General features: G+C 43.2%; 41 protein-coding genes and 2 pseudogenes. 14 read left to right on the forward strand and 29 right to left on the reverse strand.

The features are described 5' to 3' along the window. Positions 1–66: 66 nt before the first annotated feature. A complete protein-coding gene (locus tag FC15_RS02260) occupies positions 67–1,392 on the forward strand; it encodes an IS4 family transposase (protein WP_420835678.1) in 1,326 nt (441 codons plus the stop codon). A gap of 138 nt (positions 1,393–1,530) precedes the next feature. Here FC15_RS02260 and FC15_RS02265 read toward each other — a convergent pair whose 3' ends face one another. Next, the gene (locus tag FC15_RS02265) at positions 1,531–3,123 is read right to left on the reverse strand and encodes an ATP-binding cassette domain-containing protein (protein ID WP_057823587.1); all 1,593 of its coding nucleotides are present in this window, start codon (positions 3,121–3,123) and stop codon (positions 1,531–1,533) included. Between the two features lie 575 nt (positions 3,124–3,698). Here FC15_RS02265 and FC15_RS02270 point away from each other — a divergent pair. Then, a complete protein-coding gene (locus FC15_RS02270) occupies positions 3,699–4,862 on the forward strand; it encodes a radical SAM protein (RefSeq protein WP_057823588.1) in 1,164 nt (387 codons plus the stop codon). A gap of 473 nt (positions 4,863–5,335) precedes the next feature. Here the strand turns inward: FC15_RS02270 and FC15_RS02275 are convergent, their stop codons facing one another. From FC15_RS02275 to FC15_RS02300, 6 genes are all read right to left on the reverse strand, one after another. Then, a complete protein-coding gene (locus tag FC15_RS02275; RefSeq protein ID WP_057823590.1) occupies positions 5,336–6,028 on the reverse strand; it encodes a hypothetical protein in 693 nt (230 codons plus the stop codon). Positions 6,029–6,195: 167 nt separating this feature from the next. Further along, on the reverse strand, positions 6,196–6,459 hold the full coding sequence (locus tag FC15_RS02280; protein WP_057823592.1) for a hypothetical protein: 264 nt from the start codon (positions 6,457–6,459) through the stop codon (positions 6,196–6,198). Between the two features lie 70 nt (positions 6,460–6,529). Further along, entirely contained in the window at positions 6,530–7,843 is a 1,314-nt protein-coding gene (locus FC15_RS02285) for a PTS sugar transporter subunit IIC (RefSeq protein WP_057823594.1), read from the reverse strand. Between the two features lie 235 nt (positions 7,844–8,078). After that, positions 8,079–8,939 (reverse strand): MurR/RpiR family transcriptional regulator, encoded by an 861-nt coding sequence (locus FC15_RS02290; protein ID WP_057823596.1) that lies wholly within the window; start codon positions 8,937–8,939, stop codon positions 8,079–8,081. A gap of 41 nt (positions 8,940–8,980) precedes the next feature. Continuing rightward, complete coding sequence (gene murQ / locus FC15_RS02295) at positions 8,981–9,880, reverse strand: N-acetylmuramic acid 6-phosphate etherase (RefSeq protein WP_057823598.1); 900 nt, start codon at positions 9,878–9,880, stop codon at positions 8,981–8,983. Positions 9,881–9,898: 18 nt separating this feature from the next. Beyond that, positions 9,899–10,636, reverse strand: coding sequence for an alpha/beta hydrolase (locus FC15_RS02300; protein WP_057823599.1), 738 nt, complete (start codon positions 10,634–10,636; stop codon positions 9,899–9,901). Positions 10,637–10,851: 215 nt separating this feature from the next. Between FC15_RS02300 and FC15_RS02305 the strand changes: the two genes are divergently transcribed. The 3 genes from FC15_RS02305 to FC15_RS02315 all read left to right on the forward strand — a co-directional run bounded on the left by FC15_RS02305 (position 10,852) and on the right by FC15_RS02315 (position 14,816). Continuing rightward, entirely contained in the window at positions 10,852–11,739 is an 888-nt protein-coding gene (locus FC15_RS02305; RefSeq protein WP_057823601.1) for an N-acetylglucosamine kinase, read from the forward strand. 326 nt (positions 11,740–12,065) lie between these two features. Next, positions 12,066–13,154, forward strand: a complete 1,089-nt coding sequence (locus FC15_RS02310; RefSeq protein WP_057823603.1) for a DUF871 domain-containing protein — start codon at positions 12,066–12,068, stop codon at positions 13,152–13,154. Between the two features lie 204 nt (positions 13,155–13,358). Beyond that, a complete protein-coding gene (locus tag FC15_RS02315; protein WP_057823606.1) occupies positions 13,359–14,816 on the forward strand; it encodes an NCS2 family permease in 1,458 nt (485 codons plus the stop codon). Between the two features lie 156 nt (positions 14,817–14,972). Here FC15_RS02315 and FC15_RS08960 read toward each other — a convergent pair. Continuing rightward, positions 14,973–15,492 (reverse strand): annotated as a pseudogene (locus FC15_RS08960) (ZIP family metal transporter); the annotation flags it as partial. Between FC15_RS08960 and FC15_RS09310 the strand changes: the two are divergent. Then, positions 15,492–15,587 (forward strand): annotated as a pseudogene (locus FC15_RS09310) (phospho-sugar glycosidase domain-containing protein); the annotation flags it as partial. The pseudogenes FC15_RS08960 and FC15_RS09310 overlap by 1 nt on opposite strands. A gap of 122 nt (positions 15,588–15,709) precedes the next feature. Here FC15_RS09310 and FC15_RS02330 read toward each other — a convergent pair. The 9 genes from FC15_RS02330 to anmK all read right to left on the reverse strand — a co-directional run bounded on the left by FC15_RS02330 (position 15,710) and on the right by anmK (position 24,086). Next, complete coding sequence (locus FC15_RS02330; RefSeq protein WP_057823651.1) at positions 15,710–16,528, reverse strand: ZIP family metal transporter; 819 nt, start codon at positions 16,526–16,528, stop codon at positions 15,710–15,712. Positions 16,529–16,716: 188 nt separating this feature from the next. Further along, a complete protein-coding gene (locus FC15_RS02335; RefSeq protein WP_057823612.1) occupies positions 16,717–18,039 on the reverse strand; it encodes a replication-associated recombination protein A in 1,323 nt (440 codons plus the stop codon). Positions 18,040–18,188: 149 nt separating this feature from the next. Continuing rightward, entirely contained in the window at positions 18,189–18,641 is a 453-nt protein-coding gene (locus tag FC15_RS02340) for a hypothetical protein (protein ID WP_057823614.1), read from the reverse strand. Between the two features lie 188 nt (positions 18,642–18,829). Next, positions 18,830–19,066: a hypothetical protein gene (locus tag FC15_RS02345; protein ID WP_057823616.1), complete on the reverse strand. Its 237-nt coding sequence runs from the start codon at positions 19,064–19,066 to the stop codon at positions 18,830–18,832. A gap of 205 nt (positions 19,067–19,271) precedes the next feature. Continuing rightward, positions 19,272–19,676 carry an iron-sulfur cluster biosynthesis family protein gene (locus FC15_RS02350; RefSeq protein ID WP_057823618.1) on the reverse strand — a complete coding sequence of 135 codons (405 nt, stop codon included), beginning with the start codon at positions 19,674–19,676 and terminating at the stop codon, positions 19,272–19,274. Between the two features lie 202 nt (positions 19,677–19,878). Beyond that, entirely contained in the window at positions 19,879–20,577 is a 699-nt protein-coding gene (deoD, locus tag FC15_RS02355) for a purine-nucleoside phosphorylase (RefSeq protein ID WP_057823620.1), read from the reverse strand. Positions 20,578–20,587: 10 nt separating this feature from the next. Next, on the reverse strand, positions 20,588–21,784 hold the full coding sequence (locus tag FC15_RS02360) for a phosphopentomutase (RefSeq protein WP_057823621.1): 1,197 nt from the start codon (positions 21,782–21,784) through the stop codon (positions 20,588–20,590). A 293-nt stretch (positions 21,785–22,077) separates the two neighbouring features. Beyond that, on the reverse strand, positions 22,078–22,746 hold the full coding sequence (gene deoC / locus FC15_RS02365; protein ID WP_057823622.1) for a deoxyribose-phosphate aldolase: 669 nt from the start codon (positions 22,744–22,746) through the stop codon (positions 22,078–22,080). Positions 22,747–22,946: 200 nt separating this feature from the next. After that, positions 22,947–24,086 carry an anhydro-N-acetylmuramic acid kinase AnmK gene (gene anmK / locus FC15_RS02370; RefSeq protein WP_057823623.1) on the reverse strand — a complete coding sequence of 380 codons (1,140 nt, stop codon included), beginning with the start codon at positions 24,084–24,086 and terminating at the stop codon, positions 22,947–22,949. Positions 24,087–24,277: 191 nt separating this feature from the next. Between anmK and FC15_RS08965 the strand changes: the two genes are divergently transcribed. From FC15_RS08965 to FC15_RS02405, 8 genes are all read left to right on the forward strand, one after another. After that, complete coding sequence (locus FC15_RS08965) at positions 24,278–24,427, forward strand: teichoic acid D-Ala incorporation-associated protein DltX (RefSeq protein ID WP_083479054.1); 150 nt, start codon at positions 24,278–24,280, stop codon at positions 24,425–24,427. Positions 24,428–24,445: 18 nt separating this feature from the next. Next, the gene (dltA, locus tag FC15_RS02375; RefSeq protein WP_057823624.1) at positions 24,446–25,972 is read left to right on the forward strand and encodes a D-alanine--poly(phosphoribitol) ligase subunit DltA; all 1,527 of its coding nucleotides are present in this window, start codon (positions 24,446–24,448) and stop codon (positions 25,970–25,972) included. Then, positions 25,972–27,183, forward strand: a complete 1,212-nt coding sequence (gene dltB / locus FC15_RS02380) for a D-alanyl-lipoteichoic acid biosynthesis protein DltB (RefSeq protein ID WP_057823626.1) — start codon at positions 25,972–25,974, stop codon at positions 27,181–27,183. Before dltA ends, dltB begins: the two co-directional genes overlap by 1 nt. Positions 27,184–27,237: 54 nt before the next feature. Further along, the gene (gene dltC / locus FC15_RS02385) at positions 27,238–27,471 is read left to right on the forward strand and encodes a D-alanine--poly(phosphoribitol) ligase subunit DltC (RefSeq protein ID WP_057823627.1); all 234 of its coding nucleotides are present in this window, start codon (positions 27,238–27,240) and stop codon (positions 27,469–27,471) included. Next, positions 27,468–28,748 (forward strand): D-alanyl-lipoteichoic acid biosynthesis protein DltD, encoded by a 1,281-nt coding sequence (gene dltD / locus FC15_RS02390; protein ID WP_057823630.1) that lies wholly within the window; start codon positions 27,468–27,470, stop codon positions 28,746–28,748. Before dltC ends, dltD begins: the two co-directional genes overlap by 4 nt. After that, positions 28,738–29,958: a serine hydrolase domain-containing protein gene (locus FC15_RS02395; protein WP_057823631.1), complete on the forward strand. Its 1,221-nt coding sequence runs from the start codon at positions 28,738–28,740 to the stop codon at positions 29,956–29,958. Before dltD ends, FC15_RS02395 begins: the two co-directional genes overlap by 11 nt. 296 nt (positions 29,959–30,254) lie before the next feature. After that, entirely contained in the window at positions 30,255–30,905 is a 651-nt protein-coding gene (locus FC15_RS02400; RefSeq protein ID WP_057823633.1) for an endonuclease III domain-containing protein, read from the forward strand. A 23-nt stretch (positions 30,906–30,928) separates the two neighbouring features. Next, entirely contained in the window at positions 30,929–31,270 is a 342-nt protein-coding gene (locus FC15_RS02405) for an iron chaperone (protein ID WP_057823635.1), read from the forward strand. Positions 31,271–31,346: 76 nt separating this feature from the next. Here the strand turns inward: FC15_RS02405 and FC15_RS02410 are convergent, their stop codons facing one another. The 12 genes from FC15_RS02410 to FC15_RS02465 all read right to left on the reverse strand — a co-directional run bounded on the left by FC15_RS02410 (position 31,347) and on the right by FC15_RS02465 (position 40,125). Then, entirely contained in the window at positions 31,347–32,039 is a 693-nt protein-coding gene (locus FC15_RS02410; protein WP_057823637.1) for a methionine ABC transporter permease, read from the reverse strand. Continuing rightward, a complete protein-coding gene (locus FC15_RS02415) occupies positions 32,032–33,111 on the reverse strand; it encodes a methionine ABC transporter ATP-binding protein (protein WP_186803285.1) in 1,080 nt (359 codons plus the stop codon). Before FC15_RS02415 ends, FC15_RS02410 begins: the two co-directional genes overlap by 8 nt. Positions 33,112–33,174: 63 nt before the next feature. Continuing rightward, on the reverse strand, positions 33,175–34,002 hold the full coding sequence (locus FC15_RS02420) for a MetQ/NlpA family ABC transporter substrate-binding protein (protein ID WP_057823640.1): 828 nt from the start codon (positions 34,000–34,002) through the stop codon (positions 33,175–33,177). 446 nt (positions 34,003–34,448) lie between these two features. Further along, positions 34,449–34,721: a hypothetical protein gene (locus FC15_RS02425; RefSeq protein ID WP_057823641.1), complete on the reverse strand. Its 273-nt coding sequence runs from the start codon at positions 34,719–34,721 to the stop codon at positions 34,449–34,451. A gap of 95 nt (positions 34,722–34,816) precedes the next feature. Beyond that, positions 34,817–35,293: a hypothetical protein gene (locus FC15_RS02430; protein ID WP_057823642.1), complete on the reverse strand. Its 477-nt coding sequence runs from the start codon at positions 35,291–35,293 to the stop codon at positions 34,817–34,819. Continuing rightward, on the reverse strand, positions 35,290–35,892 hold the full coding sequence (locus FC15_RS02435; protein WP_057823643.1) for an ATP-binding cassette domain-containing protein: 603 nt from the start codon (positions 35,890–35,892) through the stop codon (positions 35,290–35,292). The genes FC15_RS02430 and FC15_RS02435 overlap by 4 nt, the downstream gene beginning before the upstream one ends. Positions 35,893–35,907: 15 nt before the next feature. Continuing rightward, complete coding sequence (locus FC15_RS02440) at positions 35,908–36,309, reverse strand: helix-turn-helix domain-containing protein (protein WP_057823644.1); 402 nt, start codon at positions 36,307–36,309, stop codon at positions 35,908–35,910. A gap of 153 nt (positions 36,310–36,462) precedes the next feature. Continuing rightward, positions 36,463–37,548, reverse strand: coding sequence for a YdcF family protein (locus FC15_RS02445; protein WP_057823646.1), 1,086 nt, complete (start codon positions 37,546–37,548; stop codon positions 36,463–36,465). 11 nt (positions 37,549–37,559) lie between these two features. Beyond that, positions 37,560–37,880, reverse strand: coding sequence for a DUF898 family protein (locus tag FC15_RS02450; RefSeq protein ID WP_057823647.1), 321 nt, complete (start codon positions 37,878–37,880; stop codon positions 37,560–37,562). 102 nt (positions 37,881–37,982) lie between these two features. Next, positions 37,983–38,630: a YczE/YyaS/YitT family protein gene (locus FC15_RS02455; RefSeq protein ID WP_057823648.1), complete on the reverse strand. Its 648-nt coding sequence runs from the start codon at positions 38,628–38,630 to the stop codon at positions 37,983–37,985. A gap of 71 nt (positions 38,631–38,701) precedes the next feature. After that, positions 38,702–39,337 carry a histidine phosphatase family protein gene (locus FC15_RS02460; RefSeq protein ID WP_057823649.1) on the reverse strand — a complete coding sequence of 212 codons (636 nt, stop codon included), beginning with the start codon at positions 39,335–39,337 and terminating at the stop codon, positions 38,702–38,704. A gap of 131 nt (positions 39,338–39,468) precedes the next feature. Beyond that, entirely contained in the window at positions 39,469–40,125 is a 657-nt protein-coding gene (locus FC15_RS02465) for a nitroreductase family protein (protein ID WP_057823650.1), read from the reverse strand. Positions 40,126–40,467: the final 342 nt, after the last annotated feature.

Consider the following 40,467-nt stretch of genomic DNA (forward strand, 5'->3'; position numbering starts at 1 on the left):
TGGTGTCTTTTTTTTACCATTTTGGCTGGGTGGCTAACTTAATTATAAAACGCGCGGTTTAAAATTATTTCTCAATTTTGTCAGTTAGTTCATTTACCCAACTTGGTGCACCGGCTAAATGATTGTCGGCACTCCGATGTTTCTTTAGGCCCTGTATTGGTTTGGGTGTTGAAAACAATTTTCCAGCGTCAAACACTCTATCGTGCCGAAGCACCGACTTTTTGCACTAAGCGCACGATTTACAACATGCTCGATGACGGTCGAATTAATTGGCAACGCCTAAGCTGTCAGCTAGCACAGCGGGTAATTGCTAGTTTGACTAAACGATTAGATGCACGCCATAGTGGCGCCTTAATCGTCGATGATACACTGATCCCACGCCTAAGCGCAAAGCAAACTGAATTGTTGGCGAACACCTTTGACCACGATAAAAGTCGCCATCTGACTGGCTTTCGTGGACTGACCATTGCTTGGAGTAACGGTCAATTGGTCCTACCAGTGACAACGGCCGTTTTATCATCCAAAAAAGCCTCAAATCGCGTTAGGGCACCAGCGTCAACGCTGGATTGGCGGACGCTATCTGGACAGCGACGGGCTCAAGCTATGCAAGAAATGCCAACTGTTAGCCTGGCCTTAATCAAACAAGCACTGGCCAACGGGATCAAGGCAAAATATGTCCTTTTTGATAGTTGGTTTACGTCATCTAAGCTACTGCTGGCACTTAAACGCCTTGGTCTAGTCGGTGTGGGTATGCTCAAACGGACCAAGAAAAGCTACTTTCGTTATTGGAGCCGAGAATACACGATTCCTGATCTGTATCGCCACTTACGCCGGTCAAACCGGCAAACGCACACACACTATCTGTACAGTTGTATTGTTAAGGCTGAACGGTCAGGTGTTGAGTTACCGATAAAATTAGTTTTCGTGACTAAAGCTCATCGAGGCAATGATTATTTAGTACTAGCGACCACTGATACGACCTTAACACCGACCAAAATCATTGGCCTCTATACACGGCGATGGCAGATCGAGAATTATTTTCGGGCAGCTAAGCAATATCTTCGTCTAGCTACCGTGCGGTTCCAAGATTACGATGGCCTTTGTGCGCATATGGCAATCACGATGATGGCTTACGATCTGTTGGCGTGGCAACAACGACATCAACCAAATGACCAAACATTGGGTGATATTTTCCATAATTTGAATACATTACTGCCAGTATTAGATTTGACGCTGGCGGTAACACAATTGCTCGATGGCTTATCCGATATGGTTCAAGCCGAGCCAAAAATTAGTACGCGCGTTACTACCTTGATTAATAATTTGTTTAACCAGTTAACGCCACAAGTTGGCACAATAATTGGCGCAGAACTGACGGACATTGGTATCTAATTTTATCGGTCTGATACCTAGTGTGACAAGGAATCAAGCTTGATTTGGGCTTTCATGATTTAGCTCCTAGCATCATTCCTATAATCGTGAGTCTTTATCCAAAAAGGCATTTAATACTTGCTTCCAATGGGGTATAGGTTACGCCGGATTTGTGATAGAGATAACAACGCCATTGGCAATTTCCACAACTTCATCATACTGATCAAATAATTCGCGATTAACATGGTGAGAGACCGAAATAATCATGCAGGGGAGTTCCAATAAATGCTTTTCCAATTTTAGGCTAAGATCTGGATCTAGTGCTGAACTAAACTCGTCAAGTAATAATACATCAGGTTTTGCCAATAAGGCGCGTCCTAATGCAATTCTTTGACGCTCGCCTCCAGATAGATCTTCTTCAGATATACTATCATTCATCAGATCAAATCTATCAGTTAAATTGTTTAATTCTAAAAAGTTGATCATTTGTTGCAACCGTTGATTATCAACACGTTCACCTAAGAACAAATTATCAGCGAGACTTGCTTGAAAGATAGCCGGAGACTGTGTTACAAGTTTAATTTGTTTGAATGATTTTCCAGAAAGGCCATTTATCGCTAGCTCACCATATTGTTCCCCTACGGTTACACCTGAAATTGCTCGCAATAAAGTTGATTTCCCAGAACCGCTTTTCCCAACGATTAAATACTTTTTCTTCTTTTCAAAAGTCAAGGAGAGGTCATGTAATACTTCTTTTCCGTCAATTTTTTGACCATAATGATTGAAGTTAACCGTTACAATCGAATCCATTATTACTTTAGCTTCAGTAGTTGGTTCGGTCGTATATGCTTGAACACGTTTTGCAATTGGTTCGACTTCACGCCGTGAGTATAGCAACATTGATAAAACCTCCATGGGTGCACCAAGAGTTGCAGCAATTTGAATCGCCGCTAGTAGTCCACCGATAGAGAGTTGATTCTTCGTAATCAAGTAGGCACCAAGTCCGATAATAACGAATGTTTTTGTGATTTGTAAGAAAGCATTGACTGTGTACGTTACTGTTTTAAAGTTGTTGGCTTTACCTTCAGTGGAAAGAATTGCACTGTTATCTTTTAGTAGTAGCCTCTTAAAATAGCCTCGTGCACCAAAATTATAAAGCGTCTCAATACCTTTTACGAATGAAGTGGTTCTTTTATTTAATATATCTTGAGCGTTTATTTGATCTTCGCGGTTTTTCTGGCTCTTCTTCGAAAAAACTTTCGGAAAAACTACAATTATTATGCTGATGATAATTATCACCACAGAAAGTGTTTTGTTAATTGTGAATAGACCAACCGATGAAAGTATGATCATACTAATGCAGTTGACAATATCGATTTCACCCTTGACGTATTGTTCAGCAATAGTTGAGCTACTAACGTTAATATCAGTAATCGCAGAAGATAATGATTTTTCTTGATACTTTCGATGTGCAAATAAGGAACGGACAACATTGATTCTGAAAAAATTTTTAACACGTTTGACTAAATCAAGGCTGAGAAATGTACTGATTGCTGAGAACGTTGCTTGAAGTACTGAACACACCAGAAACAGCCAAAAATAAATTCCAGAGATATTATGAGGATCAGTTGTAACAGCATTGATAAACCGTCCGCTGATCAGCGGTACTAATACAGAAATTGCACTCCATAAAACCGTAGCAACTAGTGTTAATAAATACCAGAATTTTATTTTAATTGATAAAAGTTTCACTGTTATCCTCCGTAAATAATTATTTTTTTAATTAATATTAAGCATTAGATATGTCAATTAAGTCTAATATACCGCAACAATATATCACATTATTAATTGTTTTTCAATAATCAATTCATAGTTTAATAACATTATTTGATGGTTTTCAAAGGATTATTATAATCTGTGATTTAATATTTTAAAATTTATTTGATTAGCATAATATACAAAACATTTATTGACAGTTAGTTTAATTGTAGTATTATTATCATTAATATTGCTTTTTATTGAGCAACTGCCCCGAGACCGCATTGAACACTTCACATAAGATTTAGGCTTGTCGTTTTAAAGAATTAAAGCACAGTATTAATTATTACTTCTTTTGCCAGCACCGATTATGGAGGAATTTATATGTTGAGTGAAATAAGAAAATACAGCAAAAAGAAAGGCTCACGTAAACAGATGGGAATGCCTTGCCCCGGTGGAACACCGTACAACATCATTCGGCCAATTATCAAAAACAAAAATTAGCAACAGAATTTAGTGTCCCAATTTGGTCTCAGGGGTACATAATTTTGCAGAGTAGGTGGAGTGTCATGTATTTTGACTTATCTAAATTTGCACTATTTCACTGGTATAAGGAGCAAATCTATGGAACCCTAATTAGTGGTGAGATTGTTAGATTTAATGTGGTAGAGTCCTATTTACTGGAGCTCTATTTTGAATCTGATAGTTGTAGTAATCTTAGAAGTAAACTGATTTCCTTGGGATTAACTGCCAATGAAACCGAAAAGTTTATTGCAAAGTTTTTGAATAATAATGAAAATTTTTTATCATTGCAAGATTGTGCATACTCGCTTCCTATGATTACTGGAGAGAAAGGAAAATCCTATCCACTTGAGTTTCATGTTTCGTTAACCAATAAGTGCTTTTTGAAATGTAAGCATTGTTATAAGGGGGATATTCTGAAACCAAAGGAATTAGACTTCAACAAGTTAGTTGATTTCCTAAATCATTTCATAGGTAAAGTACCGCTGATTACACTGTCTGGTGGTGAGCCGACTCTATACAGGCATTTCAATGAATTGATAGATGAGCTATCAAAGAACTTCTTAATATCATTCAGTACTTCTGGTTTCAAAATTGCCCCTAAAAAAGGGAATGCTCTGATAGAACTCGGCAGAAATGTACAAGTTTCCTTATATTATGACAATCCTCTAGAGCATGATAGTTTTACACAAGTAAAGGGCTCCTTTAAGAGCACCACCAACTTTATTCGATCATGCATAGCTCGTGGGCACCAAGTTAGTGTTACAACACTTTTTCAAAACGACACTAAAAAACTGTACGATACAATTGCATATTGTGCACAATTAGGTGTGAGCAATGTTGCGGTTGGCGAAATAACAAATATCGGGCGAGCATCTAATCAACATTTTTACGCCAAGGATTTTACTCGTGTTGTTAATAATGCTAAAAGAGATTTTGAGAATATTATTCCAATTTATTTTGAGGAACAAGGTGAAAATTTACAATTAAGCTGTTTGGGCTGTATTGCCGGAACGCTTCTTTGGTCAATATTTGAAGATGGGGATATTTATGGATGCGGAATCGGGAAAATAGACTATATGAAAATTGGAACAATAAATGAATTACCCATCGAACAAATTTCTGATAACTCTTCATTCTTGGAACGTATGCAAATAGCCACAGGAACAAGCAATGGAAGTAATCGAGTACAATGTCCGTTTAAAAAATAGGACTTCCATGAAAGAGAATTTATGTTAATCTAACAAAAAACGCTATCCATTTTCACAGACAGCGACACACGCCTCGACAGACTTCAAATTTTATTATCAATAACCTCCAAAATGACCTTCACGAAGGATTATCATCCTGAATATATCCGTGAAATCCCTGGTGTACAAGCATTTGAGAGAAATCCAAGCTCAAACCCCTGGCCACCCACTTACTGATATTAACCAGTAATCACGCAGCGTTAATTCGCCGTGGTTACTAAATATCATAAGGGAAGGCATTCCCTATTTCTATACAATTCAGAAATTTTTTATGCATTTACACAAGATATTTTACGCTCTCAATAAATACGACCAAAGCCGCAAGTCATACGTCAATCAAGCGTATGACGACTATTATAACAAATTTTAACGCAACCAAACCTGTTCCGGATTCATTATTTATGCAGGCAAGTCAGCCTGAATGATGTGGTTGGTTATGAAAAGTGACGTTCGATTGCCGCTTCGATCATTGGCGCATACCAAGTCTCATAGCCGATCACATTGAGATGAGTCCCATCCCCATCGCGGTCAGAGCCTTCACCGTTATACGAATAATCGGCAGCCATTTGGGGAATATTGGTGTTGATGCCGCCCTCGCGATACACATCCACGACATCAATCGCCCACTTCTGGCAAACATCGATGGCTAAATCGTGCATCTGATCCTGCAATGCCAGCGGATTATTGGCGATATGATGATTGGCAATATATAAAACTTGCGTGTGCGGATATTTTTGTCGTAGTTGTGCGCAGACATGCTCAAAGGCGCCATAGGGTGTGGTCAAATTATAGTCATCGTTAAAATCAGCAGTCAAATGACCCAATGGCGATAATCTAACACCAATCGAAGCATCATTGACTAAACCATCGAAGCAAATCAGCGCTGGCGTTTCAACGGGCGCAGACGTAATTTGCTGAGCGACATCCGGAATTCGATTGTCACTGGCATAACTATGATCGCCAGGCTCAGTCGGCATGATCGTCGCCCCATTTTCCGCGTATTTTTCTAAAATCATGCCTTCATGCGCCGCAGCTGCGTCCAACATCCCTACTTTTAACGTATGTCCCTTCACCAATGAATCGCCAAATGCGTATAACTTTCTCCCTGCTAATGCTTTAATTGTCATGATTAAACCTCACCTTAAATTATTGAATCGTTTTCATTTTACCGCAAATATAAAAAATTCACCCATTTTTCAATGGATGAATCTTTTTGATAATTGGCATAATGCCAGTGTAACCGAATTTATTTAAAAAATCGAGCCGAGGCTAGCTTTGCTTCCGGTTGCAAGACCTAGAGTTTCTTATCGATCAGCCACTGATGTTGCTCCGTCATGAAATTCACTGCGAAGACACAACAGAAGACCAGCAAAACGATCGTCCAAGCCGTGGACATCTGTGGGAAGATCACCTTAGGAATAATGACGACGAGGAATGCAGCAATCGCCCAGACCCACCGGTTAATCTTGATGCCTCGTTTCTTCAATGCCTGTAGCATTAAATGACTGGCGAAGAGTAATGCGATAAAAAAGATAAAGACTAGCAACCAATAAAGCATGTTTACACCTCAATCTATTGAAGATCACCTGTTAAAAAGTGATCCCTCACCTTGTTGTCGTTTATTACGATTAAGCATTAGCCGTTTCTGTGGTTGTTTCATCTTCGGCCTTGCCAGCTTCTTGAGCTAACATATGTTTGTCATATGCCTTGATGAATGGGTAGTAGATCACGGTTGCAATCACCATGTTGATCAGAATCAACACAACGACACGCCAGTCATTACCAGCTGAAAGATAACCACCGATTGGTGCTGGCAACGTCCAAGCTGGGATGGAACTGAATCCGTTGACTAAACCTAATTTAACGGCGAAGTAACTGATTGTTGTTAAGATCAATGGCACAATGTTGAACGGAATAAACATATATGGGTTCAGCATCATTGGTGCACCGAAGATCATTGGTTCGTTGATATTGAAGATGCCGGGAACAATTGAGAAACGACCGACTTCTTTTAAGAATTTGGACTTGCAGATGGTTAAGAATAAGATGGCAACAACTAAAGTTGCACCAGCACCACCAATGGTAACTGTCCACTGGAATAATTGTTCAGGTGCAATATTTGGTAATTTAGTTGCAGCAGTACCAGCAGCTAAAGCCTTACCGTTCTCATCCAACATGATCAACCACATTGGACGAACTAATGACCCAACAATACTCATCCCGTGAATACCAAATGACCACAACAAGTGAATCAAGAACATTGGCAGCAAAGCCCCAAATAAATTATTACCTAAAATGTTAGTTAATGGTCTGAAGAGCATTAATAATGCCGCGTTTAAATCGAAACCAGCGACATCACGAATCAACCAAACGGTCGTGATGATCAAGAAACCTGGAATTAAAGCTTCAAACGAACGTGCAACTGCGGGCGGTACTTGTTCAGGCATCTTGATCGTCACATTGTGTGTCTTGAAGAAGCGATAGACTTCAACGGCAAAGATCATTGAAACGATACCTGTAAACATGCCTGATGCACCGGTATAAGTCATTGGTAAAACAAAACCTAATGGTGCTGACTTCGGTGTCATCACATTAACTGGCATTTGGAACATGAAGAATGTTCCTAATGAAAGGATACCACCAGTCACGCTATCTAAGTGATATGACTTTGCCAAATCAGACCCCATGACGAATGTCGCATAGATGGCCATCAAGCCCATGGTCATTCGATATGGCAACACGATTGTTGCTGAATACGGTGCTAAGGCATTTTTCCAGGCATCAACGGGTAAATTGATGAACACCATGAAAAACGTCCCAATTAAAATCAATGAAAGTGAAGAAACAACACCATTACGAATTGCAAGCAGGTGGCGCTGCGTCCCAATTTTTGCCATTGGTGGCACAACTTTATCTTCGACCCATTTCATGACTTTATCCATGAAAATCACTCCTCCTAAAAAAAAGATAAAAAATTGCGAGAACATTTTTAGGCGTGTATCCGCCTTCAGAAGTATTATAACATGGTGAAATTTAATTTCAACATGTTTGACGAAAAATATTTTATTTTGATATTATTTTTTACGGCAATTTAGAAATGACGATCTGATCGACCATTCGAAGAGCCCGATGTCATCATCTTTTCGAGGTGCTTTTTTGAAACGTGAACTTGAAATTTTATTTCAACAAACTTTGCTTGTAGTCGCGAACCACTCGATGTGAAGCATCCAATGCCTTGGCGCTCTTATCGAAGCTCTTGCTAACAAAGAAATAAAAGATGATATCGATCAACATGAACTGAGCTAATAGCGAGTTGGTGGCCGCGATTCGATTAGGGCTCTCCATCGGTTGTGAGGTGTGAACAGAAATATCCGATAGCTTGGCAAGACTGTTATTACCAAAGCGAGTCAACGACGCCACCTTAACACCTTTTTCTTTGGCGGTTTGTGCGGCTAACAACACTTCTGGGGACTCCCCTGAATTGGAAATGATCCACAGAACATCATTTTTGCCAGCGTTGATCACTTTGGGCAATAAGGCATTCAGATCATTATCGGCAACTGTTGGATAACCGATTCGATTCCATTTTTGCGAAATATTTTCGACGGCCAGGTAAGAGGCACCAATACCGAAAATAAACAAACGCTGAGAATGAATAATGGCACTCACGAGGTGATCGACTTCATCCTCATTAACTTGATCAGTCGTTTCTCGGATCGACTGCAGCGCGCTAGACAATAATTTCTCTTTAATCGAACTGAGTTGCTCGTTCTTGGTAATATCCGCATTATCTTTCGGATCAGAATGATTCTTCGTCAGATCCGAAGATAACAGAATCCGCAATGTCGTAAAGCTGTCAATGTCCAACCTCTTCGTCAGACGAATCACCGAAGCCGGACTAGAATTCGACGCTTTGGCTAACTGCTTGATGGTCATCTTTAGAACCTGTTGTTGATGCTTCAAGATATAATCGGCAACTTTTGCCTCGGCCTCGGAAAGATCGCCCTTAGCATTTAAAATACGACCACGAACTGACATCAGCAAACCTCCTTCAAATTGGAAATCTCATTAATCAATAACTATCTTAAATCTTTCAATGCTGCCGCAATGAAGCCATTGTTCTTTGCCAAGGCAGCCACGGCCGTTTCATAATCAACTTCTGCGTTGATCATCACGATAGCCGTCTTGGGCTGTTGTTGTGATAACTCGAAATATTTCTCAGCTGTTGCACGATCAACGCCTGTTGCATCCTGGATGATTCGTTTTGAGCGGTCGATCAATTTTAGATTCGTCGGCTTCACATCGACCATCAGATTGCCATAAACCTTACCCAACTTGATCATGGTGGAAGTTGAGATCATGTTCAGAATTAATTTTTCAGCGGTACCCGATTTCATTCGCGTTGAACCAGTCACCACTTCGGGGCCGACAACAGCTTCAATGGCGAATTCCGCGTGTTCGCTGATCAGTGCTTGATGATTGCAGCTCAACGCGCCAGTTCCTGCACCAACTTCCCGTGCGTAATCCAGGCCACCAATCACATAGGGTGTGGTTCCACTGGCAGCGATACCTAAGACAAAATCATGCTGACTTAAGTTTCGCGCAACCAAATCAGCACGCCCGCCTTCAACTGAATCTTCAGCGCCTTCAACTGCTTCAGTCATGGCACGATCGCCACCGGCAATTAAACCTTGAACCATCTCCGGATCGGTCCCAAACGTTGGCACACACTCTGCCGCGTCCAAAACACCTAAGCGGCCACTGGTCCCTGCACCAATATAAAACAGGCGACCACCTTGCTTAAAACCATTGACCACGGCATCAACGATTTTCGCCAGTTCAGCCAGAAGCGCTGGCTCGCTGATTGCACGAGGCACCTGTTGATCTTCTCGATTGATCGTCGTTAAAATTTGTTGTGTCGACATCTCATCAATATGAGTTGTTTCCGGATTCCGCATTTCAGTTGTTCGTTTGATCATCTTAAGAACCTCTTTTTTCTATTTATTCATTAACCAAGTGAGAACATCGGCAATTTGTGCATCCCAATACGACCAATTGTGTTGTCCAGCACCGGTTTTGTAGGTGACTGACAAATGCAAGGACTCGGTCAAAAAACGATTGAAATCATCATTCGCCGGCTTCATAAAATCTTGGTCTCCGATGGCTTGATACCAGCGTAATTGTTGTAGCTGTTCGAGATTGGCTTGTTGTGCAAAGTCACGAAGTTGATCATGATCAGTCGTGAGATCGGTTTGCCCGAAAACTGCCTGATAATCTGGCATAATCGCAGGCACCACACTAAGATCCGTCACGGGTGAAATTGCTGCCACCGCGCTGAACCAACTCGTCTTCTTGAAAGCTAACTTCAACGCACCATAGCCACCCATCGAATTGCCAGCGACAAAGTTGTCAGCTGCTGCAGAACTGATGGGGAGCAACGCGCGCATTTGTGGCATCAATTCTTGTGTCAGGTAATCCCAATATCGCCCGCCCGCAGCCATGTTTGTATAAAAACTACGACCACCATCTGGCATGATCACGCAAAGTTGATAAGTGCTGGCTAATTGCTCCAGGTTGGTTTTCCGCTGCCAACAACTGCCATTGTCACCCAGACCATGCAACAACCACAATACCGGCAGTTTCTGCCCAGCAGTCAACCGATCTGGCAAGATGACTTGCACCCGTGTCTGATTGGCTAAGATCGTAGAAGAACGCATCAAATCCAAGAATGCCATAATTTACTTCCTAACTTTTTAAAAGGATATAGTCTATTTATAAAACAAAAAATCATTTTTTTCAATTAAAACTTGAAAAAAAATTCCACTAATTTATAATATGTGGTGTATCAAGCGCGTCAAATTGACGAATAGTCTTGATCAACACGCGCCTTTCAAAACGCAACTGAAGTCTAAAATTGAATTTTTATTTCAAAGGTAAAGAGGGTCTCAAATTGTCTTATGTCATTGGTATCGATAGTGGTGGCACCCATATTGTGGGCCAAGCACTCGAAAAAACAGGCCGGGTAATTTTTGAAACACAGAGCGGTCCTGGCAATATCTTATTGAATCAAGCGCAGACTTATCAAAATCTGACGACAATTCTGTCGACAATCTTCGAACAACTCGATCGTCGGGATTGCGAGCATATCCTCGTGGGCATTGCCGGCGTTGAAACCACAAATAACGCCGGCGAAGTGGCAACCTTCTTGACGGCTCATTTCGGCGTCAAAACGGACGTGATCAGTGATGCCCAATTAGCACTTCTGAATGGCCTAGAGGGGCAAGATGGAACGTTAGTAATCGCTGGCACCGGCTCAGTCGTCTATGGCCGTCAAAATAAAAAAATGATTCGGTACGGGGGTTGGGGATTCTTACTTGGCGATACTGGTAGTGCTTATCAAATCACAGCTAGTGCCATGAAGGAGATGCTTCACCAACACGACCAGCAAACTGCCAGCACCTTAACGCAGCCTTTATTGGCGATGCTCAAGGCAGCCGATGTTAAACAAGCGGTTCAAATTTATTACACCCTTCAGCGCAAAGACATTGCGGCTTTCGCGGTTAAAATTGCCGAGTTAGCCGAAAGCGGTAATGCTGAGGCGCGACAGATCTTGACACAACAAGCGTATGCCCTCGGAGATGAAGTACTGGGGCTCTATGCACACTATCAAGAACCGCTCCCTCAACGAATTGCGTTTTCCGGCTCGGTCTTGGTTCATAACACGACTTTCCGGCAAACACTTCTCAGCTATATTCAACAACACTACCCGGAAATTCGTGGCCACGTGGTTTCAACTAATAATGGGCGCGGTGCGATTTTCTGGGAAGCTTGGCAATAAAGTGCCGGAATGACAAGAAATTTTAATTTTTTTAAAGCTAGACCGCTAATTTTGATTCGGAGTGGTTCACTCACTGAAATCCACCAGGTATTCCAGAAGCTTCGACAGAAATAGCTTACATTAAGAATGAACGTTGATCGTTAAAATACAGCTAAATTGATATAGACCAATTTATAAATCTTGATTTCACGGCTTTGTATTCGTTTGCTTTCCGAATCGAACCCGTGTCATAATTAACCTTGGTTAAGCAAAAAGCACCATCTCGTCAGGATCGGCTATTTCCGATTTTCTCAACCTCGTTTATTAAATCAAAAGGAGTGATTCAATTGACAATGCGTCAATTAGGTTTATCGATTTATCCAGACCATAGTGACTTTGAGGCAGATAAGAAATACCTCGAATTAGGGCATAAATATGGCTTCTCACGCATCTTCATGAGCATGCTGGAAGTTCAAGGGTCACCCAAAGAAACAAAAGCTAAATATCAAAAAATCGTTGATGTTGGTAACAACCTAGGCTATCAAACCATCATCGATGTCGCCCCACGGATTTTTGACGAGCTAGGCATTAGTTATTCAGATCTGAAATTCTTCGCAGATCTGCACGTTGCTGGTATTCGTTTGGATCAAGGTTTTGACGGCTCAACTGAAGCTATGTTGTCATACAACGAATATGGGTTGATCATCGAATTAAACATGAGTAACAATGTGGATTACTTGAATAATATTATCAGCTATCAAGCTAACGAGTCGTTCATTTATGGCTGTCATAACTTCTATCCGCAAGTTGGGACTGCCTTACCATACGACTTCTTCATGGAATGTAGCCGTCGCTTCAAGAACTTCGGTATCCACACCGCCGCCTTCGTTGCCAGCCAGGTTGGTAACATGGGACCTTGGAACGTCAACGATGGTTTACCAACGATGGAAATGGATCGTCGCTTGCCAATTGATGTTCAAGCAAAACATCTATTTGCAACGAATGTCATTGACGACGTCATCATTGGGAATGCCTATGCTTCTGAAGAAGAACTCAAGGCCCTTTCCGAATTGAATCGCTATCAAGTTCAATTCCATATCGACTTTGTTGATGGCGTTAACGACATCGAGAAAAAAGTTGTTCTCAACCATCAGCATTTCCGTCGTGGCGATATGAATACCTTGGTTATTCGCTCAACAATGCCACGCGTTTACTACAAAGATGTCGCTAACAAGCCACATGATAACGAACAGGAATTCCAACGTGGTGATATCGTTGTGGGTAATGACGATTTTGGGATCTACAAGAACGAATTGCAACTCGTCCTCGAGCCTCATTCTGATCGTCGCAAGAACAAAGTCGGTTCGATTGCACCAGACGAAAAGATCTTACTCGACTTCATCAAGCCTTGGAGCAAATTTAAATTCCAAGCCTAATTTAAAATTGTTTCTAAAAGCTGAGAAGAAATTCTTAGCTTTTTTTGACTGCTCTAATGAAATAAACGAATTTAAAAATTATTCCAAACATAAAATCAACGAACAATATTTTTAATTAAATAAATATTGTTCGTTTTAATATTGATAATTAATCTATAATAGGCTATTATTAATTCATCAACTAGTAAAAGGAGAACAATATTGATGAATAATTTCTTTCAGCTCACCAAGAACCGAACGAAGGTCAGTACAGAAATTATGGCTGGGGTCACCACATTTTTCGCCATGTCTTATATTCTTTTCGTTAATCCATCGGTGCTCTCGCTGACGGGCATGCCGTCACAGGCGGTTTTCTTAGCCACAATCATTGCCTCAGCAGTCGGAACTTTATTCATGGGATTGTTCGCCAATGTCCCTTACGCACTCGCACCCGGAATGGGACTCAATGCATTCTTCACTTACACCGTTTGTTTTGCCTTAGGATTTTCCTGGCAAGAAGCGCTGGGTTTGGTTTTCATTTGCGGATTGATCAATATTCTGATTACGATCACTAAAATTCGTAAGTTGATCATCACCGCCATTCCCGAAACGCTGCAACAAGCCATGGGCGGCGGGATCGGCGTCTTCATCGCCTATATCGGTTTCAAGAATGCCGGCTTCCTCCAATTCACTTCTGAACCAAGTAGCATCACTAGCATCAACGGTAAGGCCTTTAGCGCCACTCAGACGACGTTTAAAGGTGGCATCACTAACATTATCTCTAACGGCGGCATCGTCCCTGCACTGGTCAATTTTTCGCAATCAGGCGCATTGCTTGCACTCATTGGCCTAGCTGTTGTCATCGTTCTCCTCGTTAAAAAAGTGCCCGGCGCGGTTCTATTAAGTATCATCATCGCCACCGTGGTCGGCATTCCCATGGGCGTCACTAATTTACATATCTCTGGGGCAAATTCACTTGGGAATTCCATCGGACAGTTACAAACCACTTTCGGTGCGGCGCTCGGTTCTAAGGGAATGGGCGCATTATTCGGCGATACAAGTCGCCTCCCGCTTGTGATCATGACTATTTTTGCCTTTAGTTTCTCCGACACCTTTGATACCCTGGGAACCTTTATCGGAACCGGTCGCCGTACAGGAATCTTTTCTGCGCAAGACGAGAAGGAAATGGAAGATGGCCACGGCTTCTCTTCGAAAATGGATCGCGCATTATTCGCTGATTCCATTGCGACTTCGATCGGCGCCATCTTCGGAACAAGTAACACCACAACTTATGTCGAAAGTGCTGCCGGAATTGGTGCGGGTGGCCGTACCGGTTTAACCAGCGTTGTCACCGCCATTTTATTCTTACTCAGTAGTTTGTTCGCCCCATTTATTTCCATCATTCCCACACAAGCCATCGCACCAGCACTGATCGCCGTTGGGGTCATGATGATGGGCTCGTTCAAAGAAATTGACTGGAACGATTTATCCGAAGCGATTCCAGCATTCATGTCCTCGATCTTCATGGGCCTGTGCTATAACATTTCTTACGGGATCGCCGCTGGATTCATCACCTACTGCCTGATCAAGTTGGTCAATGGCAAAGCCAAAGAAGTTCATCCCGTTTTATGGATCGTCACAATTTTATTCATCGTCAATTTCATCGTCTTAGCTATTATTTAATATTGACGACAAAAAAAGATCCAGCAACCGTAGAAATATTGGTTGCTGGATCTTTTTGCGTTCCCACTGATCATCGTGAGTTGGAATCAATGACTAAATCGACAACGATTGGAGCGGTTATCACTTAGGCATTGATTTCAGAACGACGAAATAATTTTAACTTAACGCAACATCCAAGATCATCATGATAATAAATCCTGTCATCACGCCGAAAACAGCCGTGTGATTTTTACGTTCAACACTTTGTTGTGCTTCGGGAATTAATTCTTCGACCACCACATAAATCATTACGCCAGCCGCAAATGCTAATGCATATGGCAAAATAACCGTCATCCAGCTAACCAACAACGCACCAATCACACCGGCAATAGGCTCAACGATTCCCGATCCCAAGCGCAACAGAAATCGCAGCCGCAACTGCAATCGCCGGATTACTCGCATGACTAACTGCACCAAAAGCTACACCAACCGCGAGCCCTTCAGGAATATTATGCAGTGTGATCGAGAAGACCAACAATACCGTTCGCCGTAAATACGATGGAAAATCGCCCTTGCTCTCTTGACGACCAATTGGCAAATGAGGTAACACGCGATCTGCCAAGTACAAAAACAGCCCCCCAGCACCAAAACCGATTGCGACCACTAACCAAGCAATATCGCCATTCGCTTCAGCCTGATCGTCGCAAGAACAAAGTCGGTTCGATTGCACCAGACGAAAAGATCTTACTCGACTTCATCAAGCCATGGAGTAAGTTCAAGTTCCAAGCCTAAGCAATCACAATTTTGATAAGCAGCAACTCAAAAAAGCAGCGTCAACAACCAATAAATTGGTCGTTGGCACTGCTTTTTGTCATCCAAAATACTTTTTTAAATCGACTTGAGATTGGATTAAATTAACTCAAAGCGACGTCTAAAATCATCATGATAATAAATCCAGCCATTACGCCAAATACGGCGGTGTGACTCTTCCGTTCAACACTTTGCTGTGCTTCCGGGATCAGTTCTTCAACGACCACATAAATCATTGCACCTGCCGCAAACGCGAGGGCATAGGGCAAGATAACGGTCATTCGGCTGACCAACAAGGCCCCAACAACCCCGGCGATGGGCTCGACAATTCCAGAGGCCTGACCATACATAAATGACCGCGCTCTCGAAAGCCCACCTTGACGCAACGGAATCGAAACGGCCGCACCCTCAGGGAAGTTCTGAATCCCAATTCCGAGTGCGACAGAAATTGCGGCCGCGATGGCAATCGCCGGGTTGCTCGCCTGGCTCACTGCACCGAAGGCGACCCCAACCGCCAGGCCTTCAGGAATGTTATGCAATGTAATTGAAAAGACTAATAAAACCGTCCGTCGCAAATACGAAGGAAAATCGCCTTTTGTTTCTTGGCGACCGATTGGTAAGTGCGGTAAGACTTTATCGGCTAAATACAGGAATAACCCACCGGTACCGAAGCCAATGGCAACCACTAACCACGCGATATCCCCATTCTGTTCTGCCTGGGAAATTGCCGGATCGAGTAACGACCAAAAGCTCGCCGCAATCATTACCCCAGAGGCAAATCCCAACATCAAGTTTAGAATATTCTTGTTAATACTCTTGAAGAAGAAAACCAGCGCAGCACCTAATGCTGTCATCCCATAAGTAAATAATGTTCCTAATAGAGCCTGTTGCCATGGTGCCAATTTGATAAAGAAATCAATCATCATGTTCACACTCCTCTACTAAACTTTACCATGCTTTAAATAAAAAATAAACAAAAAGGTTAGTTTAATAAAAGAGATAAATTAGCTTGGCCTAATTCTCTGTGCAGGCCCAGTTATTAGCAACTCTTTAGCCATTCACCACTTCGAAAAGTCGCGCGCAATTTTTTTTTTACACGTTATTTCGGCTTCTAATCATGGGTACGATGCCAAGCTTTGATCTGTTCAAGCCGCTTTGCAAAACGAACTTCGCTACCTTGATCGGTCGGTAAATAATACTCGTGTCCGACTAAATTATCAGGCATCGTTTGCATCGTCGTGATTTTATCGGTGGTATCATGCGCATACTGATAATCCTCGCCATAGTGCAACGACTTCATCAGTTGCGTTGGCGCGTTGCGAATTTGTAACGGCACGGGTTCGGCCTGTGTTTCTTGTGCGTCTTTCTTTGCAGCCTCGTAGGCTAAATAAGCCGCATTCGATTTCGGTGCTAGCGCTAAATAAACGACCAGCTGGGTCAGATTAACCGAACATTCGGGCATGCCAATGAAATGACAGGCTTGATAAGTTGCTACCGCCAATTCAAGCGCTCGACTGTCTGCCAAACCAATATCTTCACTCGAGAAACGCACCAAACGTCGCGCAACATACAGTGGGTCTTCACCTGACTCCAACATCCGTGCCAACCAATAGATCGCCGCGTCTGGATCACTATTGCGCATCGACTTATGCAAAGCAGAAATAAGATTGTAGTGCTCTTCGCCTTTTTTATCATAGAGCAGCGACTTCTTGCCCAGCAATTGCTTGAGATTATTCTGATCAACTGTTATCTGATCACCCTCGCGCTGACCGTTGAGCACTGCCATTTCCAGTGTATTCAGACCGACACGCGCGTCGCCATTGGCAAAGTTTGCAATAATCTGCAAAGCTTCCGGCGAGATCTCAATCTGTTGGTCACCATAACCCCGTGGATCCTTCAAAGCTTGTTGCAATAACTGCAGAATGTCATCGCTAGTCAAGGCTTGAAGCACAAAGACTTTCGTCCGCGACAACAACGCCGAGTTGATCTCAAAAGAAGGATTCTCCGTGGTGGCTCCAATCAGAATGATGCTACCCTTCTCAACGTATGGCAAAAAAGCATCCTGTTGTGCCTTATTAAAGCGATGAATTTCATCCACAAATAGAATCGTCTTCTCGCCAAACTGGAGATTCTCGTCAGCTTCTTTCATCACCTGGCGAATATCTTTAATACTGCTTGTCACCGCACTTAAGTTGATAAACTTCGCCTGGGTTTGTTGCGCAATGATCGAAGCCAATGTCGTTTTGCCGACACCTGGAGGTCCCCAGAAAATCATTGACGGAATATGATCGTGTTCAATTAATTCACGCAGAACTTTTCCCGGCCCAACGAGCTGTGACTGCCCAACAAATTCAGATAAATTCCGCGGACGCACTCGATTTGCTAACGGCTCGAAGTCCGCATCATTGGGACTAAATAAAGAGATATCACTCATATTGATCACCTATCTTTAGGACTACCCATCTTTCACCTCTAAGTATAACAGGGTCAACTAAAAATCACCTCAATCAAAAAATCAGTAGCCTCTATCGCCCGCGACAAGCCAAGGGTGAAAATAGACTACTGATCAAAAATCATCATTAATTATCGATTAAAATGTTCAGAAATAAGTTGTTGATCATGCTGATTAAGCGAGCGAATTGGACTTGGACGATGAAACTTCTGCCAATTCTGCCAAAAATCAAATTGATGGATAAAATCTTGTAAGAAATTCAGCGAATTATTCTTGACCAGAACATAGGCCATCGTTGCCAGGCCATTATCGACTTTCTCCGGTGCCTCTTCATAAGCAGCAACTGCAGATTGGCGAACTCCCTCTGGATCGGCACGATATTGATCTCGGAAGCCGAGCAATTGAGGCTGCCCTAGTAAAGATTCAATGGTAAAACCACTAAAGTCTGCAGAAAGCCCCGTATCTTTCCGCAATAATTCGTAAAAGAACATGAAGAAAGAGAGTCGATCAGTCATCGCTAACATGTCTGGATCTTCATTGGCCAACCAGCCAACCACATTCATTCTTTGATTATTTTCGGTCATTTTGACCTACCTCCCGCAATAAAGAACTTTTTCATTCGTCTCTATCATAACGCAGTTTCACAAGAATGTATGCACTTGCAAACCAAAAAACGCGCCACTTGATCGATTCGATTCACGAGCTGAGCGAATCGACTTGTTGCTTGCTCATTGGTGCCATTGACGAGTCCCTCGCCAAATTCTGTGTTGCGCTATTCCCGACAATCATCCTCCAAATCCTCTTCATCCGCCATCATCTGCTGCAAGAGTTCATTCACATTTGGATCCTGTGTGGTAAAGTGTTGATGCCAATAAGCTTCGATCGTATTACGCTCGATACAAAAAACAGAAAGTGCTTGGGTTTCATCGAGGTGATAGATTGTTTTTAACCCATCGATCACCTGATTTTGAAAGTCGTCAACATCTTGAATTTTCGTTGCCATTGTCATCTGTCAATTCCTCCACATCAAAGAATGACTTCATTGTAGCAGAAAACAATCAATTGTGGGGAAATATTTATCAGTTAGCAACAAATGATGTCCATCTTAATCGCACCTGACATGCGGATCACAATGATTCATGAACATCTTGTCATCAATGAACCAAAAAAGAGCACTGATTTCTCAGCACTCTTAATCATCAATCACTTAATGATTAGCAAATCTGGTTGCCCAAAGTTTGCATTTCTTCTTTTAATTCAGCGTCCGTCTTTTCGGGTGCTTCGTATTTAGTGACTGAAACAGCACCATCGATGATGCCACTGTTGTCTGATAAAACGAGAAAACCCATTTTATAATCAATATTTAAGCCATCCGTTAAATAAACAAGTTCTGGTTGACCCGTGTATAACTTCAAGTTGAGGTTGTTTTCGAGTGGTTCATCAAACTCTGGGTCCAATTGATCGGTCACAACGAATTGGAACTTGCTGCCAATCGTACATGAGCCACCTAAGTTAGAAAATTTATTTGAGCCATCATCGAGCGCCAATAACACAACGTCATCAGGTGAAATTTTATTTGCTAAATAATCTTTGGCTGCATCTTTAATTTTTATTTCCATCATGAACACCTCACATTTTTATTTACATATTTATCGTACGACACTTACAAAAAATAAGCAATAAACTTGCTCAATTCAAAAATCGCCATCACAGTCAGAATAAATTCTGGACCTTCGACAGCGATTTGAATTGAGATTCTCACTGAACTGAATTGAGCGATAGCCGCACTACCTCAATAACTGGGTTGCCAGTAAAAAGTGATCAGTTCACCTGCAATGCTAAATTAATCATGTCATTAAAGGAAGTCTGCCGTTCTTCGGCCGTCGTTTCTTCACCAGTGATCAGGTGATTGCTGACGGTCAAGATTGACAATGCCCGGCGATGGAATTTTGCAGCTAATAGGTAGAGTGCAGGTGTTTCCATTTCTGTTGCTAAAACGCCGTAATCGATCAACTTTTGCCGATCCATTTCGTCATTGTAGAAGCGATCTTCGCCTAAGACGTTGCCCACATGCCATCTGATGCCGTCTTTCTCGGCCAACTCTGCAGCTTGCGACAAGAGGCGGTAATCAGCAATCGGTGCAAAATTAATGCCAGGGCCAAACGTGTTCGTCACAATTGAGGAATCGGTTGAGGAAGCCTGTCCTAAAACGATATCGCGCACTTTGATATCTGGGCCTAAACCACCCGCTGTGCCGACACGTATCAAGGTTTGCACATTATATTCTTGAATCAACTCATTCACGTAAATCGAAATCGAGGGAATTCCCATACCGGTTGCTTGTACCGAAACTTTTTCGCCTCGATAGAGCCCTGTATAACCATAGCAATTACGAATTTCATTGTAACGATGCGCATCCATCAAGAAATTCTCGGCAATATATTTTGCACGCAATGGATCTCCGGGTAATAAAACTTTTTCGGCAATGTCACCTTTATTGGCACCAATATGTGTACTCATCAGACGCCTCCTATTGTAATTGAGCTAAGAAACTCTTACCAACGCCGTTACCAGCAACTTTGAAGTTATCCAACACAGTTGCGCCAAAATCTGAGAATGGCGAACGAATGCCGAGTGAACCAGTACCGGTACTTGGCGAATAAACCACAAGTGGCACATATTCACGTGTGTGATCTGTCCCGGTATAAGTGGGGTCGTTGCCGTGATCAGCCGTGATGATCAACAAGTCATCATCATTTAACTTTGGTAACAATTCGCCTAGACGCTCGTCAAAAGCCATCAGTGCTTCACCATCACCTTGTGCATTCCGGCGATGACCATACATCGCATCAAAATCAACCAAGTTCGTAAAACAGAAGCCAGTAAAATCTTGATCAGCGGCCGCAATTGTCTTGTCCATACCATCCATGTTGCTCGTCGTATGCCAACCTTGCGTGATACCATGGCCGGAGAAGATATCGTTAATTTTACCAACGCCCAAGACATCGAAGCCAGCTTCCTTCAAACGATCAAGATCTGTCGGCTCTGTTGGCTCCAAGGTGTAGTCATGACGATCGCTACTACGAACGAAATGATCTTTATCGGGGCCACTATAAGGACGTGCGATCACACGCCCCACATGATATTCATCGATGGTAATTGAGCGGGCATATTCACAGATTCGATAGAGTTCTTCAAGTGGAATAATATCGGTGTGTGCCGCAATTTGTAGGACAGAATCACCGGAAGTATACACGATCAGCGCGCCAGTTTTCATCTGTTCTTCGCCGTAGTCATGAATAATTTCAGTCCCAGAATAAGGTTTATTCACAATGACTTGACGGCCACTGAAGTCTTCGATTTTTTTGATCAACTTCTCAGGAAACCCGTTCGGGAAAAAGCCCAAAGGTTTAGTGACAGGTAATCCCATCATCTCCCAATGACCATCCATGCTGTCCTTACCGGCAGAAATTTCGAACATCTTACCATAATAACCAATTGGCGCATCGATAGGTTCCGCACCCAAGATTGGCGCATCCGTCCGAATATTTCCCAAACCGAGTTTAACTAAATTAGGGACATTAAATTTACCCTGCCAAAATTCACCAATATGACCAAGCGTATCGGCACCAGCATCGGCGAACTTAGCAGCATCAGGAGCCTCCCCAATACCAATAGAATCAAGAACGATACCAAAAACACGTTTAAAACGATAATCAGCAGTCAAAAAATGACCTCCTTTTTTATAAGTTGTGAGTCCTCCAGGGTTGCTTTTGAGCATTAACACGAACAACACAGGAATCCCGCTTTTGGATTCAGGTGTTGTTTGCGTTGAGCGGAACACGCTGCCTGACACGAACACGTTAAGTTGTGATTTAGTCAGGGTTGCTTTTGAGCATTAACGATGATTCAGGCGTGATTCGGCTACGAATCTCACCTGAATTGTTGTTAAGCGGAAAAAGCATGACTAAATCACACGTTTTTATAAGTTGTGAGTCCTCCAGGGTTGCTTTCGCGTGGCTACTTCTTTGCTGCTTCGTATTCCTTCATGATAGCGACAGAAGCACTTGCCCCAATGCGGTTCGCGCCTGCATCAATGACGGCGCGTGCGTCTGCTAAGCTATGAATGCCGCCTGAAGCTTTGACGCCGATTTCGGCACCGACAGTTTTACGCATAATGGCAACATCGTGTGCATTGGCACCACCCGTTGAAAATCCAGTTGAAGTTTTAACAAAATCAGTCCCACCAGCAACGGCTAATTCGCAAGCTTTCGCCTTTTGTTCGTCGGTTAGAAGTGATGTTTCAATGATGACCTTTAACTTTGCATCGCCAGCATGAGCTGCACGCGCCACATTCTGAATATCTTCTTGAACCGCTTGATCATGTCCAGCAATTAATTCGCCAATGTTGATCACCATGTCGACTTCTGTGGCGCCGTCGTGGAGAGCTTGTGCAGTTTCGGCAACTTTAGAAACAGTCGTTGTCGCACCCAGAGGGAATCCAATGACTGTACAAGTCGTCACGCCGGTTCCTTGTAATTCGTTCGCGGTTAATTTAACCCAGTAAGGATTGATGCAGACAGAAGCGAACCGATATTCCTTTGCTTCCGCAATAATTTTGCGCACCTCATCCTCGGTTGCGTCTGGTTTTAATAAAGTGTGATCGAAATACTTTGCAAAATTTTCCATGAAAACTCTCCTTTGACTATCAGAATACAAAGCGGCAAAACTTAAATACCTACCTGCATAATATCATGACAACGCTTAAGAAAACAGTTATTCATCAAATTTTCTTTCGTGATCAACGGTGAATCAAAAAAGATCGTTCCCATTTTGTGAGAAATGGGCACAATCTCTTACGTAATCACACGTTTGTTTGTTGGCTCAATCTAGTAATAGGTGACTTTACCAAGAATGACGGGTTTGCTGGCACCAGTTGCGCTGGGCACATTGCTGGATTGTTGATGTAAGGTTTGATTACCCAAAATAGTCATCGCAATGGCTTCCTTCGCGTCTGAAGAATAGCCGAGATCTTCTTGGATCATGACTTTGACCTGTGGTAATTCTTGGGCAATCATTCGCACCAGCGTCGGATTATAGCTACCGCCGCCACCGACGATCAATTCCGTCTCGCCAATCGCGAATTGATCGATAGCTTGGGCAATTGACTTGGCTGTCAGGGCCGTTGCTGTGGCGATCCAATCCTCTGGTGCTAAGTTTAATTCCCGATACGTTGTTAATAGCCGCGCCACGTATTCACGACCGAAGTCTTCACGACCTGTCGTTTTAGGAAATGGTTTGGCAAAATAAGGGTGCTCCAATAGCGTCGCCAATAATTCGGGGTCAACATGTCCAGCTGCCCCGTGCGCGCCGTCGCGATCAAATTCTTCACCTGGATAAAAGTGTCGGCAGAGTTCATCGATCACCATGTTTCCGGGTCCCGTATCAAAAGCAGTCAACTGATCAAGTTGGCCATGTTGTGGAATCACGGTTGCATTGCCGATCCCACCAATGTTCTGCAAAATACGCGTGCAATTTTCACTGCGATACAAAATATATTCTGAGTAAGGTACAATTGGTGCCCCTTGACCACCAACCGCCATATCACGCGGACGGAAATCCGAAACGACAGTCGTTTTTGTCAGCTCACTGATCACCGCCGACTCGCCAATCTGCAAAGTGGAAGGCACGCGTGTGGTCTCTTTCGGCCGTGGCAAATGATAGATGGTTTGACCATGTGAAGCCACAAATCCTAGCGTTTCACTGTCGATGCCATATTCCTGACAGACTTTAATTACGGCTTCGCCAAAAAGACGACCTAGTTCAAAGTTGAGGCTGCAAATTGCTTCGACATCAGAAGTTTCAACAGATAACGCCGCTTGAATTTTCGCCTTTATTGCTAAACTGAACGGGTAACTCGCAAATTTTAGTTGTTTGACCCGTGTTGATTCATTGACGCCGGTAATTTCAACCAGCGCTGCATCCACACCGTCCAAGGATGTCCCGGACATTAAACCGACTGCTAACATAGCTTACGACTCCTTTATGATGACTCACGAAGTTTCTACTTCTTATTGTAAGCCCAATCGACCTAGACCACCTTACAAAATTGTTAGTTGGCACGCCACAATGTTCGCTTTTTCAAACGCGATTCAAAATCACTTGCCCTATGATAATCAGTGTAAGCATTAGACTAGCATTCGATGTCAGGAGGCTGTTTATGGACGATAAAAACCACAAACAAAACCAACATGAAGTCAGAAGCTTTGTGTTGAAAACCGTTTTTTATTTCGTCGTTATTTTTCTACTGATGTATCTTTACAGTTACGTCGGCGTTAATGGCGGACACTTTATCTATAACGAGTTTTAAAGCCTAGGGGGTAACATCATGAGTCAAAAAAATCAAAAGATTCAGATCAATAACGTGATCGATGCCATTGATCAAATTAGCGCCACACAGCCCGATCAAATTGCCTATGATTATTTAGGCACCACTTACACTTATCGTCAACTTGTTCAGCAAGCAAATACGCTGGCTTTTCAATTAGACGCGTTAAATTTACCGGCGAAGTCACCCATCATTGTCTATGGCGGCCAAGAATTTGAAATGCTGGTTGCTTTTCTAGCCGCCGTTAAAACGGGCCATGCTTATATCCCCGTTGATGATCATTCCGACAAGAAACGGCTGCTCATGATTCAAGACACTGCGCACTCGCCATTGGTCATCGCCATTGACCACTTGCCCGTCGATTTACCAGACACACAAGTCATCAGCTTAGAAGAAATCAATTTATTAAACATCACGGATGAGCAACCACACTTCGACGCCGTGAATGGCGATGATAATTTTTATATCATTTTTACTTCCGGCACAACTGGTAAACCTAAAGGCGTGCAGATCTCGCACAACAATCTATTAAGTTTCGTGAATTGGCAACTCTCTGACTTTCAATGGCCCGAGTGCCCAAACGTCCTCGCACAGGCACCCTTCTCATTCGACTTGTCCGTCATGGGACTTTACCCAACGTTAACCACCGGTGGCACTTTGAAGGCTTTGCCCAAAGAAGTCACCGAAGATTTCAAGCAATTATTCCACTACCTGCCACAATTACAACTCAACGTCTGGATCTCAACCCCTTCATTAGTCGAAATCTGCTTATTACTCAAGGATTTTGACGCCGAGCATTACCCAACACTGACTCATTTCTTATTCTGTGGCGAAGAGTTAAGTCACCCCACCGCTGAAAAGTTGAGTCAACGATTCCCAGCTGCCAAGATTTTCAACACCTATGGCCCGACCGAAACTTGTGTTGCAGTCACTGGCATCGAGATCACACCAGCGATCCTAGCAAAATATTCTCGGTTGCCAATTGGGCGAGTCAAAGCAGACACAACGATCACCATTAAGCCACAAGCGGATGAAGCAGTCGGTGAAATTATGATCAGTGGTCCCAGTGTTTCGAAAGGTTATCTCAATCTGCCTGAAAAAACCACTGCTGCTTTTGACGACGGTCAACCTTGGCGCACTTACCATAGTGGTGATCTTGGTTTCTTTGCCGATGACGACTTACTCTTCTATCGTGGCCGCATGGACTTCCAAATCAAATTCAACGGTTATCGGATCGAGCTTGAAGAAATCAACTTCTATCTACGCCAAAGCCAGCTGATTGAGCAAGGTGTCGTCGTGCCGCGTTACAATCAGGAACACCGTGTCAATCAATTGATCGCGTTTATCGTGCCGACTGAATCGCCTGTTGCTTCCGAAAATGATTTAACGAAAGCCATCAAGCAAGAATTGCAAGACAATTTAATGCCTTACATGATTCCACAACGCTTTGTTTACCGTGAGAGCTTACCTCGTTCCGCCAATGACAAGGTCGACATCAAAGCGTTGATACTGGAGGTCAACTCATAGTGATCAACTTACAGCCTTATAGCAATCCCAACTACTTCATGATCTTGTTGGCCGCCTTACTGCCCATTATGATCGGCCTGTATTTTGGCCGTCGCCTCAAAATTTACGAGGCGTTGTTCACCTTTTCGTTTCTTGTGCTTACTTTTGGTGGCGATCACTGGCATCAAGGGGTCGCATTGATCATCTATACGATCTATCAAGTCGGTCTAACCATGGGATTCGAGCGATACCGTCGTACCAAAAATCAAACCTCAATTTTTGTCAGCACCGTTTTACTCAGCATTTTGCCTCTGGTAATCGTGAAGTTCACGCCACTCTTTCCGAATGATCACAGCTTTAATATTGGTTTCCTCGGCATCAGTTACCTGACCTTCAAAACGGTTCAAGTCATCATGGAGTTGCGTGATGGGACAATCAAAGAAATTTCTTGGCAACAGTATCTTCAATTTCTCTTGTTCTTTCCAACCATCTCCTCTGGCCCAATCGATCGTTATCGCCGTTTCATTAAAGACTACGACCACGTACCGGATCGTAAAACTTATTTAGCAGACGTCGATCAAGCCGTTTTCTATTTGTTTCAGGGTTTCCTCTACAAATATATTCTCGGCTACATCTTCGGCACCTTGCTCTTACCGAACGTCTCACAAGCAGCACTCAGTCAGCGTTATGCACTAGGCGGTACCGGCATTTCCTGGTATTTATTAGCCTATATGTATGTTTACAGCATGTATCTTTTCTTCGACTTCGCGGGTTATAGCTTGTTCGCCGTTTCGATCAGTTATTTCATGGGGATCAAAACACCAATGAACTTCAACAAGCCTTTCCTCGCGCACAACATCAAGGAATTTTGGAATCGTTGGCACATGACCTTATCCTTCTGGTTCCGCGACTTCATCTTCATGCGGTTCACCTTCTGGGTCATGAAACATCATTGGGTCAAAAATCGCGTCCGCATGTCTCAGTTGGCCTACCTTGTTAACTTCCTCGTGATGGGATTTTGGCACGGGATCACTTGGTATTACATCGTCTACGGTTTATTCCATGCCGCCGCGATTATCCTGAACGATTACTGGCTCCGCTACAAGAAGAAGCATGCCGATCAAATTCCTCACAACAAATGGACTGAAGGCTTGGCAATTTTTGCCACGTTTAATATTGTTTGCTTCAGCTTCTTAATTTTCTCAGGCTTCCTCAATCAACTGTGGTTCTGACCTCAGCGACTGTTGGAAAGATTCGACCTCATTTTGAAAGGATGACTCATAATTATGAACGATACAGAAAAAATTTATTCAATCTTAAACGACTTAACTGGTGAAGATCTTACAGATAAGGGGGATACAAACCTCTTCGATACAGGCTTATTGGATTCAATGGCAACCGTGCAATTATTGTTGGAAATCGAAACCGAAATTGGCGTCGAGGTTCCTGTTTCTGAATTCGAACGTTCTGAATGGGAAACGCCTAATAAAATTATCGCTAAAGTGGGTTCGCTTAAATGAAATTCGGTAAAAAATTATGGCTGATCTTTGGACCGGTTGTAATTGCAGTGATCAGTGTTTGGATCGTCTTATTGTTGCCACTGAACCATCAACGAGTCAGTCAAGACGCCCTTAGACGCGGTTCAGTGTCCCTCTCGACCAACATCTATCATGGACAACTGTTCAAGAAACAAGCCTTCGCAGAAAACTATGTTCCCTTTTTAGGCTCATCAGAATTGTTGCGGATGGATCCCATGCATCCCTCAGTTCTAGCTGCCAAGTATCATCGGAGTTACCAGCCCTTCTTACTAGGGAGTGCTGGTAGCCAATCATTGAACCATTACTTCACGTTGCAAGGCGTCCATTCAGAATTGAAGGACAAAAAAATCATCTTCATCATCTCACCACAATGGTTCACTAAGCAAGGACAAGCACCAGCTGCCTTCAGTTACTATTATTCGCCACTACAAGCGATTCAATGGTTACTGACAGCTAAAGACTCAAAGGCCACTCATTACGCGGCTAAGCGGCTCCTAGCGATGCCCTCTGGTAAGTCGAGTTTAATTGTCGAGAATTGCTTAGAAAAAACCGCTAGAGGCGAATCGCTGACTCATTCAGATCGACTCTTGTTAGATTTACGTCGGCACATTTTATTGAATGAAGACGCCCTGTTCTCAAGATTTCGTTTAGTGGATCGCTGGAGACGAATTGAGGCCGGCGAACGCGTCTTGCCCAAGCGTGATTCAACGACAAGTCTCAACCGTCTCGCCATTCGTTTAGCGCGGCAGCACACCACAACCAACCGTTTTGGCATCGATAATCATTTTTACAGTGAACGATTGCGCGGTTCGCGGATCAATGGCTTACGTGATAGTCAACGCAGCTTCGATTATCGACAATCACCGGAATATAGCGATCTTGAATTACTACTCTCCGAATTCAAACAAGTTCACGCAAATGTCCTCTTCGTTATTCCACCCATCAATCACCGCTGGGCGACATACACGGGGCTTTCGATGCCAATGTTGCAACAAACGGCGACTAAGATTAAATATCAGCTGCGTTCGCAAGGTTTCGATCACATCACAGACCTCACCAACGATAGCCAGCAGAATTACATGATGCAAGATACGATCCACTTAGGTTGGCTAGGTTGGTTAAAAGTCGATCAGGCCGTCAAGCCATTCTTGACTGAGCCACAAGACCAACCAACTTATCACCTCAATTCTTATTTCTTCACGAAGAATTGGCAAGAATCTTTAACACTACAGAAAAGTGATGGTCAACATGGCGAATAATCAGTTTCCACAGACCCACAGAAGACCGCGTCGCCATCAACGGCGGTATGTCTTACGCGGTATTCTTGTTGTTTTAATTTTGATTGTATTCACCGGTACAGTTGCAGGATTAGTCGGTTATCATCATGGTAAGCATCAAGCCGAACTGGCAAGCAACAAGTCGGCTGTTCGCACCGCGTTGGCTTATCAGAAAAAGTTGACCAACTTACGGATGGCAACACACGTGCCAAAGCTTGCAACCTATTTTCAAACTCGATTGGCTGAACTAGCGGTCCGGGCAAACTATGTCGGCGTCGCGCAGATCTATTATGATCATCACTTAGTTGCCAGCTGGCAGTCTGGCTACGCCAATCGTCAGAGCAATCAATTGAATACAGCGGCTACCGGTTATGAAATTAATTCATTGCAAAAGGGCATGACTGGCACTTTGCTGATGAATCAAGTGGCACTTGGTAAAGTCAATCTCTCCGATCGCCTCAGCCAATTCTATCCTAATGTGCCGCACAGCGATCAGATTACCTTACGTCAGATGTTGAACATGACTTCTGGCTTATCGACGCCACGCGGTTACAATGATCAACGGGTGCAATCCGATCAAGAGGTCATCCAGAACGCCATTGCCAAAACGCGCTTCATCGTTAAGCAATATAATGAATGGAGCTATCAACCGATTAACTATATTTTGTTAGCGGGCATCACTGAAAAAGTTTCCGGGAAGTCCTATGCTGAGCTGTTTAAAACACAGATTATTGACAAACTAAAGTTAAAACAGACCCATTTCTCCTACGAATTACCCACTAACTATCTACACGCAACGGGTTATAATTTCACCACTAAGGCCTCCCCACAAACTGCCTATGCGCAGCCATTGGGTGTTGTTACGGCGCAGAAACATTCAGAATTGGGCACCGGCCAAGTCTACATGACAGCGGCAGATCTCTACCACGTCGAAAGCGGCATGCTAGATGGCACCCTAATGACTACGGCGGCACGCAACGAACTATTCGTAGACGGCAGCCAAAGCCATTACGGCGGCGGCTATTATAACTATGCCACATACAAAGGCGTCAATGGCGCAGGATCAGGATTTCAAAGCAGAGTCCACATCAGCCCAGACGGAAAAAACGCGATGGTACTACTAACCAACCACCCAGCCAACTTCCTAAACCTAGACAAACTATCAAACACAATAGACGGACTATTGTTTTAGAGTGTGAGTCTCAGCGTTTAGCCATTGAGCATTAACGATAATTTCCGAATGATTCGTGCAACGAATCGTTTGGAACTTGTGGTTAAGCGGAAATGACTGCTGAGACGAACACGTTTAGAGTGTGGAAGTCCACGGGTTGAGTTTGAGGATTAACATGATTAAGGCCCGAATCTCGCATTTGAGATTCGAGCCTTAATTGTGTTAACCGCAGAAGCCAATCGTTATCACACCCTATTTATGACGCTCAATCTACCCTTTCGTTGGCTATCCATTCCGAAAGCGGTTAAAATAAAATTATGACCAAAACACAACTCAACTTTGTACAACTTTATAATTTATTATATGATCACCTGGATAGCACGGGGTGGTGGCCAGCTCGAACGGATTGGGAAATCGTTTGGGGCGCTGTTCTGATTCAGAACACGAATTGGAAAAATGTCGACTATGCACTTGCTACGTTGAAAGATGCCACCGAGTTTTTGCCTTCAAAAATTCGTCAATTGTCAAATGATGAGCTTCAGCAGATTATCCACAGTGCAGGTTTCTACGTTCGGAAGGCGCAGACGATTCAAAATCTTTGTACGTATTTCGCATCGTATGAGGATCAACTTTCCCGTTTACGCTTGAAACCAGCAACAGTGCTTCGCCGTGAATTGTTGGCACTACCTGGTATTGGTCATGAAACGGCGGATACCTTGCTCCTCTATGTGCTTAGTAAGGAAACGTTCATCGTGGATGTATACTCACGACGACTTTGCCAACACTTAGGCATCAACCTACCGCCAAAATATGACGTTGCCCAACGTTTGATCATGCCACAATTATCGAGTCTCACCTTGCGCAGCTTCCAGGAATTACATGCTTGTGTTGTGTTGACAGGTCAACAATTTAAAACTGAATCTGCCTGGCAAGACAGTTTTCTGGCACCTTATCAGCTTAAACTCTAGTGATTTCGAAAGGGGAAGACGCGATGACGGTTATCACCGATTACTTAGCTACTGTACCCACAGAACATCGAACACAAGCGACAGCACTCTATGACTTACTCAGGGAGCTACTGCCCAATGCCAAGGAACGCCTCTCTTACCAAATGCCGAGCTTCTGGGATCGTTACACCTTGGTTTACTTCGCCGCAGCTCAGCATCACCTTGGATTCTACCCCACACCACAACCCATCGTGGCATTTGAAGACGAACTACAGGCTTATCACACCAGTAAAGGCGCCATTCAGTTCCCCTATGATCAGCCGCTTCCTAAAGAACTGATCACTAAAATTGTCCAATTCCAAAAAGCTCGTTATCAAATCAAATAAATGCACCATGCAAAAAGTCGCTACCTGAGTCATCTGACTCTCTGTAGCGACTTTTCTGATGTTTGATGTCTAATTATTAACGATGATCGATTTTTCTTGCCCAGAGATCTCCTAGGCCTTGAATGACGAAGACGATCACTAGGATCAGGAGTGTCGCAACAATCGTGATGTCGTTCTGATAACGCTGATAACCCTTGCTGACAGCGATGTAGCCTAAGCCACCCCCACCAACTGCACCCGCCATTGCGGTTAATCCAATAATCGAAATAATCGTTAAAACGGAGGCACGAATCAAATCGGGTAAGCCTTCACGCAGGTAAACTTGGGTGATAATTGTCCAAGGACCATAGCCCAAAGCCTCCGCAGACTCGATTACCCCAGGATCAATTTGAACTAGCGTGTTTTGCACTTGGCGAGCGTAGAAAGGTGCTGTCCCAATAATCAGCGGCACCAACGCGCCCTTTGGCCCAATCGTCGTTCCCACCAACAATTGCGTGATTGGAAAAACAACGGATAAAAGAATAATAAACGGTATCGAACGAAAGATATTAACGACTTTATCGAGAATACTATAAACCCATCGATTGCTGAGAATGCCTTGTTCATCGTAAATAACTAGGGCAATTCCGAGAACCAGACCAATGAAACCGCCAATTAATGTGGTCCAGAAAGTCATGTACAGTGTCTGCCAAATGCCCTGCACCATTCCATTTTCGCCCGTCCAATTAGCTAAGACGTTTGGCATGATTCGATTTAAAAAATCAGTCATTTGGTTTCACTTCCTTATCTCCAGACTTCAAGACGGTCACGGCAACCTCATGATCTTGCATGAAAACCAGTGCCTGCTGCGTCTTCTTCGGCTCACCTGAGAGAACCACTAATAAGTTGCCCACAGGTGTTCCTTGCAGAATCTCCAAGCTTCCAAACAAAATATTGGCGCTGACTTGGAATTGATCGTATAGCGATGTGATCAGTGGCTGATCGGTGGTCTCACCCACGTAACCCAATTTAACCAGCACCTCGCCAGCTTTCAAATTCTGAACAATTTCTTGTTTCTCAACAACGGCTAATGATGATTCAATATGAGTCGTGGTGTCGATGAAATCTTTGGTCAATTCGGCGCGCGGTTGACTGAAGACTTGCAAAAGCTCGCCCTCTTCAACCAAAGCACCGTTGTCCATCACAGCGACACGATTACAGATATGCTTGACCGCATCCATTTCGTGAGTGATCAGCACAATCGTTAAATTCAACTTGCGATTAAGATCGGCAAGTAAATCGAGAATTGATTCGGTCGTCTTGGGGTCCAATGCGCTGGTTGCCTCATCAGAAATCAAAATGTCGGGACGATTAGCCAACGCACGAGCGATACCCACACGTTGCTTCTGGCCACCAGACAATTGGGTCGGATAATCGTGCTGTTTATCGGATAATCCAACTAATTCGAGTAACTCCGCAACCCGTTTTGTGCGCTCCACCTTACTCAATCCGGATTTTCTCAATGCAAAGTTCACGTTATCAGCAATCGTCAGTGAGTTCATTAAGTTGAAGTGCTGGAAAATCATGCCGATGTTACGACGCTTCTCCCGCAACTCACGTGCTGACAAGGTGAGCAATTCATTTCCGTTCACCTTGACCACTGCCTCGGGTGTCGTCGGACGTTGTAACAGGTTGATGACGCGCACCAACGTTGACTTGCCCGCACCAGAATAACCAACGATCCCGAAGATATCGCCCTTGTCGACCGACAAACTAACATTGTCAACCGCATGTACTTCACGATCGGTTTCTTTAAATGTGACGTTAATATGCTTTAACTCAATAATGGGTTCGTATGCCAAGAAATCAATCTCCTTACCTTCGCCAATAGCCTTCATGCAATCTCAATCTTAAAACTTCCGGAATTATTTTTCTAACGTCCAGATTGGTTCTGCGGTACCTTTGTAAACTTTAGCAATATTCTTCGCAGTTACAGCTGTCCGATAAGCTTTTACAACTTTCTTGTAAGCCTTGTTGTTCTTATCTTTCTTGTTAGCAGCGATGATGTTGATCCATTGCTTCGAACGTGCATTGACGGTTTCACGGAAAATAGCGTCTTTAACTGTCAAGTCTGCATCGGCAGCGATGTCATTAGTGACAACTGCGGCAGCAACGTTAGGTAATGCACGGGCCGTCTGAGCAGCTTCGAGCTCTGTGATCGATAACTTCTTAGGATTCTTCGCAATATCCTTAACCGTTGGTAACTTAACACCCTTCTTGAGCGTAATCAATCCGGCTTCTTCAAGGACATTTAATGCACGACCCTCGTTTGTCGCATCATTAGGAATTGCAATCTTGTCGCCACTCTTGATTCCTTTAAGACTCTTCAACTTGCTTGAGTAGAGGTTCAATGGCGCAATATAAGTTTCGCCAATCGACACAATATTGGTCTTGTGAGCATCATTCCAACTGTCTAAGAAGTTATAGTGTTGGAAAGAGTTCAAGTCAACTTGATGCTCTGTGAGGGCTTTGTTAGGCGTATTGTAATCGGAAAATTCAACTAACTTCAAGTTAATATCTTGTTTCTTCAATTTTTTAACGATGGGTTTCCAGATGGGTTCGTCTGAACTCATCACAGCGATTTTAACGGTTGTTTCTTTGGATGATGCTGATTGCTTGCCGCAACCTGCAATTAATAAACCTGCCACTAAAACTGTTGCACCAGTGATAACTTTTTTCAAACCTTTTTTCATTGTAATTCCTCCAATAATCTCGTTCCCATGATAACTTTTATTGATAAAAATTCATCGACAAACAAAAAGAGTCCGCTTCTATTTCTAGAAACGAACTCATCGTGATTACCATTCTAATTTAAGCTAGTCTTACAACTAACTCCTCAGCAACGTACAGAAATATCCGGATATTCCGATACGCGTGCACGATAATGAGTGCCAATTCATCATCGCCTTGCAGTTCGTTTAGCGATGCCAATCATCGAGCCATTTTCAATTGATCGTAACTACCTTACTCTCAACTAATGTAAGTTTTCTGTACAGTCTTAATCAATTTACTTACTCGTTCAATTTGTTTGTGGAATGAATTTTTATGATGTGTCTACTGTACATGAGAGTTAAATGGCTGTCAAGACTTTTTATGAAAGAAAAATTGTAAAAGATTTCAATCGATGGTCGAAGCGCATCTATTGCTTCTCTAGTTTATACAGCCCGTAAGCATAGAAGCCGTCAAATTTCATATAGGCAATTACGCAGAGATCCTGATTCGGATTCTTATAAGTCACAGATGAATACTTACTCATCGAATACTTGATTGTCTTCTTCCGAGTTGGCTGCACAACGACTTCGTTATATGGGACATGTGTCGTTTGGGCACGCTTTGTCGCAAAGAGTGTCCCACCAATGCCAATCAGGGCACCGGCAACTAATAATAGTGAAATTTTTAGAAACTTGATCATAACATCTTAACTTCCTATTTATTAAAAAGAATTATTTATTGGTTCCAGAGATGGCACTAAGCGTTATAACGTCGTTACGCCACATTCATGGCTGCTCAGGCAACCGTCAATGCTAGTTTTCCTGCTATCATTAATCCGAATAAAATCATGAATAAATACCGTTGCTTGCCGAGTTTCAATGCCATCAAAACGCCTATGAAGTTTAACCCGACGAGTCCAGCTAACCCGAACAAATCAACACTAACGTGTAAGCTAAACAGGCTGATCATTTCAAACATCAAATAACTCAATAGCAGGGGCAGTGTGTGCCGGTAGCCAATGACGAAGTATTTGAACGTTGATGTGCGAGTCTTGATCATCTCTGAGATTTGGAAAATATCAGACACAGGAATCAAAATCGCATTCACATCGAAGCAAGTCACCAATACTGAGCTCAAAATAATGATCGGTAGCGCTCTGAACGATAGCCCATAATTAATCAGGTTAAGCGACTCAGGATTCGCATGAAATGTGAGTGTCAGCATCAACTGTAAGCAGGCGGAGATAACGAGAAACGCTGCACGTCTCTTCATAGCGGCGCTAGTTTCCCTTTATCAAGTCTTAGAATGCGATCGAATGATAAGTCTGATAAATTATCATGCGATGCAATAATGATTGTCTTCTTCTCACCAACCAACTCATGAATTAGCGTTTTGAAGGTCTCAAGCGCCTTTTGATCCAGTCCACGGGTGGGCTCGTCCAGCAGAATTAAATTTTGGTTCTCCATAATCGCTTGAATTATTCCAACCTTCTGGCGCATACCTAACGAATAACCACGTATTCGCTTCTTGTTATCATAATCCAATCCAAATCGTTCAAATAACGCTCGAATCTTAGTTTCATCGTAATGACGATTGATTGTCGCCAGAAACTTCATATTCTGCTTTGCTGTCTCGTCTTCCATAAAACTGGGGTTCTCTATCAGCCCACCAATATGCGTCTCAGCGTCAACAATAATACGACCACTGTCAGGCGCCATGATATTAACGACTAACTTGAATAAAGTCGACTTACCTGAGCCGTTCGCACCCACGATATGTAGAAGTTCAGCGGCGTCTACCTTAAGGTTCAGTCGATCTAAAACTTGCTGATCTTTAATCTTCTTGGTTAAATCATCAATCTCTAATCTCATGAATCGTCCATCTCCCTAACGATGAGGATAATTATTCGAAATGACGCCTTGAACAAAACCATTCAGTTGATTATGTCGATGATGAATCAGTTGATTCCCATACGGATCACTCGCCAATTTCTCTTCATCAACGGCTAATTGATGCATCAGAATGCTGTTCTTAGACGCGAGTGCGTGGGAATAACGCTGAATGAAATCAGACTGCTCATCCCGTTCATAATCGTGGAGAACATACATAAATTCATTGAAGTCAACATTGAGGTTGGCCAAAATTGCCAGCAACTTTTCAAAGGTGATTTCATTTTGGTCACGCTCAACTTTAGAAAGGAATGTCGTCGAAAGTGCATTATTTGCCGCTCTGGCTAAGGTCATTCTTTTTTGGGTTCGCAGCAACCGCAAAGCTTCACCAACCGTCATTTTAATTTACCGGCTTTCATATATGACATTATTTTAAGTTGATTATCGCACATAATTGACCGGGCGTAGATGTCACCATTGAAATAATCATTTACACATCAAAAAATCGATTGCCCTCAACTTGAGAGCAATCGATCTAAATTCGTTAAATGGTCAAAATCTATTATTAATCAATGAAACAACCGTGAGTAATAACCCGATGGCCAAGATACCCGCGATAATAATCGCATGACGTTTCTTATTCATCAGAAAGACGGCGACAAATTCTCTGATCAACGCATTCGGTAGGAAATAAAGCCGAGTGGGCGCGCCGACACCGTTTGCCTCAAGATTGGCCTGTTTGGCGTACAATCCTGCGCGGAACGTGTGGTAATTATTCGTGAAAAACTTGACCCGCGGTTGAGTAGATCCTTGATAATCCGCAAGAATTTTTTGCTTGGAAAAGGCCATATTTTGTAAGGTGTTTTTCGATTGATCTTCGAGAATCACCAATTCTGCTGGCCAACCCTTCTCAACGGCGTAGTCTGACATTGCCTTAGCTTCGGAGATCTTCTCATCAGCCCCTTGCCCGCCTGAAAAGACGATTTTAGGCATCGCCCGCCCTTTTCGCCGTTGTTTATCCGCAAATCTCATCGCCGCATCGATCCGATTCCCCAGCAAGCGGGACACACGGGTTCCATCTAATAAGCCTGCGCCCAAGACAATCAGGTAATCTTGCCGATAATGACGCGGATAGAATTGATACAACACCACATTAATGAAATAGTTGATCCCGCAAAATTCGAGATACAATCCAATCACCGAAATCGTGCCTAATAAACTGTTCAACCAACTAGGCAAAAATGAATTCATCGTTAAAATATTGACCACCCAGAGTGCAATCAGTAAAATGCCTAGAATCAGCGTCAACATGTTGGCCAAAACGTGACTCTCACGTTTCCAAACGATGACCGCATTCCACAGCAACAATGCCCAAGCCATGGTTGTGATCAACGCCACTAGAATCACGAGAATGATAAATAGGATCCCCATCACCGTCACGAAAACCGTATTACCCGTATCAAAAATCAACACGGCTAACTCAATCAGAAAGAACCCGAAGAAAATCGTAAATATGACGCCATTCACTAATCGACGCGGTTCTTTTAACCAACTAATTAGAAACACCGCTGCAAAAATCAACGTGATCGCACCGATCACCAAGACATAGCTCCTTAAATCGCCAGCAACACCACTCATGAATTCACCCCCTAGTCTATTAAGTTCGTATGGCGCGCCTTCCAGTCTTCCAACTTGATGCGCACCCAAAAACTATAAATTCCCAAGGTGATCAGTGATAGCAATAACCATTTGATCCACTGACCAAACAAGCCAACGGCAGATCCAGAGAAATGCATCCGATGACCGTCGATTACCGTATGATTAATTTTCCAACCATACAACATCGTTAGTGCCCAAGGATAACAGATTCCCACTGTGGCCACAGTCACTAACCAGCCAAGAATTGTCCAACCAATCAGTTCTAATAAGCCACCATCAAAAAAGGAGCGGTTCCCATTCCGTGTTTCCATATCGATATCCCCCAAAGTTAATCTTCTGTTCTGATTTTTGCATAGACCATTGGGGTTTAGTAGGGACTTTCGACGGGTAACCACTTGTGACAGGCAACCCGATCAGCGGTTAGTGATCAACGCCAACAAATGTGAATGCACTCGTTCACGCCAAAAGATAATAAATGGTCCCGTGCCAAACGCAACAATCAGCGTTACCAAGCCGAAGGGGCCACCAACCAGCCACGCAATTAACATCGTTGTTGTATCTTGGATGATTCGGATGAAGCGATAACGATGACTATGAAATAATTCCAGCAGCATCGGCGTAATCGCATCGAACGGCGAGACACCAACATCCGCAACGATATACATCGATAATCCAAACGTAAAGATCAACAACCCAATGATTGCAACAACGACTTGACAAATCATTGTCCGTGGATCAGGTAGCATCCGTTGATAAACTTCACTGAAGAATTGGATGCCATAACCAACCAGAACCATATTAAAAATAGTGCCGACACCAATCAATCTTTTTTGGACAAAGAAGACGATGACGAGGATCACGAAATTCAAAACAAGCTGAAACGTGCCCAACTCCCAACCAATGAGCTTAGAAATGCCAAGATTCATTGAGGAATAGGGATCCATTCCCAAGTGAGATTCTAGCAGAATAGCGCCACCCAACGACTGAATAATCACACCAATTGAAGACATCAACGCCCGCAAAACCGTCTGTCGCTGAATCTTTAGGTTCAAATTTGCCATATAAAAACCTCATCGATTTATTTTTAACTCAAGTTATTCTCAGTGTAGTTGAAAGCGCCTTAATTTGCTAGTTAAAACTGCTTATTGACCGTTAAAAAATCTGTTCTATTCCAATAAATTGATTCAAAATGGCCGTTATCGGCTCTCAATGCCGTCACCGCGCAATTATCGATTGGTCGACCAGATCTCACCTCTGCTAGCGGGACACCCAATAAACGATTCAGCACCACTCGCAAGAATACACCATGACTCACGATTAGCACACGACCTGCGGGATTAGCTGCAACAATGTCTTGAATCGCCGCAAGTCCCCGTGTTGCTAATGCTTGATAACTTTCGCCACCCGTTTCGGTTGGGTCGAACAAATCTGGGCGGTGAAGATAATTCTGATAGTTCTGATGCTGCGGCAATTGCGTAAATGGCAACCCATCCCAGCTTCCCATATCAAACTCGCGCAATGCTTCAATTGTGGTCAAGTTGGGCTGCGGATGTGATTGCTGAGCGAGTATAAGTGCTGCCGTCGTTTGCGCACGCGCTTGAGGAGAAACATAGGCGTGGGTGAACGAGACGTTCGTCAAAAAGCGCCCCGCTTCGATCGCACCTTGCCGTCCCTTATCAGTGAGTGGACTATCAACACTACCACCGTTCATCAATTGCTTCAAATTATTTTCAGTCTCACCATGTCGTACGAAATATAAATCTGTCACTAGTCATGCCACCCTTATCTTAATAATCCTAGTTTAGCATGAAAAGCAGCCTCATTACTGACTAAAAAAAGCCACGATGTTATCTCGTGGCCTGCTATCATTTATTCACTTTAATGGTGAGTGTTGATCGGCTAAATAAACTGAGTCAGTTCTTCAGCGTTATAGCGCTGCGAATCGATGGGTTTCTCAGTACCCTTCCCGATTGCCACCGCAACAACAGGTACATATCGTTCTGGATCTAAACCGAATGTCGCCGCCACTTTATCTGCAGCGTAGCCTGCGATTGGATTGGTCTCATAACCATGTGCACGTGCAATTAGCATTAATTGCATCGCAACCATACTGCTATCGATCGTCGCATCCATGACCAAGAAATCCTTCGTGGCGTGCTCGTATAATGGCAAGAATGTCTTGAAGACCTCATCGCGTTTCTCAGGTGTAATCCGACCTTCCTCTGCCGCCTTATTCCAAACATCTCGATAAGACAGGTAAGAACGCGTATCGCCTAAAACAAAAACCATCGCCGAACAGGTTTCCAGTTGAGGATGATTAAACGGCATCAAAACTGACTTGGCTTTTTCTTTACCCTCAGGTGTCTCAACCACGACAAAATGCCATGACTGCAAATTACAAGCAGATGGCGCACTCGTGGCCTCACTGATCATCTCTTGCAACTCCTCGCGGGGAATCTTAACGCTCGAGTCAAATCGACGAACAGATTGACGACCCAACAGAACCTCCGAAAAACGATCGCGAACAAATTCCTTCTTAATTGGCTTTGTGACCATGACCAGAACTTCCTTTCAATTAATGTAATCGGTTTCTACAACCACATTATAACGTATTGTTTCGAGTTTTGATAGCCATTCCTTCTAGTTAGACTTTATTTTGGCATCCGTAATGGCTACGGTAACGAATCAAAAACAACGCATTAAGAAGTTAGGAAAACAAAAAACACACCTCAATGTTAACGAGACGTGTTTACGGGAAGAATGTGTTTCAGCGACTGATTAAATCAATAGTTATGATGTTTTGGACAGACTGAATTAATCGAGAGTGTAAAATATTTTGTGCAAATGAGTATTGAAAAAGGGAAGACCTTCCCCGTATGATTATAAGCGTCTAAACCA

Origin of the sequence: Lapidilactobacillus concavus DSM 17758 (genome assembly GCF_001435835.1) — a bacterium.
GTDB lineage: Bacteria > Bacillota > Bacilli > Lactobacillales > Lactobacillaceae > Lapidilactobacillus > Lapidilactobacillus concavus.

Bases quoted from the DNA above. Each gene is read 5' to 3' on its own strand.
- murQ (WP_057823598.1), bottom strand. From the start codon at position 9,880: ATGATCAAACGAACAACTGAAATGCGGAATCCGGAAACAACTCATATT.
- dltA (WP_057823624.1), top strand. From the start codon at position 24,446: ATGAGTCAAAAAAATCAAAAGATTCAGATCAATAACGTGATCGATGCC.
- FC15_RS02290 (WP_057823596.1), bottom strand. From the start codon at position 8,939: ATGTCAGTTCGTGGTCGTATTTTAAATGCTAAGGGCGATCTTTCCGAG.
- FC15_RS02420 (WP_057823640.1), bottom strand. From the start codon at position 34,002: ATGAAAAAAGGTTTGAAAAAAGTTATCACTGGTGCAACAGTTTTAGTG.
- FC15_RS02300 (WP_057823599.1), bottom strand. From the start codon at position 10,636: ATGGCATTCTTGGATTTGATGCGTTCTTCTACGATCTTAGCCAATCAG.
- FC15_RS02455 (WP_057823648.1), bottom strand. From the start codon at position 38,630: ATGGCAAATTTGAACCTAAAGATTCAGCGACAGACGGTTTTGCGGGCG.
- FC15_RS02335 (WP_057823612.1), bottom strand. From the start codon at position 18,039: ATGAGTGATATCTCTTTATTTAGTCCCAATGATGCGGACTTCGAGCCG.
- FC15_RS02410 (WP_057823637.1), bottom strand. From the start codon at position 32,039: ATGACTGATTTTTTAAATCGAATCATGCCAAACGTCTTAGCTAATTGG.
- FC15_RS02435 (WP_057823643.1), bottom strand. From the start codon at position 35,892: ATGAGATTAGAGATTGATGATTTAACCAAGAAGATTAAAGATCAGCAA.
- FC15_RS02465 (WP_057823650.1), bottom strand. From the start codon at position 40,125: ATGGTCACAAAGCCAATTAAGAAGGAATTTGTTCGCGATCGTTTTTCG.
- FC15_RS02350 (WP_057823618.1), bottom strand. From the start codon at position 19,676: ATGGAAATAAAAATTAAAGATGCAGCCAAAGATTATTTAGCAAATAAA.
- FC15_RS02430 (WP_057823642.1), bottom strand. From the start codon at position 35,293: ATGAAGAGACGTGCAGCGTTTCTCGTTATCTCCGCCTGCTTACAGTTG.
- FC15_RS02330 (WP_057823651.1), bottom strand. From the start codon at position 16,528: ATGATTGATTTCTTTATCAAATTGGCACCATGGCAACAGGCTCTATTA.
- FC15_RS02440 (WP_057823644.1), bottom strand. From the start codon at position 36,309: ATGACGGTTGGTGAAGCTTTGCGGTTGCTGCGAACCCAAAAAAGAATG.
- FC15_RS02395 (WP_057823631.1), top strand. From the start codon at position 28,738: ATGGCGAATAATCAGTTTCCACAGACCCACAGAAGACCGCGTCGCCAT.
- FC15_RS02340 (WP_057823614.1), bottom strand. From the start codon at position 18,641: ATGACCGAAAATAATCAAAGAATGAATGTGGTTGGCTGGTTGGCCAAT.
- FC15_RS02400 (WP_057823633.1), top strand. From the start codon at position 30,255: ATGACCAAAACACAACTCAACTTTGTACAACTTTATAATTTATTATAT.
- FC15_RS02445 (WP_057823646.1), bottom strand. From the start codon at position 37,548: ATGAGTGGTGTTGCTGGCGATTTAAGGAGCTATGTCTTGGTGATCGGT.
- FC15_RS02405 (WP_057823635.1), top strand. From the start codon at position 30,929: ATGACGGTTATCACCGATTACTTAGCTACTGTACCCACAGAACATCGA.
- deoD (WP_057823620.1), bottom strand. From the start codon at position 20,577: ATGAGTACACATATTGGTGCCAATAAAGGTGACATTGCCGAAAAAGTT.
- FC15_RS02285 (WP_057823594.1), bottom strand. From the start codon at position 7,843: ATGGATAAAGTCATGAAATGGGTCGAAGATAAAGTTGTGCCACCAATG.
- FC15_RS02275 (WP_057823590.1), bottom strand. From the start codon at position 6,028: ATGACAATTAAAGCATTAGCAGGGAGAAAGTTATACGCATTTGGCGAT.
- FC15_RS02270 (WP_057823588.1), top strand. From the start codon at position 3,699: ATGTATTTTGACTTATCTAAATTTGCACTATTTCACTGGTATAAGGAG.
- FC15_RS02315 (WP_057823606.1), top strand. From the start codon at position 13,359: ATGAATAATTTCTTTCAGCTCACCAAGAACCGAACGAAGGTCAGTACA.
- FC15_RS08965 (WP_083479054.1), top strand. From the start codon at position 24,278: ATGGACGATAAAAACCACAAACAAAACCAACATGAAGTCAGAAGCTTT.
- FC15_RS02425 (WP_057823641.1), bottom strand. From the start codon at position 34,721: ATGATCAAGTTTCTAAAAATTTCACTATTATTAGTTGCCGGTGCCCTG.
- dltC (WP_057823627.1), top strand. From the start codon at position 27,238: ATGAACGATACAGAAAAAATTTATTCAATCTTAAACGACTTAACTGGT.
- anmK (WP_057823623.1), bottom strand. From the start codon at position 24,086: ATGTTAGCAGTCGGTTTAATGTCCGGGACATCCTTGGACGGTGTGGAT.
- FC15_RS02450 (WP_057823647.1), bottom strand. From the start codon at position 37,880: ATGGAAACACGGAATGGGAACCGCTCCTTTTTTGATGGTGGCTTATTA.
- FC15_RS02280 (WP_057823592.1), bottom strand. From the start codon at position 6,459: ATGCTTTATTGGTTGCTAGTCTTTATCTTTTTTATCGCATTACTCTTC.
- FC15_RS02345 (WP_057823616.1), bottom strand. From the start codon at position 19,066: ATGACAATGGCAACGAAAATTCAAGATGTTGACGACTTTCAAAATCAG.
- deoC (WP_057823622.1), bottom strand. From the start codon at position 22,746: ATGGAAAATTTTGCAAAGTATTTCGATCACACTTTATTAAAACCAGAC.
- dltD (WP_057823630.1), top strand. From the start codon at position 27,468: ATGAAATTCGGTAAAAAATTATGGCTGATCTTTGGACCGGTTGTAATT.